42 protein-coding genes (1 of these 42 running past the window's edge) are annotated in these 57671 nt (G+C 71.6%); 11 read left to right on the top strand and 31 right to left on the bottom strand.

Annotated elements, in window-relative coordinates; translation table 11 throughout:
• The 8 genes in view from rpsC to rpsJ are tightly spaced (at most 26 nt apart) and all read right to left on the bottom strand, a layout consistent with a single transcriptional unit that may run on beyond the window.
• Positions 1-77 carry the beginning of a 30S ribosomal protein S3 gene (rpsC, locus tag ACFRAL_RS14020; RefSeq protein WP_194397477.1) on the bottom strand. It extends 706 nt beyond the left edge of the window, so only the first 77 of its 783 coding nucleotides appear in the window; the start codon lies at positions 75-77; the stop codon falls past the left edge of the window.
• Complete coding sequence (gene rplV / locus ACFRAL_RS14015) at positions 77-475, bottom strand: 50S ribosomal protein L22 (protein WP_109210486.1); 399 nt, start codon at positions 473-475, stop codon at positions 77-79. The genes rpsC and rplV overlap by 1 nt, the downstream gene beginning before the upstream one ends.
• A 22-nt stretch (positions 476-497) precedes the next feature.
• Positions 498-779, bottom strand: a complete 282-nt coding sequence (gene rpsS, locus ACFRAL_RS14010; RefSeq protein ID WP_018171448.1) for a 30S ribosomal protein S19 — start codon at positions 777-779, stop codon at positions 498-500.
• Between the two features lie 12 nt (positions 780-791).
• Complete coding sequence (gene rplB, locus ACFRAL_RS14005; RefSeq protein ID WP_194414505.1) at positions 792-1631, bottom strand: 50S ribosomal protein L2; 840 nt, start codon at positions 1629-1631, stop codon at positions 792-794.
• 26 nt (positions 1632-1657) lie between these two features.
• Positions 1658-1957: a 50S ribosomal protein L23 gene (gene rplW, locus ACFRAL_RS14000; RefSeq protein ID WP_045301485.1), complete on the bottom strand. Its 300-nt coding sequence runs from the start codon at positions 1955-1957 to the stop codon at positions 1658-1660.
• Entirely contained in the window at positions 1954-2616 is a 663-nt protein-coding gene (gene rplD / locus ACFRAL_RS13995) for a 50S ribosomal protein L4 (protein ID WP_336398078.1), read from the bottom strand. The genes rplW and rplD overlap by 4 nt, the downstream gene beginning before the upstream one ends.
• Before the next feature lie 4 nt (positions 2617-2620).
• Positions 2621-3280, bottom strand: a complete 660-nt coding sequence (rplC, locus tag ACFRAL_RS13990; protein WP_336398077.1) for a 50S ribosomal protein L3 — start codon at positions 3278-3280, stop codon at positions 2621-2623.
• Positions 3281-3288: 8 nt separating this feature from the next.
• Positions 3289-3597 carry a 30S ribosomal protein S10 gene (gene rpsJ, locus ACFRAL_RS13985; RefSeq protein WP_106816553.1) on the bottom strand — a complete coding sequence of 103 codons (309 nt, stop codon included), beginning with the start codon at positions 3595-3597 and terminating at the stop codon, positions 3289-3291.
• A gap of 756 nt (positions 3598-4353) precedes the next feature.
• Between rpsJ and ACFRAL_RS13980 the strand changes: the two genes are divergently transcribed.
• Positions 4354-5736 (top strand): sugar transferase, encoded by a 1383-nt coding sequence (locus ACFRAL_RS13980; protein WP_336398075.1) that lies wholly within the window; start codon positions 4354-4356, stop codon positions 5734-5736.
• Entirely contained in the window at positions 5733-6869 is a 1137-nt protein-coding gene (locus tag ACFRAL_RS13975) for a glycosyltransferase (protein WP_336398074.1), read from the top strand. The genes ACFRAL_RS13980 and ACFRAL_RS13975 overlap by 4 nt, the downstream gene beginning before the upstream one ends.
• A gap of 106 nt (positions 6870-6975) precedes the next feature.
• Here ACFRAL_RS13975 and ACFRAL_RS13970 read toward each other — a convergent pair whose 3' ends face one another.
• The 15 genes from ACFRAL_RS13970 to ACFRAL_RS13900 form a co-directional block, all read right to left on the bottom strand.
• Positions 6976-7191: a hypothetical protein gene (locus ACFRAL_RS13970; RefSeq protein WP_378883932.1), complete on the bottom strand. Its 216-nt coding sequence runs from the start codon at positions 7189-7191 to the stop codon at positions 6976-6978.
• A 165-nt stretch (positions 7192-7356) separates the two neighbouring features.
• Complete coding sequence (tuf, locus tag ACFRAL_RS13965) at positions 7357-8550, bottom strand: elongation factor Tu (RefSeq protein ID WP_336398072.1); 1194 nt, start codon at positions 8548-8550, stop codon at positions 7357-7359.
• A gap of 157 nt (positions 8551-8707) precedes the next feature.
• The gene (gene fusA, locus ACFRAL_RS13960; RefSeq protein ID WP_336398071.1) at positions 8708-10822 is read right to left on the bottom strand and encodes an elongation factor G; all 2115 of its coding nucleotides are present in this window, start codon (positions 10820-10822) and stop codon (positions 8708-8710) included.
• Positions 10823-10931: 109 nt separating this feature from the next.
• Entirely contained in the window at positions 10932-11402 is a 471-nt protein-coding gene (rpsG, locus tag ACFRAL_RS13955) for a 30S ribosomal protein S7 (RefSeq protein ID WP_106816549.1), read from the bottom strand.
• 5 nt (positions 11403-11407) lie between these two features.
• Positions 11408-11776 carry a 30S ribosomal protein S12 gene (rpsL, locus tag ACFRAL_RS13950; protein WP_106816548.1) on the bottom strand — a complete coding sequence of 123 codons (369 nt, stop codon included), beginning with the start codon at positions 11774-11776 and terminating at the stop codon, positions 11408-11410.
• A gap of 290 nt (positions 11777-12066) precedes the next feature.
• Positions 12067-12651 carry a hypothetical protein gene (locus ACFRAL_RS13945; protein WP_378883928.1) on the bottom strand — a complete coding sequence of 195 codons (585 nt, stop codon included), beginning with the start codon at positions 12649-12651 and terminating at the stop codon, positions 12067-12069.
• The gene (locus tag ACFRAL_RS13940; protein ID WP_378883925.1) at positions 12648-14342 is read right to left on the bottom strand and encodes a DUF5684 domain-containing protein; all 1695 of its coding nucleotides are present in this window, start codon (positions 14340-14342) and stop codon (positions 12648-12650) included. Before ACFRAL_RS13940 ends, ACFRAL_RS13945 begins: the two co-directional genes overlap by 4 nt.
• Positions 14339-16885, bottom strand: a complete 2547-nt coding sequence (locus ACFRAL_RS13935) for a transglutaminaseTgpA domain-containing protein (RefSeq protein ID WP_378883923.1) — start codon at positions 16883-16885, stop codon at positions 14339-14341. The genes ACFRAL_RS13940 and ACFRAL_RS13935 overlap by 4 nt, the downstream gene beginning before the upstream one ends.
• Positions 16886-16902: 17 nt before the next feature.
• Positions 16903-18315 (bottom strand): DUF58 domain-containing protein, encoded by a 1413-nt coding sequence (locus ACFRAL_RS13930; protein WP_378883920.1) that lies wholly within the window; start codon positions 18313-18315, stop codon positions 16903-16905.
• Complete coding sequence (locus tag ACFRAL_RS13925; RefSeq protein WP_336393547.1) at positions 18312-19277, bottom strand: MoxR family ATPase; 966 nt, start codon at positions 19275-19277, stop codon at positions 18312-18314. Before ACFRAL_RS13925 ends, ACFRAL_RS13930 begins: the two co-directional genes overlap by 4 nt.
• Before the next feature lie 58 nt (positions 19278-19335).
• Complete coding sequence (locus tag ACFRAL_RS13920) at positions 19336-25296, bottom strand: Ig-like domain-containing protein (protein WP_378883917.1); 5961 nt, start codon at positions 25294-25296, stop codon at positions 19336-19338.
• A complete protein-coding gene (locus ACFRAL_RS13915) occupies positions 25296-26435 on the bottom strand; it encodes a serine/threonine-protein kinase (RefSeq protein ID WP_336393549.1) in 1140 nt (379 codons plus the stop codon). The genes ACFRAL_RS13920 and ACFRAL_RS13915 overlap by 1 nt, the downstream gene beginning before the upstream one ends.
• A 157-nt stretch (positions 26436-26592) precedes the next feature.
• Positions 26593-27261 (bottom strand): spermidine/putrescine ABC transporter substrate-binding protein, encoded by a 669-nt coding sequence (locus ACFRAL_RS13910; protein WP_336393550.1) that lies wholly within the window; start codon positions 27259-27261, stop codon positions 26593-26595.
• A gap of 69 nt (positions 27262-27330) precedes the next feature.
• Entirely contained in the window at positions 27331-27831 is a 501-nt protein-coding gene (locus tag ACFRAL_RS13905; RefSeq protein WP_378883912.1) for a hypothetical protein, read from the bottom strand.
• Positions 27832-27901: 70 nt separating this feature from the next.
• Positions 27902-28903 (bottom strand): ABC transporter, encoded by a 1002-nt coding sequence (locus ACFRAL_RS13900; RefSeq protein WP_378883909.1) that lies wholly within the window; start codon positions 28901-28903, stop codon positions 27902-27904.
• Between the two features lie 166 nt (positions 28904-29069).
• Here ACFRAL_RS13900 and ACFRAL_RS13895 point away from each other — a divergent pair, with 166 nt between their 5' ends.
• Positions 29070-29651: a hypothetical protein gene (locus ACFRAL_RS13895; RefSeq protein WP_378883907.1), complete on the top strand. Its 582-nt coding sequence runs from the start codon at positions 29070-29072 to the stop codon at positions 29649-29651.
• Between the two features lie 6 nt (positions 29652-29657).
• On the opposite strand, the gene ACFRAL_RS13890 is transcribed toward ACFRAL_RS13895, so the two are convergent.
• A complete protein-coding gene (locus ACFRAL_RS13890) occupies positions 29658-30269 on the bottom strand; it encodes a hypothetical protein (RefSeq protein WP_378883904.1) in 612 nt (203 codons plus the stop codon).
• A gap of 296 nt (positions 30270-30565) precedes the next feature.
• Between ACFRAL_RS13890 and ACFRAL_RS13885 the strand changes: the two genes are divergently transcribed.
• From ACFRAL_RS13885 to ACFRAL_RS13875, 3 genes are read left to right on the top strand one after another with little or no spacing between them, the layout of a single operon-like run.
• Positions 30566-31360 (top strand): hypothetical protein, encoded by a 795-nt coding sequence (locus tag ACFRAL_RS13885; RefSeq protein ID WP_378883902.1) that lies wholly within the window; start codon positions 30566-30568, stop codon positions 31358-31360.
• Positions 31357-31776 carry a phage holin family protein gene (locus tag ACFRAL_RS13880; protein WP_336393556.1) on the top strand — a complete coding sequence of 140 codons (420 nt, stop codon included), beginning with the start codon at positions 31357-31359 and terminating at the stop codon, positions 31774-31776. The genes ACFRAL_RS13885 and ACFRAL_RS13880 overlap by 4 nt, the downstream gene beginning before the upstream one ends.
• The gene (locus tag ACFRAL_RS13875) at positions 31776-32417 is read left to right on the top strand and encodes a DUF3618 domain-containing protein (protein ID WP_336393557.1); all 642 of its coding nucleotides are present in this window, start codon (positions 31776-31778) and stop codon (positions 32415-32417) included. The genes ACFRAL_RS13880 and ACFRAL_RS13875 overlap by 1 nt, the downstream gene beginning before the upstream one ends.
• Positions 32418-32581: 164 nt before the next feature.
• On the opposite strand, the gene rpoC is transcribed toward ACFRAL_RS13875, so the two are convergent.
• The 3 genes from rpoC to ACFRAL_RS13860 all read right to left on the bottom strand — a co-directional run bounded on the left by rpoC (position 32582) and on the right by ACFRAL_RS13860 (position 40656).
• Positions 32582-36454: a DNA-directed RNA polymerase subunit beta' gene (rpoC, locus tag ACFRAL_RS13870; protein ID WP_336393558.1), complete on the bottom strand. Its 3873-nt coding sequence runs from the start codon at positions 36452-36454 to the stop codon at positions 32582-32584.
• A gap of 41 nt (positions 36455-36495) precedes the next feature.
• Positions 36496-39996 carry a DNA-directed RNA polymerase subunit beta gene (gene rpoB / locus ACFRAL_RS13865; RefSeq protein WP_378883897.1) on the bottom strand — a complete coding sequence of 1167 codons (3501 nt, stop codon included), beginning with the start codon at positions 39994-39996 and terminating at the stop codon, positions 36496-36498.
• Positions 39997-40290: 294 nt separating this feature from the next.
• Entirely contained in the window at positions 40291-40656 is a 366-nt protein-coding gene (locus tag ACFRAL_RS13860; protein WP_378883894.1) for a hypothetical protein, read from the bottom strand.
• Positions 40657-40860: 204 nt separating this feature from the next.
• Between ACFRAL_RS13860 and ACFRAL_RS13855 the strand changes: the two genes are divergently transcribed.
• The 4 genes from ACFRAL_RS13855 to ACFRAL_RS13840 all read left to right on the top strand — a co-directional run bounded on the left by ACFRAL_RS13855 (position 40861) and on the right by ACFRAL_RS13840 (position 50779).
• Positions 40861-43479, top strand: coding sequence for a DUF4062 domain-containing protein (locus tag ACFRAL_RS13855; RefSeq protein ID WP_378883891.1), 2619 nt, complete (start codon positions 40861-40863; stop codon positions 43477-43479).
• Positions 43473-46109 (top strand): DUF4062 domain-containing protein, encoded by a 2637-nt coding sequence (locus ACFRAL_RS13850; protein ID WP_378883888.1) that lies wholly within the window; start codon positions 43473-43475, stop codon positions 46107-46109. Before ACFRAL_RS13855 ends, ACFRAL_RS13850 begins: the two co-directional genes overlap by 7 nt.
• Positions 46110-46286: 177 nt before the next feature.
• The gene (locus ACFRAL_RS13845) at positions 46287-48509 is read left to right on the top strand and encodes a CHAT domain-containing protein (RefSeq protein ID WP_378883885.1); all 2223 of its coding nucleotides are present in this window, start codon (positions 46287-46289) and stop codon (positions 48507-48509) included.
• 62 nt (positions 48510-48571) lie between these two features.
• Positions 48572-50779, top strand: coding sequence for a caspase family protein (locus ACFRAL_RS13840; protein WP_378883882.1), 2208 nt, complete (start codon positions 48572-48574; stop codon positions 50777-50779).
• A 159-nt stretch (positions 50780-50938) separates the two neighbouring features.
• On the opposite strand, the gene ACFRAL_RS13835 is transcribed toward ACFRAL_RS13840, so the two are convergent.
• Positions 50939-52591, bottom strand: a complete 1653-nt coding sequence (locus tag ACFRAL_RS13835; protein ID WP_378883879.1) for a 5-oxoprolinase/urea amidolyase family protein — start codon at positions 52589-52591, stop codon at positions 50939-50941.
• A 49-nt stretch (positions 52592-52640) separates the two neighbouring features.
• Positions 52641-53396 carry a 5-oxoprolinase subunit PxpA gene (locus ACFRAL_RS13830; protein WP_336393566.1) on the bottom strand — a complete coding sequence of 252 codons (756 nt, stop codon included), beginning with the start codon at positions 53394-53396 and terminating at the stop codon, positions 52641-52643.
• Between the two features lie 226 nt (positions 53397-53622).
• Between ACFRAL_RS13830 and ACFRAL_RS13825 the strand changes: the two genes are divergently transcribed.
• On the top strand, positions 53623-55503 hold the full coding sequence (locus tag ACFRAL_RS13825) for a dipeptide ABC transporter ATP-binding protein (RefSeq protein ID WP_378883875.1): 1881 nt from the start codon (positions 53623-53625) through the stop codon (positions 55501-55503).
• 32 nt (positions 55504-55535) lie between these two features.
• Here ACFRAL_RS13825 and ACFRAL_RS13820 read toward each other — a convergent pair whose 3' ends face one another.
• Complete coding sequence (locus ACFRAL_RS13820) at positions 55536-56498, bottom strand: ABC transporter permease (RefSeq protein WP_336393568.1); 963 nt, start codon at positions 56496-56498, stop codon at positions 55536-55538.
• Positions 56495-57499, bottom strand: a complete 1005-nt coding sequence (locus ACFRAL_RS13815; RefSeq protein ID WP_336393569.1) for an ABC transporter permease — start codon at positions 57497-57499, stop codon at positions 56495-56497. The genes ACFRAL_RS13820 and ACFRAL_RS13815 overlap by 4 nt, the downstream gene beginning before the upstream one ends.
• Positions 57500-57671 lie beyond the last annotated feature (172 nt).

Genomic DNA, 57671 nt, shown 5'->3' with positions numbered 1-57671 from the left:
GAGTCCGAGAACCAACGCGACACGTGGTCCGTGGTGATGCCGAGGCGGAAGCCGTACGGGTTGACCTTCTGTCCCATTACTTGCTCGCCTTCTTGCTCTTGGCAGCCGGCGCCGTCTCCGCGACCTCGGGGGTCGAGAGCACGACGGTGATGTGGCTGGTGCGCTTCTTGATCTGGAAGGCGCGGCCCTGTGCACGGGGCTGGAAACGCTTGAGCGTCGTGCCCTCGTCCACGTACGCGTTCTTCACGTACAGGTCCTGCTCGTCCAGGTACTCGCCGTCCTTGTCGGCCTTCACGCGAGCGTTCGCGATCGCCGAGGCGACGAGCTTGTAGATCGGCTCGCTCGCACCCTGCGGCGCGAACTTGAGGATGGCCAGGGCCTCCTCAGCCTGCTTGCCCTTGATGAGCGCGACGACACGACGAGCCTTCTGAGGGGTCACGCGGATGTGTCGCACGCGTGCGATGGACTCCACCATTTCTCTCTCCTCTGCCCCCGCGTCAGCGGCGGCGGCCCTTCTTGTCGTCCTTCACGTGGCCGCGGAAGGTGCGGGTGGGCGCGAACTCGCCCAGCTTGTGGCCGACCATGGTCTCGGTCACGAACACGGGGATGTGCTTGCGACCGTCGTGCACGGCGATGGTGTGACCCAGCATGGCCGGGATGATCATCGAACGGCGCGACCAGGTCTTGATGACGTTCTTGGTGCCGGCTTCGTTCTGGACGACGACCTTGCGAAGCAGGTGCTCGTCGACGAAGGGGCCCTTCTTAAGGCTGCGAGGCATCTTCCTCTACTCCTACTTCCGCTTCTTGCCGGCGTTGCGACGACGGACGATGTACTTGTCGCTTTCCTTGTTCGCGTGACGGGTGCGGCCTTCGGCCTGACCCCACGGCGAAACCGGGTGACGACCACCGGAGGTCTTACCCTCACCACCACCGTGCGGGTGGTCGACGGGGTTCATCGCGACACCGCGGACGGTCGGGCGGATGCCCTTCCAGCGGTTGCGGCCGGCCTTGCCCCAGTTGATGTTCGACTGCTCGGCGTTGCCGACCTCGCCGACGGTCGCGCGGCAGCGCGCGTCGACGTTGCGGATCTCGCCCGAGGGCAGACGCAGCTGGGCGTAGGGGCCGTCCTTCGCCACGAGGCGAACCGACGTGCCGGCCGAGCGCGCCAACTTCGCGCCGCCGCCGGGGCGGAGCTCGATGGCGTGGATCACGGTACCGGTGGGGATGTTCTTCAGCGGCAGGTTGTTGCCCGGCTTGATGTCAGCCGAGGCGCCCGACTCGACGATGTCGCCCTGCGCCAGCTTGTTCGGCGCGAGGATGTAGCGCTTCTCGCCGTCGAAGTAGTGCAGGAGCGCGATGCGCGCGGTGCGGTTGGGGTCGTACTCGATGTGAGCGACCTTGGCGTTGACGCCGTCCTTGTCATTGCGACGGAAGTCGATGACGCGGTACTGACGCTTGTGGCCACCGCCGATGTGGCGGGTGGTGATGCGGCCCTGGTTGTTGCGGCCACCGGTCTTGCTGAGCGGGCGGAGGAGCGACTTCTCGGGCGTCGATCGGGTGATCTCGGCGAAGTCGGCCACCGACGAGCCGCGGCGACCCGGGGTCGTGGGCTTGTACTTGCGAATAGCCATAGTTCTCTAGTCCTCTGTCCCGACCGTCAGCCGACTGCCGTGAAGATGTCGATGGTGCCCGACTTCAGGGTCACGATGGCGCGCTTGGTGTCCTTGCGCTTGCCGGTGCCGAAGCGGGTGCGACGAGCCTTGCCCGTGCGGTTGAGCGTGTTGACCGCCGCGACCTTGACGCCGAAGATCTTCTCGATCGCGAGCTTGATCTCGGTCTTCGAGGCGCGGGGGTCGACGAGGAAGGTGTACTTGCCCTCGTCGATGAGCCCGTAGCTCTTCTCCGAAACGACCGGCTTCAGGATGATGTCGCGCGGGTCCTTGTTGACGGCGGTCATGCCGAGGCCTCCTCGGTGGTGGCGGTCTTGGACGCGACGAACGCGTCGTAGGCGGCCTTGGTGAAGACGATGTCGTCCGAGACGAGCACGTCGTAGGCGTTGAGCTGGTCGAACGGCAGCACGTGCGCGAACGGGATGTTGCGGACGCTCAGCACGTTGATGTCGTCGGAGCGGTCCACGACCACGAGCACGTTCTTGACGGCGCCGAGACCCGTGAGCACCGCGGCGGCGGCCCTGGTCGACGGAGCACCCTCGATGCCGAACGACTCCACGACGTGGAGACGCTCGCCGCGGGCGCGGTCGCTGAGCGCGCCGAGGAGGGCGGCCGCGATCATCTTCTTGGGGGTGCGCTGCGAGTAGTCGCGCGGCTTCGGGCCGTGCACGATTCCACCGCCGGTCATCTGCGGCGCGCGGATCGAGCCCTGGCGGGCGTTACCCGTGCCCTTCTGCTTGAAGGGCTTGCGGCCGGCGCCCGAGACCTCACCGCGACGCTTGGTCGAGTGGGTGCCCTGGCGAGCCGCCGCGAGCTGCGCGACGACGACCTGGTGGATGAGCGGAATGTTCGTCTTGACGTCGAACAGCGCGGCGGGCAGCTCGATGGAGCCGGCCTTCTTGCCGTCTGCGTTCACGACGTCGAGCGCGAGAGTCGAGTCAGCCATGCGATCAGGCACCCTTCACTGCGTTGCGGACGTAGACGATGCGGCCGCGCGCGCCGGGGACGGCGCCCTTGACGAGCAGCAGACCCTTCTCGGCGTCGACGGCGTGCACCGTGAGGTTGAGGACGGTCACGCGCTCGCCACCCATACGGCCGGCCATGCGCATGCCCTTGAAAACGCGGCTCGGGGTCGACGAGGCGCCGATCGAACCGGGCTTGCGGTGGTTGCGGTGCGCACCGTGCGAGGCGGAGACGCCCTTGAAGTTGTGGCGCTTCATGACACCCGCGGTGCCCTTGCCCTTGCTGGTGCCGACGACGTCGACCAGCTGGCCGGCCTCGAACGTGCCGTCCACCGTGAGCTCCTGACCGAGTGAGTAGTCAGCGGCGTCCGCGGTGCGGATCTCAGTGAGGTGACGGCGCGGGGTGACACCGGCGGCCTCGAAGTGGGCCGTCAGGGGCTGGTTCACCTTGCGGGGGTCGATCTGGCCGTAGCCGATCTGGACGGCCTTGTAGCCGTCCTTCTCCGGCGTGCGGACCTGGGTCACGACGTTCGGAGCGATCTCGATCACGGTGACGGGAACGAGCTTGCCGTTCTCGTCCCAGACCTGGGTCATGCCGAGCTTGGTGCCGAGCAGGCCCTTGGAAACCTTGGAGTTGATGTCAGCCATGTCGAACCTCAGAGCTTGATCTCGATGTTGACATCGGCCGGAAGGTCGAGGCGCATGAGCGAGTCGACCGCCTTGGGCGTCGGGTCGACGATGTCGATCAGACGCTTGTGGGTGCGCATCTCGAAGTGCTCGCGGCTGTCCTTGTACTTGTGGGGAGAACGGATCACGGCGATCACGTTCTTCTCCGTCGGAAGGGGCACGGGGCCCACGACCGTCGCGCCCGCACGTGTCACGGTGTCGACGATCTTCCGCGCCGACGAGTCGATGACCTCGTGGTCGTACGACTTCAGGCGAATGCGGATCTTCTGTCCCGCCATAGTCTGCTCACTCTCTTTCCGCGTCGTACCTCTCGGGCATTGGACGCACATGGCGCTTGCGCGCCGGGCACATTTCTCGCGGCCGGCGACCTTCCGGCCGCCGAGCCCGTCGAGGGGCACCGCTGTTCTCATGTCAATCCGGATGCCGCGCCGAAGCGCTGCTCCCGTCATCCGTTCTCCGCCCACGCGAAACGGTGCTCCGCAGTGGGTGGATTCGAGATGTGGTGGTTCTGCTGCCCGCGGCCTAGGACTCTGCGCATGTGCGCTGCCTATGCACTGCCCTGGCAGTGATCCGGCGCACGCCAAGAGGGGCACCGGAATGTGGAACCTCACTAGTCTACGTGCAGCCCGGGCGTGTCGCAAACTCGGGCGTGTCGCGACGCGGCTATGCTCGGCGCCTTCCCAGCCTGGCACCCGCCCGAGCAGGCTCGCCGAGCCGAGTTTGCGCCCGGTGCTTCCCGCACCGGCGAGGTCGTGGCAGAATGACCACACGCAACCGCTGGCGAACTGGGGAGTTCCGTCGGCACGCAGGACCCGAAGGACTGCGTTCGGTTGCGACGGGGAGGGAAAGCAGTGGCGTCGCATTTTGTCGACGCGGCTAAAAGGCCGTATGTCGACGCATTGACAAGAAGTTCCAAGAAGCGGGTCGAGTCTGGGGAGACCGTCGCTCGCGTCGATCGCGCACCCGCGCGGCCGACCGGCACGGACCATTGGCGGGATCGATACTCGCGCCGGCTGTGGCTGAGCGATCTCGCGGTGCTCGCCGGGGTCGTGTTCGGCACGCAGATCGCGTGGTTCGGGCTCGACAGCTCGAACGTGGTGATTCGCGAGGACTCGTTCCTGACGGGCGCGTCGTACTGGGCGTTCTCGGCGATTCTGCTGGCCGTGTGGATGTGGTCGCTGAGCCTCGTCGACTCGCGCAGCGCGCGGATCGCGGGCAGCGGGTCGGCCGAGTACACCCGCATCATCTCGGTGAGCACGCGCCTGTTCGGGATCATCGCGATCCTGGCGTTCCTGCTGCGCGTGGACGTCGCCCGCGGGTACCTGCTCATCAGCTTCCCGCTGGGGATCGCGCTCCTGCTCATCGAGCGCTGGGCGTGGCGGCGCTGGCTGATCACGCGCCGCGTCAGCGGCGACTGGAGCGCCACGGTGCTCCTGGTCGGCTCGAGCGAGTCGGTCGCGCAGATCGCCGCCGCGCTGCGCCGGTCCCCGAGCGCCGGCTACCACGTCGTGGGCGCCTGCATCCCGGACGGGCAGCCGGGGCAGACCGTGCCGGGCACCGACATCCCGGTGCGCGGCGACATCCGAGGCGTTCTGGGGGCGCTCGACGCCGCCGGGGCCGACACCGTCGCGGTGACCAGCACCGACGAGCTCCCGCCGTCCGGGGTCAAGCGCATCTCGTGGGCCCTCGAGGCCGACCGCCGTCACCTCATCCTGGCGCCGAGCATCGCCGACATCGTCGGTCCGCGCATCCACACCCGTCCGGTCGCGGGCCTGCCGCTGATCCACGTCGAGACGCCGCGGTACAGCAAGGGTCAGCGCTTCCTCAAGCGGACGGCCGACATCGCCGTCTCAGCCCTCGCGCTGGTCTTCTTCGCGCCGCTCATGGCCGCCCTCGCGCTCATCATCAACAGGACGTCGGCAGGGCCGGTGCTGTTCCGCCAGACCCGTATCGGCCTGGACGGCCGCGCCTTCCAGATGCTGAAGTTCCGGACGATGGTGCCGGATGCCGAAGAGATGCTCGCCGGCCTCGAGCCCGGACGCGAGGTCGGCAACGAGGTGCTCTTCAAGATGCTGGACGACCCTCGCGTGACGCCGATCGGACGGTTCCTGCGCAAGTACAGCCTCGACGAGCTGCCGCAGCTCGTGAACGTCCTGATGGGGTCGATGTCGCTCGTCGGCCCCCGGCCGCCGCTCCCCCGCGAGGTGGCGCGGTACGCCGACCATGTGCACAGGCGATTCATGGTCAAACCGGGCATCACCGGCCTCTGGCAGGTGAGCGGACGCTCGTCGCTGTCGTGGGAGGAGTCGGTGCGGCTGGACCTGTCGTACGTCGACAACTGGACTCTCGCGGGCGACTTCGTCATCATGCTCCGCACCGCGCGCGCCGCGCTGCTTCCGGGAAGGACGACGGCATGAGCGGGCTGATCGTCGCCGAATGGATCGAAGCGGTCGGCGGTGCCGAGCGCGTGGTCGACCGCTTCGCGGGGCTGTTCCCCGACGCGGACATCCTGTGCCTGTGGAACGACGCGCCCGGCAGGCACCGCGGCCGCAAGGTGCGCGAGACGTGGCTGGCCCGCACGCCGCTGCGGCATCACAAGGCGCTCGCGCTGCCGCTCATGCCGCTCGCGTGGCGGCGCCCCGCCCACGGCTCCCCCGACTGGGCGCTGGTGAGCTCCTACGCGTTCGCCCATCACGTCCAGTTCACCCAGCCCGGCACGCCGACGTTCGTCTACGCGCACACCCCGGCCCGCTACCTGTGGGCGCCCGAGCTCGACGGCCGGGGTGACAACCTCGCCGCCCGGATCGCCGGCCCGCCGCTGCGGGCCCTCGACCGGCGCACCGCGGCGCGCGCGACCGCCGTGGCGGCAAACAGCCGCTTCGTGGCGCAGCGGGTGCAGCGGGCGTGGGGCGTGGAGGCGACGGTCATCAATCCGCCGGTCGACGTCTCGTACATCTCGTCGGGCGCGTGGCGCGACCAGCTCACCGACCGCGAGCGGCGCCGGCTCGACGCCCTCCCGCGCGACTTCGTGCTCGGGGTGTCCCGGTTCATCCCGTACAAGCGGCTGGACCTGGTGATCGCGGCCGGCGAGGCGCTGGGCATGCCCGTCGTCATCGCGGGATCGGGGCCGCTCGAGGGCGAGCTGCGCGAGCGCGGCCGCACCGCGCGGGTACCCGTGCACCTGCAGGTCGCGCCGTCCGACGCGATGCTGTTCGCACTGATGGAGCGCGCCGGCCTGTTCGTCTTCCCACCGGTCGAGGACTTCGGCATCGTCGCCGTCGAGGCGATGGCGGCGGGTACGCCGGTGATCGCCAACCGTGTCGGCGGTGCCAGCGAATCCATCCGGGAGGGCGTCGGCGGCGCGCTGTTCGATCCCCGTTCTCGAAGCGATCTCGTCGCCGCCGCGACGCGCGCCGTCGCCCTGCCGACGGAGGAGGTCGTGCGGCACGCTCAGCAGTTCGACGGCCCGCGCTTCGACGAGAACCTCACCACCTGGATGGCGCGCCATGGCGCCCCCGTGACCCCGCCGGTCGTCGCGCAAGCTCTCTGACCCCCGAAGAGAAGCTCGACGCAGATCGGCGGCGCGCTCGCGATACTCCCCCGCGACGCGCGGACGAAGGGCGGTCCGCCTCGCGGACCGCCCTTCGCTCTGAGCCCTACTCGTTGCCGACGGCCTTGTCGATGTTCTCGCGCGCGCCGTCCACCTGCTGGTCGACGCTGTCGGGCGCGACCTTCTTGACGAACTCGGCGGCGGCGTCGAGAGCGCTGTCGCTGACACCTTCGGCGTGCTCGGACTTGATGACGTCGTCGATCTTGTCCTTGTTCTGCTCCAGGAAGTCCTTCCCCTGGTTGACGATGTCCTCGATACCCATTCCGGCTCCTCACCGCGACCCCCGGGTGGGGTGCGCCGAGGCCATTCTGGCCTGTCACGTCGCCCCGGCGACAGTCCGGGGGTACGACGAAAGGGGCCGGGCTCCGAGAGCCCGACCCCTTGTCGGCGACGGATGCCGCGGCATCCGTCTGACGTCCGAAAGGACTTACTTGATGATCTTGGTCACCGTGCCGGCGCCGACGGTGCGGCCACCCTCACGGATCGCGAAGCCGAGGCCCTCCTCCATGGCGATCGGCTGGATCAGCTCGACCGTCATGTCGGTGGTGTCGCCGGGCATGACCATCTCGGTGCCCTCGGGCAGCGTGATGACGCCGGTGACGTCGGTGGTGCGGAAGTAGAACTGCGGACGGTAGTTCGTGAAGAACGGGTTGTGACGGCCGCCCTCCTCCTTGGACAGGATGTACGCCGTGCCCTCGAAGTTGGTGTGCGGGGTGACCGAACCGGGCTTCACGACGACCTGGCCGCGCTCGACGTCGTCACGCTTGGTGCCGCGCAGGAGCAGACCACAGTTCTCGCCGGCCCACGCCTCGTCGAGCTGCTTGTGGAACATCTCGATACCGGTGACGATCGTCTTCTGCGTCGGGCGCAGACCCACGATCTCGACCTCGGAGTTGATCGCGAGGGTACCGCGCTCGGCGCGGCCCGTGACGACCGTGCCACGGCCGGTGATGGTGAAGACGTCCTCGATGGGCATGAGGAACGGCTTGTCCTTGTCACGCACCGGGTCGGGGATCGACTCGTCGACGGCGTCCATGAGCTCGACGATCTTCTCGACCCACTCGGCGTCGCCCTCGAGAGCCTTCAGGCCCGAGACGCGCACGACAGGGGCGTTGTCGCCGTCGAAGTCCTGCGACGAGAGCAGCTCGCGGACCTCGAGCTCGACGAGCTCCAGGATCTCCTCGTCGTCGACCATGTCGCTCTTGTTGAGCGCGACCAGCAGGTAGGGCACGCCGACCTGCTTGGCGAGCAGCACGTGCTCGCGCGTCTGCGCCATCGGACCGTCAGTGGCCGCGACGACGAGGATCGCGCCGTCCATCTGGGCGGCACCGGTGATCATGTTCTTGATGTAGTCGGCGTGACCCGGGGCGTCGACGTGAGCGTAGTGACGCTTGGGGGTCTCGTACTCGACGTGCGAGATGTTGATCGTGATACCGCGCTGACGCTCCTCGGGAGCGGAGTCGATCGACGCGAAGTCACGCTGCACGTTGGTGGCCGACGGGTACTTGTCGGCGAGCACCTTCGAGATCGCTGCGGTGAGCGTGGTCTTGCCGTGGTCGACGTGACCGATCGTTCCGATGTTCACGTGCGGCTTGGTCCGCTCGAACTTGGCCTTAGCCACTGGGTCCTCCTCAGGACGGTCATGTAGAAGTTCCGGGCACTGGTTTGCGACCGGACGTCTACGGGGATATCTCCACCTTAGTGGAGACGGTTCTGGTGATTCTGTGTGAAGTTGTGCTCCGGGATGCCTCGTCGCCGAGGCATCCCGGAGTGCAGGGTTACTCGCCCTTGGTCTTCTGGACGATCTCGTCGGCCACGTTGCGAGGAACCTCGGCGTAGCTGTCGAACTCCATCGAGTACACCGCGCGGCCCGAGGTCTTCGAACGCAGGTCGCCGATGTAGCCGAACATCTCCGAGAGCGGGACCAGCGCACGCACGACCTTGACGCCCTGGGCGTCCTCCATCGACTGGATCTGGCCGCGACGCGAGTTCAGGTCGCCGATGACGTCGCCCATGTACTCCTCGGGAGTACGCACCTCGACCGCCATGAGCGGCTCGAGGATGACGGGGTTCGCCTTGCGGACGGCCTCCTTGAAGCCCATGGAGCCCGCGATCTTGAACGCCATCTCGGACGAGTCGACGTCGTGCGACGCGCCGTCCATGAGGGTGGCCTTCACGCCGACCATGGGGTAGCCGGCGAGCACGCCGACGTTCATGGCGTCCTGGAAGCCCTGGTTGGTGGGCTCGATGTACTCGCGCGGGATGCGGCCACCGGTGACCTTGTTCTCGAACTCGTACGTCTTGTCGGCCGTGACCTCGAGGGGCTCCAGCGCGAACTGGATCTTCGCGAACTGGCCCGAACCGCCGGTCTGCTTCTTGTGGGTGTAGTCGTGACGCTCGACGGTCTTGCGGATCGTCTCGCGGTACGCCACCTGGGGCTTTCCGACGTTGGCCTCGACCCGGAACTCGCGCTTCATGCGGTCCACGAGGATGTCGAGGTGCAGCTCGCCCATGCCCTTGATGACCGTCTGGCCGGTCTCGGCGTTCTGCTCGACGCGGAACGTCGGGTCCTCTTCGGCGAGCTTCTGGATCGCCAGACCCAGCTTCTCCTGGTCGGCCTTGGTCTTCGGCTCGATGGCCACCTCGATGACCGGCTCCGGGAACGTCATCGACTCGAGGACGACCTGGTTGTTCGAGTCGGCCAGGGTGTCACCGGTGGTGGTGTCCTTGAGGCCGATGACCGCGTAGATGTGACCGGCGGTGACCGAGTCGACCGGCATCTCCTTGTTGGCGTGCATCTGGAAGATCTTCCCGATGCGCTCCTTCTTGCCCTTGGTCGCGTTGACGACCTGGGCGCCCGAGTCGAGGTGACCCGAGTAGACGCGGATGTAGGTGAGGCGACCGAAGAAGGGGTGCGTCACGATCTTGAACGCGAGCGCCGCGAAGGGCTCCTCGCGGTCGGCGTGGCGCTCGATGATGATCTCTTCGTTCTTGGGGTCCTTCGCCTCGATGGCGGGGACGTCCAGCGGCGACGGCAGGTAGTCCACGACCGCGTCGAGCATCGGCTGCACGCCGCGGTTCTTGAACGCCGAGCCGCACAGCACGGGGTAGAGCTCGGAGGCGATGGTCAGCTTGCGGATGGCGCCCTTGATCTCGGCGACCGTCAGCTCCTCGCCGCCGAAGTGCTTCTCGAGAAGCTCCTCGTCGGACTCGGCGACGGCCTCGAGCAGGATCTCGCGGTACTCGGCGGCCTTGTCGGCGAGCTCGGCCGGGATCTCCTGGATCTCGTACTTGGCGCCCATGGTCACGTCGCCCTTGGCGTCGCCGGGCCACACCAGCGCGCGCATCTCGACGAGGTCGACGACGCCCACGAAGTCGCTCTCCGAGCCGATGGGCAGCTGGAGCACGAGCGGCTTGGCCTTCAGACGGTTGACGATGGTGTCGACCGTGAAGTAGAAGTCGGCGCCCAGCTTGTCCATCTTGTTGACGAAGCAGATGCGGGGCACGTCGTACTTGTCGGCCTGACGCCACACCGTCTCGGACTGGGGCTCGACGCCCTCCTTGCCGTCGAACACGGCGACCGCGCCGTCGAGGACGCGCAGCGAGCGCTCGACCTCGACCGTGAAGTCCACGTGACCGGGCGTGTCGATGATGTTGATCTGGTTCTTGTTCCAGAAGCAGGTGACGGCGGCCGACGTGATCGTGATGCCGCGCTCCTGCTCCTGCTCCATCCAGTCGGTGGTGGCAGCGCCGTCGTGCGTCTCGCCGATCTTGTGGTTGACGCCCGTGTAGAACAGGATGCGCTCGGTCGTCGTCGTCTTGCCGGCATCGATGTGCGCCATGATGCCGATGTTGCGGACCTTGTTGAGGTCGGTGAGCACTTCTTGTGCCACGGGGTGTCCTTAGCTGTTGTGTCTCGATACGGCGCTCGTGCGCCTGCTCGACAACCGGGTTTCGGGGGGTCCGCCGCTCCCGTGGGTCACGGGAGCGGCGGGATGCTGGTTACCAGCGGTAGTGCGCGAAGGCGCGGTTCGACTCGGCCATCTTGTGGGTGTCCTCGCGGCGCTTGACCGCGGCACCGAGGCCGTTCGAGGCGTCCAGGATCTCGTTCTGGAGGCGCTCGGTCATCGTCTTCTCACGACGGCCCTTGGCGTAGCTCACGAGCCAGCGGAGGGCGAGCGTGTTGGCGCGGTGAGGCTTGACCTCGACCGGCACCTGGTAGGTCGAGCCGCCGACGCGGCGCGACTTGACCTCGAGGGTCGGGCGCACGTTGTCGAGGGCCTTCTTGAGGGTGGCGACGGCGTCCTGGCCGTTCTTGGCCTCGACGCCGCGGAGGGCGCCGTAGACGATCGACTCGGCGAGCGACTTCTTGCCGTCGACGAGGATCTTGTTGACGAGCTGGGTGACGACGGGGGCGCCGTACACCGGGTCGTTGACGACGGGGCGCTTCGGGGCGGGTCCCTTACGAGGCATCTTTCTCAGCCCTTCTTCGCGCCGTAGCGGCTGCGGGCCTGCTTACGGTTCTTGACAGCCTGGGTGTCGAGCGCACCGCGGATGATCTTGTAGCGGACACCGGGGAGGTCCTTCACACGACCGCCGCGGACCAGCACGAGCGAGTGCTCCTGCAGGTTGTGGCCCTCGCCGGGGATGTAGGCGGTGACCTCGGTGCCGTTGCGGAGCTTCACACGGGCGACCTTGCGCATCGCCGAGTTCGGCTTCTTCGGGGTGGTGGTGTACACGCGGGTGCAGACACCCGCCTGCTGCGGGTTCGCCTTGAGCGCGGGCGCCTTGGTCTTCGCGACCTTGGGCGAGCGGCCCTTGCGAACCAACTGCTGAATGGTTGGCACGTTCTCTCCTTGTTGTGCTGCACGGTGACAGCGTCGTGGTCTCCCCCGCGGCATCCGGATCTTTCGATCCATGACGCTGCGGGCTCACGTGGATCCATCGGCGCGGCAGAATGACTTCCGCGCTTTGTGTGATGGATATGCCGTGGGGGCGGCCTGTTCGCAGGCCGGTCCCTGAGATGCGGCGCCCACACCGTTCGCCGCACCGAGGCACGGTTGACGGCGCGCGTGAGCGCACACCCGATCTATGATACGTGGGTTTCGGGGGGTGGGCAAACGCGCGCCCCTGACGGTCAGCCGATCGTCAGCAGCGCGACCAGCGCGGTCACCGCCAGGAGGGCGCAGACGGATGCCGCGGCCACCAGCACCACGGCTCGCCGGCGCCTCCGCCGCCGCTCGCGGGCCGCTGCCCCCGCGGTGTCGACGAACGCCTGCGGCGAGCGCGGCTGCGGCTCCCGCTTCCTCGGCGGGATGGCCGGGAGGGCGCGTGCCCGGTACGCCTCGGCGGTCGAGGGGCCATGGGCCACGCGCCCGCCGACCGCCGGCACGTCGCCGCCCACCTCCTGCGGCGGGGCGGCCGCGCCGGCTCCGCGATGCTCGGTCTGCGTGGTGGCGGCGTCGATGCGTCCGCGTGAGCGCAGGCGCGTGCTCGTCGACTCGTCGAGGGGCTCCGCCGGTCCGCGGCGCCGCGGTCCCGGCGGCGCGTCGGACGCGGTCGGCTGCTCGCCGGGTTCCGCTGCGGCCGGGGCGACCGCGTCCGCGGTGGCGGCCGACGCAGCGCCGCGAGCGCCGTCACGCGGCACCGTGACATCGTCGACCGGCTCGGCGGGCCCCCTGCGCCGCGACCAGGCGGTGCGCTCGTCGTCGGGGTCGATCACCCGTCGCTCCGCTGGAGGCGCACCTCCGCGTCGCCGAGCAGGAACCGGTCGCCGGCCTCGACCTCTTCGCCGCGAGGGACCTCGACCTCGGTGCCCATGACGGTGGCGAACAGCACGCCGTTCGTGGAGTCGAGGTCGGTGACGTACCAGCGGTCGTCGCGCAGCCGCAGCCGGGCGTGGGTCTTGGACACGGTGCCGTCCTGGATGGCGACGAGCTGCGCCTGCGGGAACTCGGGGTCCCTCGCCGGCCGGCGGCCGAGGATCACCACGTCGGCCGACAGCGCCACCGGATCGCCGGCGGGCGGCACGAGCGTCCAGTCGCTGCGCTTGCGGCGGGCGATGATCGTCTGGTCGAGGACGTCGATGCCGTCCTCGTCGGGGATCTCGGGCTTGCCGTGGAAGGCCGACACCGACGAGCGGGCCGCGCGCGGTGCACCCGCGTCGGGGGCGCCGTAGACGGCCGACACCGGCCCGGATGCCTCGGGGAACGCATCCGCGTCGTCCACCGCAGAGCGGGTCGGGGCCCAGCCCCCGTAGCCGTTGCGGCCGGGGGCGGCGGCGGGCACCCGGGTGACGGGCGGCTGCGCGGAGACGTCGTCGGCCTCGTCGGTCACGGGCGCGGCCGACTCCTCGCGCGCCGCGGGGACCGGAGCGGCCGGCACCGACGCCGCCGGGAGCGGCGCCGTGGGAGCCGCGAGCGGAGCCGGCGCGGCGGCGTCGGCGTCCGGCTCCGCCGGCGGCAGCGCCGGCCCGGCGGGAGTCGCCGGAGCGGGCGCGGCGGCGGCCGCGGCCGCCGGGACGGCCGGGACGGCGGAGATCGGGGCGGGCGCACCGGGGAACGCCCCGGTCACCTCGTCGCCGTGATCGGTCGAGTCCAGTGCGAAGCCCTGCCATGGATCGGCGTCGTCCGCGCGACCGGCGCGGGCCGGCGTGGTGGCGACGGGACGCCCCGGCAGGGGCGGCGGCGCCCATCCACCGGCGGGCGGAGCGATGTCCGCGCGCGGCGCGGGTCCGTCCTCGGCACGGCCGGAACCGGACCGGGCGACCGGCGACGCGTCCGCCGCCGAGCTGGGGGCGACGCGTTCGACGGACGGCGAGGCCCCGGCGGACGGCCAGTCCGCGGCGGGAGACGACGCCGCAGCGGGCGACGGAGTCGCGACGGGAGCCGGCGGCGGCGCGAAGGCGGACGCGGCGGCCGGTGCGGGCGGTGCCGGCGGGAACGCACCCGTGTCGGCGTGCGGGGTGGTGGAGGCGAACGGGGGCAGCGGCGGGAGACCGGCGTCGGAGGAGCGGCGCACCCCGGAGCCGCTCTGCTCCCAGCCCACCCAGCGCGCGCTCCCCCAGCCCACGACGGAGGCCCACACCGGGAAGGCGAGGATGGCCAGCACCGTCATCCCCGCACCGAAGCCGAACGCGACGCTGAGGCGGTAGACGGCCAGCGCGAACACCACCAGCAGCGGGATCCAGCCGAGGAAGGGGATGAGGGCGAGGAGCAGGAGCCAGGGCGAGAGGCCGGCGAGGCGCAGCAGCACCACGAGGTTGAGCACGGGGACCCACGCCTGCCACGGCTCGACGCCGGACTTGCGGAACACCGCCGAGAGCGCGAGGGCCGTCCAGACGTAGAGGCCGGCGAACAGCAGCAGGCTGGTCAGCGATCCGAAGAGCGCTCCAGTGGCATCGGTGGCGTTCATGGCGTGGGACGCACGGGCTCGGCCCGGCGTCTCCCCCTTTCGGCGAATCTCGTGCCGACGCGCTTCTCGGGCGCCAGCGGGCGGACCAACGATCTCAACGATACGGTCGCGCGGACCCCTCGCCAGAAGCCCCTTGCGCGACGCAGAGCGCGCCGCTCCGCGTCTACAGCATCCCAGTAGCGGCGGGCTTCCTCGTCCGATACGGCGGCGTGGGAGAAGACCGCGCGATCGGCGTCGCGCGCCAGGGCGATCCCGGCAGGCGTGTCGAAGGCGACGGCCAGCTCCGTGCGGGTGCCCGCGCGGGGCAGCGGGCGGCCACTGTCCAGCGCCGCGTCGACGTACTCGTCCCAGCCGCCCGCGACGCGCGACGCCGGGCTCCGAGCCCGTCGGCGGCCGCGGCGGCGCGCCGCCTTCGCCCCCAGCACCACGAGGAACGGGCCGAGGACCAGCGCCGCCACGAGCAGCGCGATGCCGGCCGTCCGCAGCGCCGGCCACAGCCACGCGAGGTCCAGGCCCGCTCCCTCGTCGGTCGATCGATCGTGGACCGTGTCCTCCTGCGCGGGATCGGGCGGCACGACCTCCTCGACAGTCTCCGGTCGCACCTCCGTCACGTTCTCCGGGTCGCGCTGCTCGGTGACCTCGAGGCTCGGCGACTGCGCGAACTGCGGCGTGACGTCGACGGGCACCCACTCGCCGTCTGCCGACTGCACCTCGACCCAGGCCGAGAGGTCCCGGGCACGGCACGCGCCGTCGTCGCACGTCGCGAGACCGGGCTCGGCCGACGACAGGCGGGCGCCCAGCACGACGCGCGACGGGAAGCCCAGCTCGCGGGCGATGAGGGCCGTCGCGACCGCGAACTGCTCGTCGTCCCCGATCGCCGCGACGTAGTTCCCGGATGCCGCTGCGCGCGGGTCGCTCTCGCGCTCGAGCAGCCGGGCGAACATCGTCTCGATCCGGGCCAGCGAGTGCCCCGATGCGCTCGGCTGGAACCGGTAGTCAGGGAGCGCCCGGGCCCAGGCCGGCGTCGCCCCGTCCTGCGTGAGTCCGTGGCTCAGGTAGCCGCGCTCGCGCAGCAGCGCCACCAGGCCCGCGAGCGCCTCCCCGTCCGCGCCGGTCGCGTGCTCGCCGATCCACGCCCGCAGGCTCTCGGGCGCGGCGACCCCGCCGGGGCTGCCCGGCGCCTCGAGTCCGGCGAGATCGTCCGTCGCGGGCTGGACGCCGCGGACGACGTAGCGATCGCCGCCTCGGAGGCCGCCGCCGGCGGTCTGCACACCGGCCGACGCCGACGCGTTGTAGTAGAAGCCGTCGGCCAGGGACGCCGCCCTCTCGCCGGCGAACTCGACGGCGGACAGCCGGCCGAGCGTCGGCATCCAGATGCCGTCCCAGTCGTCGATGCGGATGCGGGCGACGACGGGCGAGCCGTCCCCGGCGTCCAGCGACGACGGCACGCGCACGAAGCGACCGGCCTCGACGGCGCCCTCCCCGCCGGAGCGGAAGACCTCGCCGTCATACGCGTCGAGGGTCGCGATGCGCAGCCGCTCGGGCAGGGCGCCCGAGACCGGCTCGACGGTGAAGAGCACGTCGTCGGCCCGGTCGTCGGCATACAGGGCGCGGTACTCCGACAGCGGGCTGACCTCGGCCGAGACGTCGATGTCGGGGCCGACCGCCGAGCGCAGGACCTCGCGCTCCGCCCCGCGGGCGGCGAACGGCACCACGACGACGGCGATGACAAGAGCCCCCGCGACCATCGACGCGCCGAGCGCCGTACGCCGGCGGTCCGCCGCCGAGGGACGACGCGAGATGCGGACGCCGCTGGATGCCGCGGCGCGCTGCAGCGCGCGCACGCGCTCGTCGTGGGTGCGCCAGGCCAGCCACAGCAGGCAGGTCGTGAGGCCCGCGACGCCGACCGCGGTCTCGAGCGGTGCGTGGAGGATGACCGGGCCGAGGACGAGGGGCGCGCTCACGGTGGTGCGTCCGAAGAACAGGCCGAACGTCACCATGCCGAGGGCGACGGGCACCGCCGCGTAGGCGACGCGGTCCTCGCGCCAGGCGAGGAGGAGCACGACGCACGTCCCGATGAGGAACACCACCAGCGCCGGCACGAGGAGGTTGCGGTACGCGCCGACGGGCAGCTCGACCGTGAGCAGGTCCTTCCAGCCGAACAGCAGCCCGCTCGCGAGCTCGGCGAGCCCGCGCGCCAGCTCGCTCGGCCCGCCCAGACGCGACGGCACGGCGAGCGGGATCCCGAGCACCAGCACCGCCGCCGACAGCAGGGCCGCGACGATCCAGCCGCTCCAGCGCCGGGCGCGCGCCACGGCGGCGATCGCGCCGCCGGTGACGACGCCGGCGATGACGAGGATCACGAGCGGGCCGGAGCGGTAGATCGGCCAGGCCGCCACCGCGGCGATCGTCGCGATGAGCACCGTGAACACGACGCCGGCCGCGATGCGGGGCGCCCACCACGACCCGCGCATCCCGAGCGCGCCGCCGTCGCCACGGGGCGCGGCATCCGTCCCCTCCCGCGCCGGAGGCGTGCCTCCCATCGCCGGCTCCCGGGCGCTCACGAGGCGGCCCCACGCAGGAGGAGGCCGGACAGGTCGTCGAGGGTGCCGACGGTCAGCACGGTCATGCCCGAGAGCGGCTGCATGCGCGGATGCGAGCGCTCGTCGCAGATGACGCCGACGACGGCGGTGTCGGCGGGGAACGCGAGTGCCGCCTGCTGGAGACGCGACAGCGAGACGGCGGAGCCCACCACGACGAACGCGATCGAGAGGCGCTCCGTCGACTCCGCCGTCAGGCGGCAGACCTCGGCCACCGGCATCGTGCCGTCCAGCAGGACGACGCCGCTGAAGCCGTCGAGCATGGGGCGGGGCGCGGCGGCGGGGATCCGGGTGATCGCACGGAGGCGACCGCGCACGACGCGGGGGATCTCGGAGCCGGTCACGATCTGCACGTCGCGGGCGTCGTGCACGGCGCGCAGCCCGAGCGACGCGGCGCACGAGACGGCCAGCTCGAACTCGTCGGCGTCGGCGTACTCCGCCTCGGCCACGGCGAGCACGACGGCCATGCGCGATCGCCGGGACTCCTCGTACTGGCGCACCATCAGCCGGCCCGTCTTCGCCGTCGAGCGCCAGTGGATCTGACGGCGGGAGTCACCGGGCGCGTACTCGCGGATCGCGTGGAACGACATGTCGGCGTCGACGAGGCGCCGCGTCGGGCTGCCCTCGAGGTCGCGGATGAGTCCCGCGCTCGAGGACGGCAGCGAGGTCGTCCTCGGGTGCACGTAGACGTCGTGCACGTCGTGGAACGAGTGCTCGCGACGCAGCAGCCCGATCGGGTCGCTGCGCACGGTCGTCGCCGGACCCACCCGCACGATCCCGCGACGCAGGCCGGGGATGTCCAGGGGCTGATCGACGGCGTGCCCAGGACGCAGCAGCGGCACGCCGAACTCCACGAGACCGGCACCGACGGGGACGTCGATGCGGCCGGGGAGGGCGATGCGGTGGCCGTCGTTGCGGACGGCGATGCTGCCGTGCACGCTGGCGCCGGCGACGACCCGCTCGTGCGTCAGCGAGAGGTCGACGTCGTACGCGCGGGCGCCGAACAGGAACGGCACGGCCGCGAGGAGCAGGAGGAGGGATGCCGCCCCCGCGACCATGAACTCGACCCAGCCGAAGACGATGCCCAGCACCATCCCCGCTGTGGCGGCGACGGCCACGAGGACGCCCGCCGGCCGGATCGTGTCGCCCGCCCATTCCGCGGCGGCCCCGATCGCCGCACCGGCCGCGCGCCAGACCCGTGTCCCCCGCACCGCCAACCGCACGAAGGCGCGTCCGCGGCCCGACGGGGCCACGCTCGTCGCGGTCGCTGTGGCGGTCGTGAGCGTCCGGCCCGTCGTCCCCGTGGACTGGGCCGTGCGGGTGAGCCGCGCCGGGGCGGACCGCACCGCGTCTCGCTGCCGGGCGGTGCTCATACCGCTTCGCGCCTCGCGGGCGGTACGACATCCAGCAGCACCTGTCCGACCACGGTCTCGGGCGTGACGCCGTCGAACTCGGCCTCGGGGTGCAGGATCAGGCGGTGGGAGAGGACCGGCACGGCGAGCGTCTTGACGTCGTCGGGCGTCGCGTACACGCGTCCCTGCGAGGCGGCGCGCGTGCGTGCCGCGCGCGTGAGGGCGAGCGCGCCGCGGATGCTGACGCCCAGCCGCACCTCGTCGGCCGTGCGGGTGCCCTCCACGAGGCGCGCGATGTAGTCCAGCACGAGGGCGTCCACGTACACCTGGGCGGCGAGGTCGGCCATGCCGATGAGAGCCTGCGGCGTGATGATCGGGGTCAGGTCCGCCGTGGCGATCGCCGCGCCGTCGAGGATCCGCACCGTCGCGGCGTGGTCGGGGTAGCCGAGCGAGGTGCGCATCATGAAGCGGTCGAGCTGCGCCTCGGGCAGCCGGTACGTGCCCGCCTGCTCGACGGGGTTCTGCGTCGCGAGCACGAGGAAGGGCACGCCGACCTCGCGCGACACGCCGTCGATGGTCACCCGGCCCTCCTCCATGACCTCCAGCAGCGCGGACTGCGTCTTGGGGCTCGCGCGGTTGATCTCGTCGGCGAGGACGATGTTGGCGAAGATCGGGCCCGCGTGGAACTCGAACACGCCCTCCTTCTGGTCGTACACGCTGAGCCCCGTGATGTCGCTCGGGAGGAGGTCGGGGGTGAACTGGATGCGGGTGTTGGTTCCCTGCACCGACTGCGCCATGGCACGCGCGAGCGACGTCTTGCCCGTTCCCGGCACGTCCTCCAGCAGCACGTGCCCGTCGCTCAGCATCGCCGTCAGGACGAGCTCCACCACGTGGCGCTTGCCGAGCACGGCGCGCTCGACGTTGTCGGCGATCTGCCCGAACGTCTGCGCGAACCAGTCGGCCTGCTCCTGGGTGATGGTCATGTCGTGTCCTTCGTCGTGGGCCCGGGGATCGGGATGGGGAGGGGCGGATGCCCGGGGGTCAGGGTGCCGGAGGGTTGCCGTTGTTCGGCTGGCACGAGCCGGAGAACGTCGTGCTGGCCGGTGCGAGGCCCCAGCCCTGGGCGTCCCACGCGGCGGTGACCGCGACGCCCTCGACGCTCGCGGCGCCGATGGGGACGTTCCACGTGCCGGCCTCATGGGCGAGCGGGCGGCCCTCGGCGTCGAAGTAGCGCAGACTCCCGTTGCCGAACGTGAACGCCGCCGACGACCCGTCCGGCGCGTTGGAGGACCGTCCGCTCGCGGTGAGGGGCGACCCCCCGACGCACGAGTCGACCTGCCACGTCGCCTGCACCTGGTACGGCGCGCTGCCCGCGCGCGGGCGCACTGTGGACCAGCCCGTCGCGGTGCCCCAGAACTCGTGGACGTAGCGCACCTGGATGACCGGATCGCGCCCGAAGACGCTCGTGCCCGGGCCCCAGCCCTGGAACTCTGCGCGGTTGCGGTTGGGGAGACGCTCGGTCGTCGTCGGCTCGTCGCGGATCACCCAGTCGGCCCGCTGCTCCGACACGTCCGGCCTGCCGTCGACGACGAACGTCCACCCCTCCGGCGCCCGGCCGGACTGGTGCGCCCGCACGGTCGCGGTCGCCTCTGCGCGCCCGAACGACGTGCCGTCCCACCACGATTCGACGCACATGCGGAAGGCGTACTCCTCGCCGTCGGCGAGGCCGGGGAACGTCGCCGTCTCGCCGTCCTCGAGCACGGTGCAGCGCCGGCCGTCCTGCACGATCCCGTAGCGCAGGCGCGATCCGTCGCCGTTCGCCGTCGCGGCGGCGCGGGCGGTCACGGTCGACGTGCCGTCCCCGTCGGACGCCGAGCTGAGTGTCAGCTGCGGCGAGAGCGGGCTGCCGATCCCGTTCGCCTGCACCGTCGCGGCCGCGCCGGACGCACTGCCTCCGAGGCCGGGAGGCAGGTCGAAGCGGGAGTACGGCGTCACCGTCACCGGCGACGAGGTGTTGCTTCCCACCCGGTAGGAACGAACGTCGACCCGCGTCTGGTTGGGGCCGACCGGCACGCGGATGACCTCGCCGGCGGGGCTGGAGATCTCGAGGCTTCCGGTCTCGGCCGTGTCGATCCCCTCGATGGCGAGCGATACGACGCCGCCGGTGCCGTCGCCCGTGACGACCGGGGCGGCGGTGACGCTCTCCGGCCGCAGCGGGGCGTCGTAGGCCCACGCGACGGTGCGCACGCTCCCGCGCGACTCGCCGACGGCGTTGACGGCCCTGGCCTCGTACGTGCGCGGTTCGCCGTTCGGAGCGGAGATCGGCGGGCACACGCCGTCCGCCGAGCATCGCACGGCGTCCTGCCCGGCGGCACGGACCACGAAGCCCGACAGTCCGGGGTACGCCAGCCGCGCCTCACCGGGATCCACGCGGAGGGTCACCGTCTCGTCGGCATAGGCGGTCTGCACCAGGCTCGCCGGCGGCTTGGGGTACCCGAGCAGGTCCAGCATCACGCGGCCGTCCCGCTCCGAGTTCGTCACACGACCCTGCGCGTCGCGCACCGAGAAGGTCGCGGTGCACGTCGCCCCCGGGGCATCCGCCGTCCACGTCGCCGTGATGGACGTCGCCGACGCCACCTGGAAGCCCACGCCCGCGCACGCGCCGGTCGGCCGCACCGCGACGACCTCGAGCGGCGTGCGCGGCAGCGGGTTGACCTCGCCGCTCGCGCCGATCACCCCGATGGTGCACGAGCCGCCCGCGGCCTGCGAGCACTGCTGCACGACCGACCCACCCTGCGGGAGGGTGGACGGCGCGGCACCCACCCTCAGGATGAGGCGCGCGGGCGTCACCGAGGTGTGGCTGGTGATGGAGACGAGGACCGCCTCCTCCGAGCCCGGCAGGGCGCGATCGGCCCCCGTCACGGTGAGGACCGGCCCCTCCTGCACGACGTCGAACGCGGTGCCGTCGTACTGGACGGCGTAGTCGATGCCGGCCCAGTCCTCGCGCAGCTGCCACGTGGTCATGTTGCGCAGGTCGAACGAAGCCGTCTCGCCCGGCCCCACCGCGATGGAACCCGGGCGCAGCTCGGGCTGCGGATCGCGCGGAACGACGGTGAGGGGCACCGAGATGAGCGTCCAGTCCTCGTCGCCCACGAGGCGCACCGGCACCTGGCAGGCGTCGACCCACGGCGCGCCCGCCCCGGCGTCGTAGCGCACGGCCGTGCCCGATTCGACGGCGCACCGGGCCTCGGGGCGTGCCCCGGAGGCCCGCACGTCGCCGCCGACCTCCACGGCCGTGCCCCGCGGGCGGGCCACCAGGTCGCCCATGTCGAACGTGGTCGACTCCAGCTCCGCGACCTGAGGCGACGCGGCACCGGCGCGCAGCGTGAGCGCCACGTCGTCATCGCCCGGGACGCGGAGGAAGCCGTAGGTCACGACCTCGCCGGAGGTGCCCTTGCCGGTCACCGCGAAGGGGATCAGCCGCGTGGTCGCGGGCAGCTCGCCCCGCAGCCGGGAGCCGGTCACCGAGACGCCGCTCTGCGCGCCCCACAGCGAGACCTCGAGATCGCCGATGTCGCCGCCCGACCACGTCACCTTGCCCTCGAGCACGTCGACACCGCGGCGGAAGTCGTCGCGGGTCTCGACGGTGAGGACGGTGTCGGCCACGATCGGATAGTCCGGCACGCTCTCGCGAACGACGCGGACCACGATGAGTCCTCGCCCGGTGTTGCCCGACGACGACTCGACGTCGTAGAGGAACGACATCGTCCCCGGATCGTCCCCGGCCTCGATCACGACCGTGGTGTCGTCGGCCTCTGCGATCCGCTGTTCCAGGCGGGCGAACTCGGGATTCTCGCTGCCGTCGATCAGCGTCGCGGGGACATCCGGACGGATGCCCGTCACCCGCAGCTCGCCCATCGTCGGATCGACGTCGTTCGACAGCGGGCTGACCCGGATCGTGCTGCCCTCGCCCGCCTGCACCTGCACGTAGTCCGTGAAGGTCACCGGACTCGGGTTGGCCTCGCCGTCGAGGACGCCGACGCGCGCGGTGCCCTCGGCGGTGTCCCCGAACGCGTCGACCACGCGGTAGCGGAAGGAGACCTGACCGCTGTCGCCGGCCACGCTGGTGTACAGGATCGACGTCCCGTCCGCCGTGATGGTGGCCGCGCCCCGCTCGGGCTGCGACACGATGCGGTCGAGGGTGACGACGTCGCCGTCGGGGTCGGCGCCGAAGCCGTCGAACTCGATGAGCGCGGACTGGCCGCTCAGCACGCGCCCCTCCAGCGTGTCGGCCGCCGGTGCGCGGTTCGCGTCGTCGTCGATCACCCGCACCCGCACGACGGCGGTGTCGGCGAGCGCGGGCGCGCCCGTCGTGAACACCGAGTACTCGACGGCGTACTCCCCCGGCTCGCCGGGGGCGAGGTAGCGCAGCAGGTCGCCCGAGCCGAAGGCCAGCGCGACGTCGGTGGAGGACCGGACCGACGCGGCGTTGAGGGTCGGCCGTCCCCCGGCCGGGGAGATGTCGTTGTCGAGCACGGGGATGTCGATCTGCGCGCCCGCGCGCACCACCACGGTGTCGTCGACGGCGATCGGTGCGAGCTCGGGCGCGGGTGGGAGCAGATACACCGTCGCCTCGCCCGTCACGCTCGACCCGGCGTCCTCCGTGCCGTCGCTCACCACGTACGAGACGGTGCCGAGCCGGCCCGCCGCGCCGTCCGCGGTGGTGCCCGCCACCCGGAGGTGGTTCTGCCCCACGGCGTCGACGGACAGCGTGGCTCCGGCATCCGCTCTGGCGACCACGTCGCTCAGCAGCAGCACGCGCCGCGTCGGGTTGGAGACCGCATCGAACACCTCGAGGGTCGCGTCCTGCTGGGGGTGCACGAACGCCACCACCGGCGAGGTCGCGAGTTCCGCCGGGGCGTCCGCGGGCAGCAGCGTGATGCGCACGGTGCCGGTCGCCTCGCTGGTGCCGTCGGTGACCGTGAAGTCGACGCGGAAGGTGCCAGGTGTGCGCGCGCTGAAGTCGAAGGACGTCGAGCCGCCGATGACGGTCGCCGTCGCGGCGGCGTCGTCGAGCACGCGGACGGAGTCCAGCGACAGCATCCCCGCCGTGCCGGTGACGTGGTCGGCGACATCGACGGTGATCGCCGAGGCGACCGTGTCGGTGACGGCGAACGACTGGGCGGCCAGCTCCGGCTGCGGCGACACGGTGATCGTCAGGGCCTTCACCGTGGTGCGGCCGCGGGTGTCGGCCACGGTCACGGCCAGCTCGATCAGTTGCTCGCCGCCGTCCCCGCTGTCGCTGTGCTGATAGACCACCTCGCCGCCCGGCGTCGCCGCCACGCTGCCGGGTCCCGTCGTGTTCTGGACCGACAGCAGGAGCAGCGGGTCGCCCTCCGGGTCGACCCAGCCGGGCAGGACGGGGACGGTCACGGTCCCGCCGCGGGCGACCTCCGGCCGGGGCCATTCGACGAGGCAGCGCTCGACGCCGCACCACTCGGGGGCGGAGTCGGCGTCCGGGCCCGCTGCCGTGACCGTGACGGTGGTGGGCTCCGACGTCAGTCCCCCCTCGGTCGTGCCGTCCGTGACGGCGTAGGTGAAGGTCGCCGACCCGGTCGCACCGGGCTGCACGCGCACCGCGAAGCGCTGGCGATCGTCGGTGACCGTCACCGCGCCGAACGCCGGGTCGAGCCCGCTCACCGACTCCGGATCGATCGTGAGCACGTCCTCGTTCGGGTCGTGGTCGTTCAGCAGGACCGGCAGCGACGCGAGGGTGCCGGCGCGGACGCCGAAGGCGTCGGGCTCCGCGATCGGCGGCTTCGGATCCAGCACGACCTGCAGCTGCTCCTCGCTCGGCACCGCCTCCGGATCGGTCCGGTCATCCAGGCTCCAGTCCTGGCTGGAGGCGATCAGCTCGCCGTCGGGCACCGACCACGCCCACCCCGACCGGGTGTCGTTGAGGATGACCGCGGAGCCGCTCGCCACGAAGACCGGCCGGATCTCGTCGCCGAGCTCGCGCTGCCCGTAGTCCAGCAGGATGTCCGCGCCGTCCGATCGCCACAGCCGTCCGCCGGCATCCCCCTGTCCGAGCCATGCGGCGTAGGTCACGCCGTCGTGGGTGACCGGCTGCGCGGGCGTCCCCAGCACGACGCCGTCGGAGCCGCCGACCTCCCGGGTCATCGCGGAACCGTCGGCCGGCACCCGCACCAGGGCGGTCTCGTCGGCCAGATGCACCGCCGAGCCGTCGGGATCCGGGGCGCCGACCACGACGGCGCCGGTGGTGGGGGCGGGAGCGGGTCCGTCCTGGCCGCGCAGCCACACATCGCCGTCCTCCGTGTCGATCACGGCCCACGTGTCGCCGGCCGCGGTGATGGCAGGATCCCCCAGCCCGTCGGCGTCGAGGCGCTCCCGCTCGCGGACGTCGCCGGCGCGCACGTCGTAGCGCATCACCGAGTCGTCGTCGGATGAGTAGGCGAAGAGCATTCCCCGCGCATCGACGGCGATGGCATCCGCGGTGTACTGCGGTGCGTCCTCGTCGCCCGAGCGGAACGGATCGACCTGCACCGCGGTCCCGCTCGAGAGCCGCCCCGCGTACACGGCGCCCGAGTCGGTCAGATAGGCGACGTAGTCGCCGGCGGTCACCGCCTCGGTCGTTCCCGGCGGCGTCTTCTGCGACGACCGCAGCGCCTCCGCGTCGAGATCGGCCGGCATGGCCGCGTCGATGCGGGTCAGCGTGCTGTAGCTGTCGCTGAACAGGTACGCGGCCTCCCCCGTCTGCACGACCTGGTCGGGGTTGCTGATGCTGCGGACCGTGTCCAGCTCGCCGACCGAGGTGTTCACGCGGGCGTAGCGGCGGCCGTCGCCGGTCTGCAGCGCCCACACCGCGGTGTCGACGTCCGGCGTCTCCTGCGCGTCCAGCCCGGGCCATGCCACGCTGACCCCGATCACCGTCGCCACGACCGCGCCGGTCGCCACCAGCCCGGCGATCGTCCCGCGTCGCATCACAGCACCCCTGCGGCCAGGAGCGCCACCACGACGGCGCCGGCGCCCACGGCGAGACCGGCGCCGATGCCCACGACCCACGGCAGCACGGCAGCGGTGCGGCCGCCGGCGGGCGCCGAGATGTCGGTGTCCTCGTCGCGGGCGAGCGACGTGAGCTCGACCCCGCCGCGGACCTTGCGGGTGACCTCGCGGTCGACGCGCGAACGGGCGGGACCCCGCAGGCCCGAGTCCGCGAAGTCGACGGGGACGGATGCCGGCGCCCACTCGGTGCCGGGCACCTCCAGCGGCGTCGGCGAGAGGCCGAGCCCCGCCTGCACGTCGCGCAGCGCCTCGCCGAAGGCGCGGGCCGACTCGTAGCGGCGACCCGGATCGCGACTCATCGCGCGGGCGAGGACGCTCTGCAGGGCGGGGGGCACGTCGGCGCGGGGGATCTCGACGTACGTGGCGCGCGCGATGCGGCGGCGGAGGAGCTCCTTGGTGTTCTGGCCGCGCTCGCGGCGCTCGAACGGGCTGTGCCCGGCCAGCAGCGAGTACACCGTCGCTCCCAGGCTCCACACCTCGCTGGCGACGGTGCCGCTGGTCTGCTCGGCGACGACCTCCGGCGCGCTCCACGGGATGGACATCGCCAGCACCTCGCCGCCGCTCCTGCGCTGCAGCGAGGCCGAGATGCCGAAGTCGGCCAGCACGGGGGTGCCGAACGTCGTGATGAGGATGTTGCTGGGCTTCACGTCGCGGTGGATGAGGCCCGCGCGGTGGGCGGATTCGAGGGCGCTGGCCATGCGCACCCCGATCGTCAGCACCTCCTCGACGGGGATCCGCTCGACGCGGTACCGCTGCGCCAGCGACCCCGGGCAGAACTCCATGACGATGTACGGCCGACCGTCGGCGGAGATGCTCGCCTGATACACGGTGACGATCGACGGATGCGCCGACAGATGCGCCAGGACGTCGGCCTCGGCGTTGAACATGCGCCGCAGCTCGGGGTCGCGCACGTCGCTGGGCAGCACCTTCACCGCGACGTTGCGGCGGGGCATGTCCTGCTCGTACAGGAAGACGTCGGCGAAGCCGCCCGAGCCGAGCGGCCGGATGTAGGCGAGGCCCGGGAGGATCGGAGGCGCCGAGGGGAGCCGTGTGGCCACCGCATCCCCCGTCCGCTCCTGTGCACGACCCGCGCCGCAGAGGCGGCAACAAACCTGGCCATGCTAACAAAACCACCTGCGCGCACCCGCGCTCCGCGCCCCGCCGTGTGGAGGGCATCCCCGCCGCCTGCGCCGCCCTTCGCGGAAGGGGGCGCCGTCAGTCCGGCCGGTGGCCGTCGCCCGGTTCGTGCGGGTCGAAGGGCGCGTCGAGCGACTTCGTCAGATCGGCCAGCATGGCCTCGATCTGCGGCTCGACGAACTCGGCGATGGCCCCCTGGATCCGCAGCCGGTGATGCAGCAGGATCGTGCACACCTCGCGGCCGACCATGTTGGCGTAGTCGTCGGCCAGACCCACCTCCTGACGGAGCGCCGCCTTGGCCTCCTCGCTCAGCGGCGGCAGCGCGGGCACGTCGGCGTCGGCCTCCTCGGCGAGCCCGGCGACGGTGAAGAGGAACGGGGCGCCCGGGAGGGGGTCGGGATCGAGCGGGAGACCCTCGAACTCGGGGTCGAGGCCTTCGGCGGGCCGGTAGCTGCGCGCGCGGTTGCGCGCCGCCTGCTGGTCGAGCTCGGCCTGCAGCATCGGGAGGTTCAGCGCGGTGTACTCGGCGACGGCACGATCGACGATCGTCTTGATCCGGGTCGAGAGCCCGTGCTGCACGCCGTGCGGGACGTCGGCCCCGATCCCCGCCGCCGACAGCACGGGGGACCCGAAGCACCGGCGGCACGGGGCCGTCCGGCCGCGGTGGGTGGCCGGCTCCCAGCGCGGCAGCCACGCCAGCCAGGCGTCCACCGCCTGGCTGACCTGGGTCTCGAGGGACCGCTCCACCTGCACAACGCTAGTACGAGGCCCTCGCGCGCGCCCGGATCCCGCGCTGACGTCGCGGTTCGGGCGGCGTCATTCGTCGTACTCGTCCTCCCACGGCCATCGCGGCCGCCGTGCCCGGGTGCGGACGAGGGCGATGCCCGACCACGCGCACACGAAGGCCGACGCGGCGACCGCCAGGCCGAACCAGGAGGTCGCGAGGCGGCCCGCCACCCCGGTCGCGACGCCGAGGTCGGCGCCGGTGAAGAGGGAGCCGAGCCACACCCCGCCGATGTAGGCCAGGAAGCTCGCGGCCGTCGTCCAGGCGGCGCCCCAGAAGGACGGATGCCGCTCCTCGGCCCTGCCGATGGCCGCCCACAGCCCGCCGGCGAAGGCGAGGAGCGCGCACACGACTCCCGCGATCCCCGGCACCTGCCCGAGGCCCGGTGTCGCGATGACGGCCTCACCGGTGGCGAGGCTCGTCATGCCGAGCCCGAAGATGACCAGCGCGGCGAACGCCATGCTCGCGAAGGCGAGCGCGACCGGCGGCCGCACGGACCCGTGCGACTCCCCGCTCCCGCGGTCGGCGGTCATGCGGCCAGCCTACGTCGCCGCACGGATCGACGGTGCGCGGGCGGCGTGCCGGCCACCGGCAGGCCGGGTGCTACACGCGGACGAGCTGCGGCCCGGCCTCGAGCGTGCGCTCGTACTCCCGCTGCGCCTCGATGTTGAGCTCGGTGACGCGCTTGCCCCGCGACGCCACCCAGGCGCCGAACCAGATGGTGAGCTCGCGGCCGATGACGAACGCGGCGATGGCGAGCGGCGCGAGCAGCTCCGCGCCGATCAGCTCGGCGCCCTCGCGGGCGGTGAGCTCCCAGAACGGCGCCTGGAACAGAGCCCCCAGAATGTGCCCGCCGTACGCGGCGATGCCCACGAAGATGCCGAAGATGACCCACGCGCCCCAGCGGCCGCGGTTGATGATCGCGCCGAGCAGCCAGAAAGCGATGAAGAACACCACGGTCGGAATCCACAGCGACCATGTGGCGAGCGCCTCCAGGGCGGCGGTCCCCACGTTCTGGATCGTGACGTCGCCGGTCACGGCACCGAAGCCGAGCCAGGCGGCGAGGTACAGGACGGCGAAGGCGAGCGCGGCGAGCAGCCCGATGGCGGCGGCCGCCGCGCGGTTTCCGCGCGGCCGCGGCGCCTCGGGCGCCTGCACGAAGATCGGCTGCGGGGCCGGCGCGGTCGCCCGCTCGTCGACGACGGGCTCGCTGGGCGTCACGACGGGCGCGGCCACAGCGGTCGGCGCCGAATCGGCGGCCGGCGCGGCGGTGTGGGAGCGGTAGTCCAGGGACGCCGCCTCCGGCGTGTCCCACGGGTCGGGCTCGGCGTCCTTCGGCGCGGCGGCGGTCGAGGCGGAGGCGGCCGGCGCGAGGCCGGCGTCCGTGGTCCGCTCGGACGAGGAGGCGAGGTCGTCGCCGCCCTCGGCGCCACGGGCGTCGGCGGAGGAGTCGGTGGCCGAGGCGTGCACGGCGTCGTCCTCGACGACGGCGCCGCGGCCGGCGGCCTCGGCTTCGGCGAGGCCCTCGTTGGCGCGACCGACGACGTCGTCGACGCCGCGAGGCTCATCCACGGGCTCGCCGTAGGTCGACTTGGGGTCACTCATCGCAGGCACTCCTCACGCAGGGCTGATCCCCGCAGAGGCAGAGTAGCCCGGGGCGGCGCGCATCCCGGGGAGGCGTGCCGTGCGTGTGCGGCGATTGGGTCGCGGCACGGCCGAGGCCCGGCGCGGTGCGGGGGGACCGCGGGACGGATGCCCCTACCCTGGCACCATGGCACCCCGGGCGACACGCGCCGCCGCAGCGGCGGCATCCGTCGTCTGTCTCGCTGCACTCGTCGCCTGCGCACCGGATCCGGGACCCGCCGGCACGGGCGCCGCCCGCAGCCCCACCGCCGCCGGCTCGCCCGCGGCGACCCCCACGCCGTCGGTCGCCGGGCGCGCCGAGATCCCCGACGACTGCCGGGCCATGCTGACACCGGGCGTGCTGTCGCAGCTCGAGGGGGTGCCGCTCAACGACCCCGCGTTCGGATCGTCCGGCCCGCAGCCCGGCGGCGGCCTGATCTGCGTGTGGCGCGACCCCGCCGCCGACACGACCGGCCTCATCACGACGATCACCTACATGTCGCGCGGCCCGGCGCTGGACATGCTCAACCAGCTCGTGGCCGAAGAGGGGTACGCCTGCTACACCCCGGTCGGCGGCACCCGATGCGAGAAGACCTGGCAGAACGAGACGTACCCGGTCACCGACGGGCGCACGCTGTTCTGGCGCGATGACATCCTCATCGACACCGTGTACTCGAATCTCGCGCCGAGCGGGTACACGGACGCCGTCGTGGCGAGCATCTTCCGCTGAGCCGGGTCATCCCCACACGGTGCGGTCCAGGCGCGGGCCGTAGTCCTCGGGGTGCCAGCGGGACGCGACGCTGACCAGCCACAGCCCGTCTCGGAGGGTGTGCTCCTCGAGGACGGCACCGTCCTCGCGGGTGCAGGTCAGCTGCTCTCCCGCGCGGCACGCGTAGCCGTCGCCCGAGAGCGCGGCCTCGGCGATCGACGAGGCCTCCGGGTCTATCTTCGCCAGCGTCGTGACGATCTCGCCGTCGTCGAACCGCCACGTGCAGGTCACGAGCACCTCGGGCGACGCCGCATCGGCGAATGCCGTCGCGGACGTGGCCGCCGGCGCAGCCGACTGGTCCAGGAGCGACCCGGGTCGCCACATGAGCTCGTTCCACAGGTCGTCCGCGTACAGCGTGCGGCAGTCGATCGCGGCCCCGCCCGCGGCCTCCTGAGCAGGGGTGAGCGCGGGCGTGGCCTGCGGCTGCGGGGACGTCGCGGCGCGCAGCGTGTCGCCCACCCAGGCGACCGCCACGGGGATCATCGGGAGCGACAGCCACACCAGCACGCCCAGCACCGCGGCGCACACCAGTCCCACGGGCACCGCGATCCACGAGTTGCGACCACCGACGCGCGCCATGGACCCCACCTTTCGACTCCACGGTAAGCCGGGGACGCGGATGCCGCGGCGCGGCGCGCGAGGAGCCCCGAGGATGCCCTGACCAGCGGCGGGATCGGCGTGAGCGCCGTCGACCTCTGCCGCCTCGAGGACGGGTCGGAGCGGCGGCGCGCGGGCAGGACAGGATACCCGTCATCCCCCCAGGTCTCCACCCCCTCGTCGCGGGGCACCGATCCGACGGACGGTATACGCCACGGCGGATCCCCCAGGACCGGCAGGCAGCCGGCCCGACGCCGCACGTGAGATGGAGGAGCAGCATGTCGACTTACGACACCGACCCGTACGCGAACCGGAGCACGAGCTCGGGCCAGGGCACCACGGGCTCGGGAGACATGAAGGAGCGCGCCGTCGAGACCGTCGCCGAAGTGGACGCAGGGGCGATGCACGTCGCCGGTGTCGCCGGCGAGGAGGTCAAGGGCGTGGCCCAAGACACCAAGCGCGCCGCACGCGGATTCCTCGACGAGACCCGCGCGCAGCTGTCCGACCAGGCATCGACCCAGCAGCGCCGCGCCGCGGGCGCGCTGCGCGGCACGAGCGACGAACTGCAGGGACTCGCCTCGGGCACCGCGACGGGCTCCGGCGGGATGGCGACCAGCGCCGTGCGCGCCGTCGGCGAGCAGACCCGCCGCGTGGCCGACTGGCTGGAGCAGCGCGAGCCCGAGGATCTCGTCTACGAGGTGCGCTCGTTCGCCCGCCGGCACACCGGTGCGTTCCTGACCATCGCGGTCGGGGTGGGCGTGATCGCCGGACGCCTCACCCGGGCGCTCGTCTCCGAGGCCCGCGACGGCGACCGGACCACCGGCACCGCCGGCACGACGTCCGGTCGGCAGCCGGCTCTCGTCACGGGCGCGCCCGCCGGATCGGCCGGCCTGGGCGGCGCCACCGCCGGCGCAGGCACCGTGGGCGCCACCGGTCTCGAGGGGGACACCCCGATCGGCGACGCTCTCGCGAGCGACCCGCTGACCGGCGACCCGCTGACCGCGGGTGCGGATCCGGCAGTGACCGGCGGCGCCGGCGACCAGTGGTCCACCACGGGAGAGGAACGACGATGACGGACATGCCCACGCCGTCTCAGCAGAAGGCGTCCGAGACATCGCTGGGCGACTTGGTGGGCGAGGTCTCGCGCGACCTCTCCATCCTCATGCGCAAGGAGCTCGAGCTGGCCAAGGCCGAGCTCTCGGAGTCGGCCAAGCGTGCCGGCAAGGGCGCGGGCCTCATGGGGGGCGCCGGGTACGCCGGGAGCATGGCGGTGCTCTTCCTCAGCATCGCCCTCTGGTGGGGGCTCGGCGACCTCATCGACAGCCTCGGGTGGTCGGCGGTCATCGTCGCCGTCCTCTGGGCGATCGTGGCCGCGATCCTCTTCGCCGTCGGGCGGAGCCGGCTGAAGTCCGTGCAAGGGGCTCCGCAGACGGTCGAGACCGTCAAGGAGATCCCCGACGCGCTCAAGAGAAATCAGGAGAACCGATGATGAGCAACCCAGAACAGATCCGTGCCGACATCGAGGTGACCCGCGACGAGCTCGGACGCGATGTCGACGCGCTCGCCGACAAGGTGTCGCCCCCGAAGATCATCGAACGGAAGAAGACGCGGATGCGCCAGATGCTGGGCGACGTGAAGGGCCGCGTCATGGGCGTGGCCGACGACGTCGGCGGCTCGGCGTCCTCCACCGGCCACGCGGTCGGCGACAAGCTGGGCGCCGCGGGGGACGCCGTGAAGGACCTCCCGCACAAGGCCAGGCAGTCCGCGCAGGGGACGCCGCTCGTGGCAGGCCTCGTGACCGCGGGCCTCGGGTTCCTCATCGCGAGCCTCATCCCCGCGACCGATGCCGAGCGGCGCTTGAGCACCCAGCTGCGCGACCAGGCGCAGCCGTTCGTCGACAAGGCCGTGGACAAGGCCAAGGGTGCCGCCCAGGAGGTCGCCCAGAACCTCAAGGAGCCGGCGAAGGACGCCGTGCAGGAGGTCAAGGAGTCCGCCACCGCGTCCGCCGAGACCGTCAAGGACGAGGCGCAGCACACCGCGGCGCGGGTCAAGGAGAACGTGGGCGGCGGCGGGTCCAGCGGCTCGCAGACGCCCACGACCCAGTATCCGACCGGACAGGGCCTCGGCTGAGGCATCCGTCCTGATCCGAGACAGACGAAGGGCCCCGGCTGATGCCGGGGCCCTTCGTCTGTCACCTCGGTGACGCGGATCTCGATACGGCGCTGGAGCGCCTACTCGATCTAGACCCGCCTCGCGTCAACGCTCGCTGGCGCTCGCATTGACCCGAGTCGCGTCTAGTTGTAATCGGTGGTGAAACCGTCGGTGGAGAAGCTGTCGAAGTCGACGTAGCTCAGGTCGGCGTCGGTGTACGCGCCGTCCGAGGCGAAGATGCGGTTGGGGTACCGCTCGGACTTCGCCTCCTCCGTCGCCTCGACCGAGACGTTGCGGTACTTCGCAAGCCCGGTTCCGGCGGGGATGAGCTTTCCGATGATGACGTTCTCCTTGAGGCCGACGAGCGGGTCGCTCTTGCCCTCCATGGCCGCCTGCGTGAGGACGCGGGTGGTCTCCTGGAACGACGCGGCCGACAGCCACGACTCCGTCGCGAGCGACGCCTTCGTGATACCCATCAGCTCGGGACGACCCGACGCGGGGCGCTTGCCCTCGGCCACGGCCTCGCGGTTCATGTTCTGGTAGCGCTTGAAGTCCACCAGCTCGCCCGGGAGCAGCGTGGTCTCACCGTGGTCGACCACGGTGACCTTGCGCAGCATCTGACGGACGATGACCTCGATGTGCTTGTCGTGGATCGGCACACCCTGCGAGCGGTACACGCCCTGGACGCCGTTGACGAGGTACTTCTGCACCTCGCGGGCGCCCTGCACGCGCATGACCTCCTTGGGGTCCAGCGTGCCGACCTGCAGCGGCTGACCCACGGTGACGTGCTGACCGTCCTCGACCAGAAGCGTCGCGCGCTTGAGGACCGGGTAGACGTGCGGCTCGTCGCCGTTGTCGGGCGTGAGGATGACCTTCTTCGACTTCTCGGTCTCGTCGATCGTGATGCGGCCGTCGGCCTCGGCGATCGGTGACGCGCCCTTCGGGGTGCGGGCCTCGAACAGCTCCTGCACGCGGGGAAGACCCTGCGTGATGTCGTCTGCCGACGCCGAACCACCGGTGTGGAACGTACGCATCGTCAGCTGCGTGCCGGGCTCGCCGATCGACTGGGCGGCGATGATGCCGACCGCCTCGCCGATGTCGACGATCTTGCCGGTCGCGAGCGAACGGCCGTAGCACTTCGCGCAGACACCGACGGCCGAGTCGCACGTGAGCACCGAGCGGACCTTGATCGACTCGACGCCCGCCTCGACGAGCTTGTCGATGAGCACGTCGCCGACGTCCTCACCGGCCGAGGCGACGACGTCGCCCGACGGGCTCGTGGCGTCCGCCGCCAGCGTGCGGGCGAACACCGAGTTCTCGACGTTCGCGTCGCGCACCAGGGTGCCGGTCGAGTCGAAGGCCGCGATCGTGAACTCGAGGCCCTTGGTCGTGCCGCAGTCCTCCTCGCGGATGATGACATCCTGCGAGACGTCGACGAGACGACGGGTCAGGTAGCCCGAGTCGGCCGTACGGAGGGCCGTGTCGGCCAGACCCTTGCGGGCACCGTGCGTCGCGATGAAGTACTCCGCCACCGACAGACCCTCGCGGTACGAGGAGATGATCGGACGAGGGATGATCTCACCCTTCGGGTTGTTCACCAGGCCTCGCATACCCGCGATGTTGCGGATCTGCAGCCAGTTACCACGGGCGCCCGACGACACCATGCGGTTGATGGTGTTGTCCTCGGGGAAGTTGTCGCGCATGGCCTTCTGGACCTCGTCGGTCGCCTCGGTCCAGATCTTGATGAGCTCCTGACGACGCTCGGCGTCGGTGGTGAGACCCTTCTCGAACTGACCCTGGACCTTCGCGGCCTGCTTCTCGTAGCCCGCGACGATCTCGGCCTTGTTCGGCGGCGTGAGGATGTCGCTCAGCGCGACGGTCACACCCGAGCGCGTGGCCCAGTAGAAGCCGGCGTCCTTGATGCGGTCGAGGGATGCCGCGACCTCCACCTTCGGGTACTCCTCGGCCAGCTTGTTCACGATCTGCGACAGCTTGCCCTTGTCCGCCTGCTCGCGCACGAACGGGTAGCCCTTGGGGAGCGTGTCGTTGAAGATCGCCTGGCCGAGCGAGGCGTCCACGAGACCGTGGCGCTCGTAGCCCTCGGGAGCCTCGCCCTCGAGGAAGGCCAGACCCGGGATGCGGATGCGGACCTTCGCCTGCAGGTCGAGGGTGCCCTCGTCCTTGGCCAGGATGGCCTCGCCGACCGACCCGAACACGCGGCCCTCACCGGCGGCGCCCTCCTTGACCGTGGTCAGGTGGTGCAGGCCGATGATCATGTCCTGCGAAGGCAGGGTGACCGGGCGGCCGTCCGACGGCTTGAGGATGTTGTTCGAGGCGAGCATCAGGATGCGGGCCTCGGCCTGGGCCTCGACCGACAGCGGCAGGTGCACGGCCATCTGGTCGCCGTCGAAGTCCGCGTTGAACGCGGCGCAGACGAGCGGGTGCAGCTGGATGGCCTTGCCCTCGACGAGCTGCGGCTCGAAGGCCTGGATGCCGAGGCGGTGGAGCGTCGGTGCGCGGTTGAGGAGCACGGGGCGCTCGCGGATGATCTCCTCGAGCACGTCCCACACCTCGGGACGCGTGCGCTCGACGGCGCGCTTGGCCGCCTTGATGTTCTGCGAGTGACCGAGGTCGATCAGGCGCTTGATCACGAACGGCTTGAACAGCTCGAGCGCCATCTGCTTGGGCAGACCGCACTGGTGGAGCTTGAGCTGCGGGCCGACGATGATGACCGAACGGCCCGAGTAGTCCACGCGCTTGCCGAGCAGGTTCTGACGGAATCGGCCCTGCTTGCCCTTGAGCATGTCGGACAGCGACTTCAGCGCACGGTTGCCCGTGCCCGTGACCGGGCGGCCGCGGCGGCCGTTGTCGAACAGCGCGTCGACGGCCTCCTGCAGCATGCGCTTCTCGTTGTTGACGATGATCTCGGGGGCACCGAGGTCGATGAGGCGACGGAGGCGGTTGTTGCGGTTGATCACGCGACGGTAGAGGTCGTTGAGGTCGGAGGTCGCGAAGCGGCCACCGTCCAGCTGCACCATCGGGCGCAGCTCCGGCGGGATCACCGGGACGACGTCGAGCACCATCGAGGCGGGGCTCATGCCCGTCGCCAGGAACGAGTTGACGACCTTCAGGCGCTTGATCGCACGGATCTTGCGCTGGCCCTTGCCCTCCGAGATCTGCAGGTGGAGGCTGTCGGCCTCTGCCTGCAGGTCGAAGCTCTCGAGGCGGCGCTTGATCGACTCCGCGCCCATGTGGGCCTCGAAGTACTGACCGAAGCGGTCCTGCAGCTCGTGGAAGATCTCGTCCTCGCCCTTGAGCTGGCCGACCTCGAGGTTGCGGAAGTCGTCCCACACCTTCTCGAGACGCGTGACCTGGTCATCCGCGTTCTTGCGGATGGCGGCCATCTCCTTCTCGGCGGCGTCCTTGACCTTCTTCTTCTGGTCGGCCTTGGCGCCTTCCTCCTCGAGCGCGGCGAGCTCCTCCTCCAGCTTCTGGAGGCGGGCGGCCACACGCGCGTCGCGGCGGTCGGCGAGCGTCTTCAGCTCGAGGCGGATGTTGCTCTCCTGCGTCGCGAGGTCGCGGTGGCGCGCCTCCTCGTCGACCGAGATCACCATGTACGCGGCGAAGTAGATGACCTTCTCGAGGTCCTTCGGCGCCATGTCGAGCAGGTACCCGAGGCGCGAGGGCACGCCCTTGAAGTACCAGATGTGCGTGACGGGCGCGGCCAGCTCGATGTGACCCATGCGCTCGCGGCGCACCGAGGACTTGGTGACCTCGACGCCGCAGCGCTCGCACACGATGCCCTTGAAGCGGACGCGCTTGTACTTGCCGCACGCGCACTCCCAGTCACGGGAGGGGCCGAAGATCTGCTCTCCGAAGAGGCCGTCCTTCTCGGGCTTCAGGGTGCGGTAGTTGATGGTCTCGGGCTTCTTGACCTCACCGTAGGACCAACGACGGATGTCGTCGGCTGTGGCCAGGCCGATGCGAAGCTGATCGAAAGTGGTTGATTCGAGCACTGGTTCTCCTGTGTCGGAAATTCGTTCGTTACCTGGCGCGCTTAGATCTCGTCGATCGACGACGACTCGAAGCGGCTGGAGATGTTGATGCCGAGCTCTTCGGCGGCGCGGAACGCCTCGTCGTCGGTGTCGCGGAGGTTGACCGACGTGCCGTCGGCCGAGAGGACCTCGACGTTCAGGCAGAGCGACTGCATCTCCTTCATGAGCACCTTGAACGACTCGGGGATGCCGGGCTCCTGGATGTTCTCGCCCTTGACGATCGCCTCGTAGACCTTGACGCGGCCGAGGATGTCGTCGGACTTGATCGTGAGGAGCTCCTGGAGCGCGTATGCGGCGCCGTAGGCCTCGAGCGCCCACACCTCCATCTCACCGAAGCGCTGACCGCCGAACTGCGCCTTACCACCGAGCGGCTGCTGGGTGATCATCGAGTATGGGCCCGTCGAACGCGCGTGGATCTTGTCGTCCACGAGGTGGTGCAGCTTCAGGATGTACATGTAGCCGACCGAGATGGGAGCCGGGAACGGCTCGCCGGAGCGGCCGTCGAACAGCTGCGTCTTGCCCGACGAGTCGATCAGGCGCTCGCCGTCGCGGGTGAGGTTCGTCGAGTCGAGCAGACCCGCGATCTCCTCCTCGAACGCGCCGTCGAACACCGGCGTGGCGACCTTGGTGCCGGGAGCGGCCTCGCGCGCGCCCTCGGGCAGGCGTGCCGCCCACTCGGGGTTGCCCTCGACCTTCCAGCCCTGCTTCGCGACCCATCCGAGGTGGGTCTCGAGCACCTGGCCGAAGTTCATTCGCCCGGGGATGCCGAGCGGGTTCAGGATGACCTGGACCGGCGTGCCGTCCGCGAGGAACGGCATGTCCTCGACGGGGAGGATCTTCGCGATGACGCCCTTGTTGCCGTGGCGGCCGGCGAGCTTGTCGCCCTCGGTGATCTTGCGCTTCTGGGCGATGTAGACCACGACGCGGCGGTTGACGCCCGAGCCGAGCTCGTCGTCGCCGTCCTCCGCGTTGAACTCCTTGACGGCGATGATCGTGCCCTGCTCGCCGTGAGGCACCTTCAGGGACGTGTCGCGGACCTCGCGGCTCTTCTCGTTGAAGATCGCGCGGAGCAGGCGCTCCTCGGCCGAGAGCTCCGTCTCGCCCTTCGGCGTGACCTTGCCCACGAGGATGTCGCCGGGACGCACCTCGGCGCCGATGCGGATGATGCCGCGCTCGTCGAGGTCCTTCAGCAGATCCGGGCTCACGTTGGGGAGGTCACGGGTGATCTCCTCCTTGCCCAGCTTCGTGTCGCGGGCGTCGACCTCGTACTCCTCGATGTGGATCGAGGAGAGGGTGTCGTCCTTCACGAGGTCCTGGCTGAGGATGATGGCGTCCTCGAAGTTGTGGCCCTCCCACGTCATGAACGCCACGAGGAGGTTCTTGCCGAGGGCGAGCTCGCCGTCCTCGGTCGCGGGACCGTCGGCGATGACCTCGCCGGCCTCGACGCGCTCGCCGGCCGAGACCACGACGCGCTGGTTGTACGAGGTGCCCTGGTTCGAGCGGTCGAACTTGCGCAGGAAGTAATCCTGCGTGCCGCCCTCGTCCAGCTGCACCGTCACGACGTCCGCCGAGACCTCGACGACCACACCGGCCTTGTCGGCGATCACGACGTCACCGGCGTCGATGGCTGCGAAGCCCTCCATGCCCGTGCCGACCACCGGCGACTCCGAGCGCAGCAGCGGCACGGCCTGGCGCTGCATGTTGGCACCCATGAGCGCGCGGTTGGCGTCGTCGTGCTCGAGGAAGGGGATGAGCGAGGTCGCGACCGACACCATCTGGCGCGGCGAGACGTCCATGTAGCCGATCTCCTCGGCGTGGAACAGGTCGACCTCGCCGCCCTGGCCGCGACGGGCGAGGACGCGGTCCTGCGCGAAGCCGCCGTCGGCCTTCAGCTCGACGCCGGCCTGCGCGACGATGTAGTCGCTCTCCTCGGAGGCGGTCAGGTAGTCGATCTGGTCGGTGACCTTGCCGTCCACGACACGGCGGTACGGCGTCTCGATGAAGCCGAACGCGTTGATGCGCGCGAACGAGGCGAGCGAGCCGATCAGGCCGATGTTCGGGCCTTCCGGGGTCTCGATCGGGCACATGCGGCCGTAGTGCGACGGGTGGACGTCGCGGACCTCGACGCCGGCGCGCTCACGCGACAGACCGCCGGGGCCGAGAGCCGAGAGGCGGCGCTTGTGGGTCAGGCCCGCGAGCGGGTTGTTCTGATCCATGAACTGCGACAGCTGCGACGTTCCGAAGAACTCCTTGATCGCGGCGACGACGGGGCGGACGTTGATCAGGGTCTGCGGCGTGATCGCCTCGATGTCCTGCGTGGTCATGCGCTCGCGGACGACGCGCTCCATGCGCGACAGACCCGTGCGGACCTGGTTCTGGATCAGCTCGCCGACCGCGCGGATGCGACGGTTGCCGAAGTTGTCGATGTCGTCGATGTCGAGGCGGATCTCCGCCTGCTTTCCACCGCGCACGCCGTCGAAGGTCACGTCGCCGCGGTGCAGGCGGACGAGGTACTTGATCGTCGCGACGATGTCGTCGACCGTCAGCACCGAGTCGGTGAGCGGCTTGTCGACACCGAGCTTGTGGTTGATCTTGTACCGGCCGACCTTGGCGAGGTCGTAGCGCTTCGGGTTGAAGTAGAAGTTGTCCAGCAGCGCGCGGGCGGCCTCGGCGGCGACCTGCTCGCCCGGACGGAGCTTGCGGTAGATGTCGCGGAGCGCGTCCTCCTTGGTGAGGATCGTGTCCTTCGAGAGCGTCTCCTCGATCGAGTCGAAGCCGGCGAACTCGGCGAGGATGTCCTCGCTGGTGAGGCCGAGGGCCTTGAGGAACACCGTCACCGACTGCTTGCGCTTGCGGTCGATGCGGACGCCGACCTGGTCGCGCTTGTCGATCTCGAACTCGAGCCAGGCGCCGCGGGACGGGATGACGCGCGCCGACACGATGTCCTTGTCGGACGTCTTGTCGGGGGTCTTGTCGAAGTAGACGCCGGGCGAACGGACGAGCTGCGACACGACGACGCGCTCGGTGCCGTTGATGATGAACGTGCCCTTGTCGGTCTGGAGCGGGAAGTCGCCCATGAAGACCGTCTGGGTCTTGATCTCACCGGTCTGGTGGTTCATGAACTCGGCCTCGACGTAGAGCGGGGCGGCGTACGTCTTGCCGCGCTCCTTGCACTCCTCGATGGAGTACTTCTCGGGCTCGAGGTAGGGGTTCGTGAACGAGAGCTGCATCGTCTCGCTCAGATCCTCGATCGGCGAGATCTCCTCGAAGATCTCCTCGAGTCCCGAGACTTCGGGGACGTCGGTGCGGCCGGCGGCCTTCGCCTCGGCGACGCGGGCCTTCCAGGCCTCGTTGCCGACGAGCCAGTCGAAGGACTCCGTCTGCAGCGCGAGAAGGTCGGGGACCGTCAGCGTGTCGGAGATCTTGGCGAACGAGAGGCGGGATGCTCCGCGTCCGTTCTTAGGGGTGGTGGTGGGGTTGGATGCGTTGCGCGCAGCAGCCAAGGGGATTACCTCCGTGGGCCCGTGTCGGGCTCGTTTCCTTGTCGTCAGGTGGAGTGCTCAGTCGTCCCCGAAGCCCGCGCGGCACTCCTCACGTGAACGAGAGGGGGCGCAGGCACAGCCGACCACCATATGAGGGCAGGGGGAATCCAAGAGCGCAAAGACCAACTATACGTCGCATGACGCGCCGTGTCCACTCGGATTCTTGAAAACTTCCGGATGCTGCGGTATAAGCCCGGGAGGACGCGGGACGGCCGCCCTTCCCCGCAGGGAAGGACGGCCGTCGGCGCGGACTGCTCACCCCTCCGGCGGCGCCTCCATGTTGCCGCGGCAGGCCATGCCCGGGTTGAAGCCGGCGACGTGGGCGTTCACGCCCGGGCCCTTCATGAAGATGCCGAAGCTCTGCACGCCCTTGTAGCCGTTCTTCTGGTTGCCCCGCTCTGCGAGCATGTCGTCGTCGAAGGCGGGGTTGTAGAACGGCGAGTCCATGGGGTTCTCGATCGAGTCGATCGTGTCCTGCCCCGAGAAGGCGCACTCCGACGAGGCGTTGCCCGCCCCCGGAATGGGATCGCCGTTCCCGTTCACCTCACCGGCCATCGCGGCTCCGCCGCTTCCCAGCACCAGCCCGATCGCGACGACCGCGCACGCCAAAGACTTCCTCATAGGTTTCCCCTCCCAGTTGATCTCGCCCGACGAACCCCAGGTCCGAGCGGCCGGCGTCCACTCCGACGCCGTATTCGCCGGACCATACTCCTGCCCCGGCCCGAGGGGAAGAGAAGCGCCTGAACACGAACACCGCGGCACTGCTTGGCGAAGCCTGAGCCCGCAATGATGGCGGATTTCCCAGGATGGGGCCAATATATGCACATGACTGGGGTGGGACACCCCGTGATCCGCACGCCCGACCAGCGGATCCGGGTGTTCGTGAGCTCGACGCTGCGCGAGCTCGCGGAGGAGCGCGACGCAGTGCGGTCGGCGATCGAACGACTGCGCCTGGCGCCGGTCATGTTCGAGCTCGGCGCAAGGCCCCACCCGCCCCGCGACCTGTACCGCTCCTACCTCGCCCAGAGCGACGTGTTCGTCGGCATCTACGGCGACAGCTACGGCTGGGTCGCCCCCGACGAGAACGTCTCCGGACTCGAAGACGAATACAACCTCGCCCCCCGCGAGATGCCCAAGCTCATCTACGTCAAAGACACCGACACCCGCGACGACCGACTCAAAGACCTCATCTCCCGCATCCAGGCCGACGACACCGCCGCCTACCTCCACTTCCACTCCGCCCAGGACCTCGAAGACCAGGTCGCCGGCGACCTCGCCATGCTCCTGGCCGAACGCTTCGATCAGTCCCGCAGGCCGGAGCCGATCAGCGTGTCCACCGCCCCGCTCGCCGCCCGCGTGCCCGCGCCGTACACCGAGACGATCGGACGAGGGGGCGAGCTCGCCGAGATCCGGGCCCTCCTGGCGGGCGGCCTGCATCGGGTGGTGAGCCTCATCGGCCCGGGAGGCATCGGCAAGAGCCGGCTCGCGATCGAGGCGGCGCACGCCAACGCCGACCTCTTCCCCGACGGGGTGTACTTCGTGCCGCTGGAGAGCGTCATCGAGCCGGGGCTGCTGCTTCCGACGATCGCATACGTGCTCGGCGTCCGCGACACCGGCGCCGCTGCGCTCGAGGAGCGCATCGCCCAGGCGGTCGCCGACCGGCACGTGCTGATCGTGCTCGACAACTTCGAGCAGATCGTCGAGGAGGCCCCGGTGCTCGTGCGCCTCTACACGCTCGCGCCTCGCGCCTGCTTCCTGGTCACCAGCCGGACGGTCCTGCGCATCCGGGGCGAGCGGGTGTTCGAGGTGGAGGCGCTGGAGACGCCCCGCGAGGACGTCCCGTCGAGCCTCGCCCAGGCGGAGGCATCCGCCGCCTGTCAGCTCTTCGCGGAGCGGGCCGCAGTGGCGCTCCCCGGCTTCACGCTGACCACGGACAACGCGGCCGACGTCATCGAGATCTGCCGGCGGCTGGAGGGCCTGCCGCTGGCGATCGAGCTGACGGCGGCCAAGATCCGGCTGCTCTCGCCGCACGACATCGCCGAGCGTCTCGGGCGGAGCCTGCCGCTGCTGTCGACGTCGGTGCGCGACTTGCCCGACCGGCATCGCACGATGCGGGCCACCATCGACTGGAGCGTCGGGCTGCTCGACGCCGAGCAGCGCGCGATGCTCGAGGACCTCGGGGTCTTCGCCGCGCGCTTCACCCTCGAGGCGGTCGAGGCACTGGGCGCGGGGCGCTCGTGGGGAGAGCAGGCTATCGAGACGCTGGCCGCTCTCATCGACGCCTCGCTCGTCCAGCGGGTCGAATCCGGAGGCCGGACGGTGTTCTCCCTGCTGGTGATCGTCCGCGAGTACGCCGTCGACCTCCTCGAGTCCCGCGGGGCCGCGGACGAGATGCGCAACGCCCATGCGGACTACTACCTCGACCTCGTGAAGCGGATCGCGCCGCGGCTGCGCGGCTCCGAGCAGATCGCCGCCGTCGCCGACCTCGGGCTCGAGGTCTCGAACCTCCGTGCGGCGGCCCGCCACCTCGTCCAGGCGGGACGGCTGGACGACGCCGGCGACTTCGCGTGGACGCTCCTGGCGTACTGGTGGATCTGCGGCTTCTTCGCCGACGTCGGGCTGTGGATGCAGGAGCTGATGGCCGCACAGCTTCCCATCACGCCCCGCACCCGCGCGATCGCCATGTTCTTCCCGCTGTGGGCGGGAATGTGGCAGCGCCCGAGCGACCAGGTGGTCGACGGGCTCGGCGAGTCGGTGCGGCTGTTCCTGGAGTCAGGCGACGAGCAGTCCGCCGCCATGGCCCTCGCCGCGCGGGCGTCCACGCGGATGCAGTTCCCCGACCTGGATCCCGAGGTCGCACGTGGCGAGCTGCACGACGCGATCACCACGCTGCACGCCGTGGGGGACAGCTGGGCGGAGTCCCTGGCGGAGACGGTTCTCGGCCAGCTCGGCATCGTGGTCGGCGACATACCGGAGGGCATGAGGCACTTCGATCGGGCCGTGGAGATCGCAGATGCCGCCGACGACGCCTTCACGCGCGTCGTGTCCGGCAACAACCGCGCGCGCCTGCGGTTCCTCCTCGGCGAGCGGGATGCCGCCGAGGAGGAGTTCATCCTCACGCTCTCGCTGTCGATCCGGCTGCACTTCGTCGACGGCGCCACGTACGGGATCGAGGGGATGTGCGCCGTGGCGGCGGTCCACGGCGACGGCTGGCGTGCCGGCGCCCTCGCGGCGGTGGCCGAGACGATCCGCGAGTCGACCGGCATCTACGACATCGCCGGGTTCGCCATACACCTCGAGCCGCTCGCGGCGCTCCGCGAGGCCGACCCTGCGAGCGTCGAGGCGGGCGAGCAGGCGGGAAGGGAGATGACCCTCGCCGACGCCATCGCGATCGCGATCCCCGATGCCGACGCGCGCGTCGCGCAGAAGGTGCCGTCGTGGTGACGAGCGGGCAGCAGCATCCGGTGATCCGCACGCCCGATCAGCGGATCCGGGTGTTCGTGAGCTCGACGCTGCGCGAGCTCGCGGAGGAGCGCGACGCAGTGCGGTCGGCGATCGAACGACTGCGCCTGGCGCCGGTCATGTTCGAGCTCGGCGCAAGGCCCCACCCGCCCCGCGACCTCTACCGCTCCTACCTCGCCCAGAGCGACGTGTTCGTCGGCATCTACGGCGACAGCTACGGCTGGGTCGCCCCCGACGAGAACGTCTCCGGACTCGAAGACGAATACAACCTCGCCCCCCGCGGCATGCCCAAGCTCATCTACGTCAAAGACACCGACACCCGCGACGACCGACTCAAAGACCTCATCTCCCGCATCCAGGCCGACGACACCGCCGCCTACCTCCACTTCCACTCCGCCCAGGACCTCGAAGACCAGGTCGCCGGCGACCTCGCCATGCTCCTGGCCGAACGCTTCGACGAGTCGAAGGCGCCGGTGACCTCCGAGCCGGATTCCCGGCCGAACCTCGTCGGGCGGGTGCCCGTGCCGTACACGACGACCATCGGGCGCGAGGACGACATCGACGCGGTGCGCACGCTGCTCTCGCGGGGGAGCGATCGCGTCGTGAGCCTCATCGGGCCCGGCGGCATCGGCAAGAGCAGGCTGGCGATCGAGTCCGCGCTCGCGTGCGCGGACCTGTTCCCCGACGGGGTGTACTTCGCCCTGCTGGAGGGCGTGCTCGAGCCCGGACTGCTGCTCCCGACGATCGCCTACTACCTCGGCATCCGCGACAACGGCGAGACCGCGCTCGAGGAGCGCATCGCACTCGCGCTCGAGGACCGGCACGTGCTGATCGTGCTCGACAACTTCGAGCAGATCGTGGATGCCGCACCCGTCCTGGTGCGGCTGTACACCGTCGCCCCGACGGCGACCTTCCTCGTCACCAGTCGCATCGTGCTGCGGATCCGCGGCGAGCGCGTCTACGAGGTGCCCCCGCTGACGACGCCGGCCGCCGACCGCCCCGCGAGCCTGGACCGGACCACGCGCACGGCGGCGGTCTCGCTGTTCGTCGACCGGGCCCGCGCGATCGACCCCCACTTCGACGTCACCCCCGCCAACGCGAACGACCTCGCCGACATCTGCCGCCGGCTGGAGGGACTGCCGCTGGCGATCGAGCTCGCGGCGGCGAAGGTGCGCATCCTCAGCCCCGCCGGCATCGCCTCACGCCTGGAGCAGAGCCTGCCGCTGCTCACCGCGGCCGTGCGCGACCTGCCCGAACGGCACCGCACGATGCGAGCGACGATCGACTGGAGCGTGAGCCTGCTCCCCGACGCGCAGCGCGCGCTCCTGGAGGATCTCGGCGTGTTCGCGACCCGGTTCACGCTGGAGGCGGTCGAGGCGCTGGGCGCCGGCCGCTCCTGGGACGGCGAGGCGCTCGATGCGCTGGCCTCGCTGGTCGACGCCTCCCTCGTCCAGCAGGCGGAGCTGGGCGGACGCCGCGTGTTCTCGCTGCTGGCGATCGTCCGCGAGTACGCCGTCGGCCGCCTGAAGGAGCGCGGCGACGCCGACGAGGTGCGACGCGCCCACGCCGACCACTACCGCGCCCTCGTCGCGCGCATCGCGCCCGACCTCGGCGGCCCCGGGCAGGCCGAAGCGGTCGCGCGGCTGGGGCTCGAGCTGCCGAACCTCCGCGCGGCCGTCCGGCACCTCGTGTACACGGACCGCCTCGACGACGCCGGCGACTTCGCGTGGAGCCTGCTGATCTACTGGTGGATCTCGGGATTCTTCGCCGAGGTGAGGGTGTGGATGCTGGAGCTGCTCGAGAAGCAGCACGAGCGGCCGATCACACCGCACACGCGGGCGATCGCGTGGTTCTTCGCCCTGTGGGGCGAGATGTGGCAGCGACCCAGCGAGCAGGTGGTCGCGGGACTGGGCGAGTGCGTGCGGCTGTTCACCGAGTCCGGGGACGAGGATGCCGCCGCGATGGCGCTCGCGGCCCGGGCGACAGCGCGCGTGCAGTTCTCCCCGCTCGACGCCGACAAGGCCGAGTCCGAGCTCCAGCAGGCGGTCGTGACGCTTCGCGAGCGCGGCAACACGTGGGCGGAGGCGATCACGGAGGTCTCGCTCGGCCGCATCTCGTGGGTGCGGGGCGCCGCGGACGACGCTCGCGCGCACTTCGACCGCGCGACCGCGGTGGCCGAGGCAGGCAGCGACCTGTTCACGACGTCCGTGGCGGGCAATCTCCGCGCCCGGCTCAACTTCCAGCTCGGCCGCATCGAGGAGGCCGAGCGCGAGTTCGTGCACACGCTGCTGGTCTCCGTCGGGCTCCACTACGAGGAGGGCGTCGCCTACGGGCTCGAAGGCGTCTGCGCCGTCGCCGCCGCCCACGGCGAGGCATGGCGCGCCGCGGCGCTCGCGGTCGCCGCCGGCGAGATCCGGCGGCGCATCGGCATCTTCGACGTCGAGGCGTTCACCGTCCACACGCCGTATCTCGAGATCCTCCGCGGGCGCGACCCGCAGAGCGTGGCTGCGGGCGAGGCCGCCGGCGCCGAGCTGACGGTGGCCGAGGCGGTGCAGCTCGCGCTGTCGGAGGAGGAGTTCCAGGCCGTCGCCGACAGGCTGCAGGCCTGGTAGGCCGGATGCCGCATCCCTCGCGGTGGCGGCATCCGCTCTCCCGGTGTATCAGCCGCGCGTTCCGGGGACTCTGGTGCGTCAGGGAGCGTGCTCGTATGCTGTGCACCGACTGCGCTCCTCGGATCGCAGGGGTGACGGCGCTCGTGGGGAATCGGGTGCCGGAGCGAGGGGGTCGAGATGGCTCTGATTCCGGATGCGCCGCGCGCCGTCGTCGACGTCGCAGGCGATGCCGACGCCGTGGCGGCGCACGTCCAGCCGCACCCGGATGCCGCACCCGACCATCGCGGGATCACGACGCTGGCCGACGCCACGGTGCGCGGGCTCACCGGCGGCACGGTGACGGTCCGCGTGCGCGGGTCGGACCACTTCCGCTACGCCGCCATCGTGGTGCAGGGCGGGAGAACGCGGTTCCTCCCCCTGGCGCCGCGCGAGGACGTCTTCGCCGTCGAGCTCGCGGTGGAGGCCGGCGAGGTGATCCACCTGACCGTCGTCGCCGGCGCATCCGAGGGCGCGATGAGCAGGCTCGAAGCGGACGTCGACAGCGGCGGGATGGGGATGGGCGGTGGCCCGGAGTCCGCCGCCGAGCCCCCGCCGCCGCCGGCGATGCACGAGGTGCCGGAGTTCGCGCCCGACGAGGAGTTCGCCCCCGACGGGGAGTTCGAAGGCGGCGGCATCGGCGGCCGCGGGGTCGGCAGCCGCTCCCCCGGACTCGCTCCCCCGCCCGACCTGCTGCCCGCGCCGTCGGCGCCGCCCGCGCCGGCACCGCCCGCGATGGCGCCGCCGCCCGGCCGGACCGTGTCGGGCGGCGGCACCGCTCCCGCCGGCTCGCTCGACGGCGCAGAGCCGGTGCCGGCGTTCGTCGACGCCGAGGTTCCCGCGCAGGTCGTCGAGGGTGTCGCGTTCGACGCCGTCGTGCGGCTGTCGCTCACCGAGCTCGCACCGACGAGAGGCACCTCGCGCAAGAAGGCCACGGCCCGCTTCGACCCCTCGCGGGACATCGAGGTGGGCGTGCAGCTGCGGGGCTTCGCGTTCGCGGACGGCACCCCGGCCGTCGTCACGACGACGTTGCCCTCGAGCGCCGACGAGCCGCGCCGGCTGGTGTTCCGGCTGGTCCCGGAGGAGCCCGGGCGCGGCCACATCACCGTCACCTTCACGCAGCCGCCGGGCGTCACCCCGCTGGCGGTGCTCGCGGTGAGCGCCGCGATCCTGCCGGCCGACGAGGCGCCCGACGACCCGGCGCCGGATCCACGGCTGGTCGAGTCATCCGTCGCCGTCCCGCCCCGCGAGATCGCCGACCTTCCCACCATCGCCGTGGACGAGACCATCTCGCGCGGCAGGTCGGAGCTGGCCATCACGGCGAAGATCGGGCGGACGGTGAAGCGGCACGTCGTCCGCCTGGACGACAAGCCGGCCTACGTGGAGGGCGTGTACGCGGAGCTCGCGCGGATCCGCCGCGAGTTCGTGGCCGAGGCCGAGGACGACCCGGACGAGGCCGCCGAGACCGTCCGGCGCGAAGTGCGCTCGCTCGGCGCCCGGATCGCCGAGGAGCTCCTCGGCGACGAGATCAACGAACTGCTGTGGCGCAAGCGCCGCCGCCTCTCGCAGGTGGTGCTGCAGACCTCGGGGGAGCTCGACATCCCGTGGGAGATCGTCCACCTGGTGCCGGTGGGGACGCAGCGCCCCGACCCCGACCGGTACTTCCTCGGCGACCTCGGGCTCATGCGCTGGATGTACGGGACGCCGCGGCCGACCGTGGTCCCCGTGGATGCCGGCCGGGTCCTGGCGATCGCGCCGGAGTACGTCAATCCGGACTACCGCCTGCCGCGTGCGGGCGAGGAGGTGTCGGCGCTCGGCACTCTCCTCGCCACCGCGCCCCGCTCCGCCTCGGATCCCGCCCAGCTGCGGGAGGCCATCACCGGCGGCTTCGATCTGCTCCACTTCGCCGGCCACGGCCGCTGGCGCGACGCGGCCCCGCTCGGCCAGGAGATCGCCTTCGCCACCTGGTCGGAGGACGACGACGGCTCCGGCGCATACACCGACTCGGATGCGCGGCGGGACCTCCCCGAACCCGACGACGTGCAGGCCGCGGCATCCGCCCCGTTCGTCTTCCTGAGCGCGTGCGACGTCGGCCGGCTGCGGTCGGGGGCGACCGGCCTGGGCGGCTTCGCCGAAGCGTTCCTGCGCGGCGGCGTCGGCGTCTTCATCGGGTGCTCGTGGGCCGTCCGCGACGACGTCACCGCCGCCTTCGTGCGCACCTTCTACGAGCAGACGCTGCGCGAGCACGCCACGCTCGGCGAGGCGGTGCTGGCCGCCCGCCGTGCCGCCCGCGAGGCGGGAGACCTGACGTCGCTCGCCTTCACCGTGTTCGCCGATCCACGCGCGAGGCTCGAGCCCCGCTGACCGCCGCCGACCGGCGTCGGCTCACCGCACCACCGCCACTCGAACAGACAGGACGTGACACCATGGCCGACACGACCACCGCCGCCCGCGCCGCGTATCTCCGCCCCGCCGACCTCGCGGCCCTCCGCAAGCACGTCGTGCACACCGCCGACGGCAAGCTCGACGAGAGGTCCAGCGCCAAGCCGGCCGACGTCGACGCGTTCGCGACGACCGCCGACGACGTGCGACGCATGGTCGAGGTCGACCTCGCGGCGTTCGTCGAGCAGCAGGCGAAGAAGGCCTCCGCCCGCGACGTGCCGCCCCCGGTGCCGGTGCTGATCTGGGCCCACGGCGGGCTGACCGACAAGGCGGCGGGGCTGCGGACCGCGCACCACCAGTCGGCGTGGTGGAAGAAGAACGGCGTCTACCCCGTCCACCTGGTGTGGGAGAGCGGGCTCATGACGACCCTCGCCGACGTGCTGTCGGGGCGGGCGACAGGCTCCCGCGGTTTCACCGATCTCACCGACCGCGCGGTGGAGGCCGCGGCGCGCGTGCTGGGCGGACGCAAGTTCTGGGACGACATGAAGCTCGACTCGGCGGCCTCGTGCCTGCCCGCTCTCGCCGACGGGACGCGAGGCGGCGCGGACATCCTCGCCGCGGCGCTACGCGAGTACATGGCCGCCAACCAGGGCGCGATCGAGCTGCACATCGCCGGGCACAGCGCCGGCTCGATCTACCACTCGCACTTCGTGCCGCGGCTCTTCGACGGCGACGACGCCGTGGACCACGTCGCGAGCGTCACCTTCCTCGCCCCCGCGGTGCGCGTCGACACGTTCGAGGCGACGCTGCTGCCGCTGGCGGAGACGGGGAAGATCAAGGACCTCGCGATCTTCACGATGGACGAGACGCACGAGAAGCGGGACAACACCGGCGGCGTCTACCGCAAGTCGCTTCTCTACCTCGTCTCGCGCGCGTTCGAGGCGGAGCGGGACGCCAAGATCCTCGGACTCGAGGAGCACCTGCGCCGGGCGGGCCGCACGATGGGATACCTCGGCGACGACCCCACCCGCCTCGTGCTCGGACCAGTGGCGCGCGGGCGCCGCAGCCGCACCCAGGCGACGTCGCACGGGGCGTTCGACAACGACGTCGAGACCATGATGAGCCTCGCGCGCCGCGTCCTCGGTGTGCCCGACAGCGACGAGCCCGAGCGGCTCACGGTGTTCCCGACGCGGGGCCGCGGCGTCGAGCTGGAGCCCATGCGCCCGCCGCGGCCGGAGCCGACCGGCGTGCGCGGGGCCGTGCCGCGCAAGCTGGCGCTGTGCGTCGGCATCGACGCATACCCGAAGGACCCGCTGAGCGGGTGCGTCGCCGACGCCGAGGCGTGGGGCGAGGCGTTCCGGAACGCGGGCTTCGAGGTCGAGTCGATCCGCAACGCCGACGCGAAGCGCGACGAGATCCTGCGCGCCATGCTCGACAAGGTCTCGGCGGCGCGCGACGGCGACATCGTCGCCATCCAGTTCGCCGGCCACGGCACCTTCGTCCCGGACCTCGACGGCGACGAGACCGACTCCTTCGGACCCAGCGACGAGGCGCTGTGCCCCGTGGACTTCCGCGACGGCAACCTCATCATCGACGACGACCTCGGCGCGATCTGGGACGCGATCCCCGACGGCGTCGCGGTGTCGCTGTTCTTCGACTCCTGCCATTCGGGGACCGTGAACCGGGGGCTGACGCGGTCGGAGTTCAACGAGAAGAGGATCCCGGCCGGAACGAAGGCGCGCATGACGGTGCTGGACTCCGAGGAGGAGGACGCCTACCGCGCCCAGCGCGCCGCCGCCCTGTCGGACCCCTTCCGGCGCGCAGCGTGGGCGCGGGTCGTCGAGATCGAGACCGACCGCGCCGCGGAGCCGCCCAGGCCGCACGAGGCGAACCGCGAGGTGCTCGTGAGCGCCTGCCAGCCCAACCAGGTCGCGCTCGAGACGAACGGCCGCGGCGTGTTCAGCACCGCCGCGCTCACGGTCCTCGGCAAGAGCCCGACCCTGAGCTACCGCGAGTTCGTGAAGGCCGTCTCCGACATCATCGACGACGACTACGAGCAGCGTCCGCTGCTGTCTGCGGCCGAGGAGCTCGGCGCGCGCCCGCTGCTGTCGTCGCTGCGCGACACGGCGTCGCTCGCCGCGCCCACCGGCGTCGAGACCGACGGCCGGCGCAGCGCCGCCGACGCCCGCACGGCCGCGATCGTGGCGATCCTGCGGGCCACGGCAGATCTGCTGGAGGCGGGGTCCGACTGAGGCGGCGGGGGCGGCAGAGGCGGCGGGGCAGAGGCGGCGGGCGGGGTAGAGGCGGCGGGTCGCGGCATCCGAATTTCGGACAATCCCACGGATTCCGGATGCCACACCCCGCCGCGCTCCGGAAACCCGCAGCAACTCCGAATTCCGGATTCGGCTGGCTCAGACGACGACACGGGCGTGGCGGAACCGGATGCGCGTCCCGGGCCTGGCCTGCGCGACGAGGTCGAGCGAGGCATCCGTCACCACGGCGATGACCGGATAGCCGCCGGTCACAGGACCGTCGGCGAGGAGGATCGTCGGCCGCCCGCTCGGGGGCACCTGGAGCGCTCCGGGCACCATGCCCTCGCTGGCGAGCTCGCCCCCGCGCACCCGCACGAGCGCGGGGCCGTCGAGGCGGGCGCCGACCCGGTCGGCGTGGTTCGAGACGGTCCACACGGTGTCGAACAGGGCCTCCAGCGCCGCGGGGGCGAACCAGTCGGCGCGCGGTCCCGGTGCGAGCTCGAGCTCGAGCTCGTCGTCGTGCGGCGCACCCCACGCGGCCGGCGGCGCGACGGGGATCGGCGCGGAGACCTCGTCCCGCACCCCGACGACGTCGCCGGCGCGCAGCGCAGCCGGGCCGAGCCCCGCCAGCAGATCCGTCGCGCGCGAGCCGAGCGCGTGGGGCGCGTCGACGCCCCCTCGGGCCGCGATGTAGCCCCGGGCGCCGTGGACGAACCAGTCGAGGTGCAGCTCGGCACCCGCCGGCCACGCGTGGGCCTGGTACGGGTCGATCTCGCGGCCGTCCAGCCGCACGACGCCCCACGCACCGGCCACCGACACCCACAGGTCGCGCTCGGCGACGGCGCGCAGCCCGCCCATCGTCACCTCGAGACCGGCGGCGCTCTCGGGATTGCCCAGCAGCCGGTTCGCCGTGCGCAGTGCGGCGCGGTCGAGCGCCCCCGACACCGCCACGCCGACCGATGCGACCCCGGGTCGCCCGAGATCCTGCACGGTCGTCAGCAGCCCCGGTTCCAGGATCCGGATGCCGCCCGCCGCCACCGCTCCGGATCCGCCCGCGGCCGCCTCACCGGGTCGCCCGCCCGCAGCCTCACCCGATCCGCCGTGCGCCGCTTCGCGCGTGGGGCCATCACCCGGCCGCGACGCCCCGAGTCCCCGCGCCGAAGCCTCGCCCGGGGCCGCCGACCCCTGACGCGCCGGCGGACGGAAGCGGACGCGGGTCCCCGGCGCGAGCAGGGCCGGGGAGGCGGCATCCGGGTCGAACAGCGGCGCCGGGGTGGTGCCGATGAGGCGCCAGCCCCCCGGAGTGTCGCGGGGGTAGGCCCCCGTGAAGGCCCCCGCGAGCCCGACCGCCCCGGTGGGGACCCGCGTGCGCGGCGTGTCGAGCCGCGGCACGTCGAACGGCCAGTCGTCGCTGACCAGGTAGCCGAAGCCGGGAGCGAATCCCGTGAACGCGACCTGCCACCGCGCCGCGGCGTGCGCGCGCACGAGCTCGTCGGCGCTCAGTCCCAGCAGTCGTGCCGTGTCGGCGAGGTCGGGGCCGTCGTAGACGACGTCCAGCTCCACCTCGCGCGTCGCCGACGGGCCTCGCGGCGCGGCCTCCGCCGCGGCAGCGAGCGCCCACGTCCGCGCGGTTGGCAGCGCGAGCCCGCGCGGGTCGATACGGACGAGCACGGTGCGCGCGGCCGGGACGAGGTCGACCACGCCGTCCGGCCGGCGCTCGGCCAGCGCCGCGTGGAGCGCGAGGACCTCCTCGAGCGCGTCCACCTCCAGCAGGAAGGCGCGCTCGCCCATGGGCCGGACCCGGGGAGTCACCGCGCCGCCTCCCCCGCCCGACGCCGGCGGCGACGCGCGCGGCGAGTGGTCACCACGGCGCCCTCACCTCGACGCCTGCCGCGTCGAGCGCGGCGCGCACGGCGCGGGCCATGTCGACGGCGGCGGGAGAGTCGCCGTGGACGCACAGAGAGGCCGCCTCCGCGGCGATCACCGAGCCGTCGATCGCCTCGACGACCGCCTCGCGGGCGAGACGCACCGCGCGTGCGGCCACGGCCTCCGGATCCTCGAGCAGGGCGCCGGGCCGCGCCCTCGGCACGAGCGATCCGTCGGGCAGGTAGCTCCGGTCGAGGAAGGCCTCGTGCACGAAGGGGAGGCCGACGGATGCCGCGGCGCGCGCGATCTCGCCGGGCATCCCGAGCACGGGGAGGGGCCGGCCGAGGAGCGCCGCGCGATCGGCGACGGCGCGGGCGACGGCATCCGCCTGCTCCCGGTCCCTCGTCACCGCGTGATAGAGCGCGCCGTGCGGCTTGACGTAGCGCAGGTCGGCGCCCGATGCGACGAGATCGGCGAGCTGGCGGGCGACGATGAGCGCGAGGTCGGCGGGGTCGAGCACCACCGACACGCGGCCGAAGTTCGCCGTGTCGGGATAGGAGGGGTGGGCGCCGACGGCGACGCCGTGCCGCCCGGCGCGGGCGACCGCGTCGCGCATCGACGCGGCGTCGCCCGCATGACCGCCGCACGCGACGCTGGCGCTCGAGATGACGGCGAACATCGCTTCGTCGTCGGCCGTCGGCACGCCGCCGACGGTCTCGCCGAGGTCCGCGTTGAGGTCGATCGCCGCCATGTGCTCCACGGTACTGCCGCCGGTCGCCTGCCGGATCAGTGAGCACAACTCCACGGATCCGGCGGTTGCGGGCGACAAATGCCCGCTGTGCCGGAGCCGCCGGCGCGAGGGTGTGGAGATGTGCGCAAGACCGTCCGCTCGCCCCTCCGAGGGCACGCGTTACGGATGGGTAAAGGCTGTCGCGCTGTCCGTGCGCAACGCGGCGACGCGAGGCAGGATGGAGCCCATGGCCCGATCCTCCGAACGCGCCGTCGCGGGAGCACCGCTGCTCCAGGTGCGCGACGTCGCCGTCGAATTCCAGACCATCGACGGCCCGGTGCACGCCGTCGAGGGCGTCGACCTCGACCTCTCCGCCGGCGAGACGCTGGCCATCGTCGGCGAGTCCGGATCGGGCAAGTCCACGTCCGCCATGGCGGTCATCGGCCTGCTGCCGGGCAACGGCCGGGTGACCAAGGGCAGCATCCTGTTCGAGGGCGAGGACCTGGTCGGCGCCCCCGAGTCGGTGATGCGCACCATCCGCGGGCGGTCGATCGGGCTCGTGCCGCAGGACCCGATGTCGAACCTCAACCCGGTGGCGAAGATCGGCACCCAGATCGCCGAGACGCTCCTCGCGCACGGCCTCGCCACGCGCCGGGACGTCGACCGCAGGGTGGTCGAGACGCTCGCCGCAGCGGGACTGCCCGACGCCGCCGACCGCGCCAAGCAGTATCCGCACGAGTTCTCCGGCGGCATGCGCCAGCGCGCGCTCATCGCGATCGGCCTGGCCTGCGACCCGAAGCTCCTCATCGCCGACGAGCCCACGAGCGCCCTCGACGTCACGGTGCAGAAGACGATCCTCGACCAGCTGGAGCGCATGACCGCCGAGCGGGGCACCGCCGTCATGCTCATCACGCACGACCTCGGACTGGCCGCCGAGCGCGCATCGCGCGTCGTCGTGATGAACCGCGGGCGCATCGTCGAGCAGGGCCCCGCGCGCCAGATCCTCGAAGATCCGCAGCATCCGTACACGCAGGCGCTCGTCAAGGCGGCGCCGTCGGTGGCGGCCGTCCGGCTGCGGCCCGAGGTGTTCCGCACCGCCGCACCGGAGGCTCCCGAGCCCGACATCGCACCGGCAGGAACGACGGATGCCGCGACCGCCGTCACCGGCCCGACCCCCGCCGAGCACCCCGCCGCGCACCCCGCCGAGGCGCACGCGGCGGCCGACGAGCCGGCCCCAGGGCCCGGCTCGGAACCGGCCCTCACCGGGCCGACGCCCGCCGAGCACCCCGTGGCGCCCGCGGGCGCGCACTCGGCCGGGGACGGCGGCGCGACCGCGGCGCCCGACTACATCGTCGAGGTCGAGGACCTCACCAAGATCTACCGCGTGCGGGGCAGCAAAGAGGACTTCGCCGCCGTGAAGGACGTCTCGTTCGCAATACCCCGCGGCGAGACGGTCGCGATCGTCGGCGAGTCGGGGTCGGGCAAGACCACCACCGCGCGCATGCTGCTGAAGGTGATCGAGCCGACGTCCGGCGCCATGCGCTTCGACGGCGTGGACGTGGCGACGCTCAAGGGCCGGCAGCTGCGCGACTTCCGCCAGCGTGTGCAGCCGATCTTCCAGGATCCGTACTCGTCGCTGAACCCGATGTTCTCCATCGAGCGCATCATCTCCGAGCCCCTGGAGTTCTACCGGCGCGGCTCGTCCAAAGAGCGCGCCGCGCGCGTGCGGCAGCTGCTGGACGATGTCGCGCTGCCGCAGACGATGCTGCGCCGCTACCCGTCCGAGCTGTCCGGCGGCCAGCGGCAGCGCGTCGCGATCGCGCGGGCCCTCGCCCTCTCCCCCGACCTCATCGTCTGCGATGAGCCGGTGTCGGCGCTCGACGTCCTGGTGCAGGACCAGGTGCTGACGCTGCTGCGAGACCTGCAGCGCGAGTACGGCCTGAGCTACCTCTTCATCTCGCACGACCTCGCGGTGGTGCGGCTAATCAGCGACTACGTCTGCGTCATGAAGGATGGGCAGCTGGTGGAGGCGGCATCCTCCGAGGAGATCTTCACCAACCCCCGCGACCCGTACACGCGGCGCCTGCTGGCCTCGATCCCCGGCAACGAGCTCGACATCGCCGTCTGACGACGCCTGCCGCCTCGGCCCCGCCGCCCGGGTCAGCGCGCCCGGGTGCGCGGGTCCATCGCCTCGCGCAGCGCCTCGCCGAAGAGCGTGAAGCCGAGCGCGGTGATGGTGATGCAGATGCCGGGCAGGAACGCCAGCCACGGCGCGACGGCCAGCTCGAGCTGCGCATAGGTGAGCATGCGGCCCCACTCGGCGGTCTGCGGCACGTCGCCGCCGAGGCCGAGGTACGACAGCGCGGCCGCCTCGATGACGGCCGTCGCCAGCGACAGCGTGCCCTGCACGATGACCGGTCCGACCGAGTTCGGCAGCACGTGGCTCATCGTGATCTTGCCGCGCCCGAGGCCGAGCGTCTGCGCCGACAGCACGTAGTCGGCGTTGCGCTGCTGGAGCATCGAGGCCCGGAGCAGGCGCGCGAACACCGGTACCTGGGCCACGCCGATGGCGATCATCAGCGAGGCCTGCGTCTGGCCGAGGACCGCCGCCACCGACACCGCGAGCAGCAGCGACGGCACCGACAGGAGGATGTCGACGATGCGCATGACGAGCGTGTCGACCCACCCGCCGAACATGCCGCACAGGAACCCGAGGATCATGCCGCCGATGAGGCCGATCGCCGTCGAGACGACGCCGATGATCAGCGTGGCGCGCGCGCCCCAGATGAGCTTGGACAGCACGTCGCCGCCGAAGCGGTCCAGGCCCAGCGGGAACTCGGGGATCTCGCCCGGCCCGGGGATGTGCGTCGGCGTGATGTACCGCTGGCCGGGAAGCTCGGTCGGACCGTACGGCGCCAGCCAGGGCGCGAGGATCGCGACCAGCACGAGGAGGGCGATGATCGCGCCGCCCACCCACGCGCTGGGGTTGCGGCGCAGGCGCCGGAAGACGTCGCGCCAGAACCCGCCGCCGCCGGTCTTGGCGGCCAGCAGCTCCTTGTCGTCGACGGCGGTGTCGTCGACGGGCCCGCCGCTGGGGGCGGGGGGAAGCATCGCGGATGTCATGAGACCCTCACTCTCGGGTCGATGAAGCTGTACGACACGTCGACCGCCAGGTTGATCAGGGCGTAGCCGATCGCGATGAAGATGATGAACCCCTGCAGCACGGGGTAGTCCCGCGTGAAGATCGCACGCGCCAGGAACGAGCCGATGCCCGGATAGGCGAAGACGGTCTCGGTGAGGACCGCGCCCGAGATCAGCAGGCCCACCTGGAGTCCGATCGTGGTGATGACCGGCAGCATGGCGTTGCGCAGGATGAAGCGGCTGCGGATCGTCGACCGCGAGATGCCCTTGGCCATGCCGGTGCGCACGTAGTCGGAGTTCTGCACCTCGAGCACCGACGCGCGGGTGATGCGCACGATGATCGCGAGCGGGATGGAGGCCAGCGCGATCCCGGGCAGGATCAGGTGCAGGAAGGCGTCCCACGCGGCATCCCACTCACCCGTCAGGATGCCGTCGAGCACGTAGAAGCCGGTGTAGTGCGTCGCGTCGAGCCGCGGATCCTGCCGTCCCTCGGACGGCAGCCAGCCGAGCTGGACGGCGAAGACCCACTTCAGCATGAACGCCAGGAAGAAGACCGGGATGGTGATGCCCAGGAGGCTCGCGCCGACCAGGACGTGGTCGGACGCCCTGCCGTGGCGGCGGGCGGCGAGATAGCCGAGGGGGATGCCGATGCCGACGGCGAGGATGATCGCGAAGACGCTCAGCTCGATCGTCGCGGGGAGGCGGCGCAGGAACTCCTCGATGACCGGCTGGCGCGTCTGCAGCGAGACGCCGAAGTCACCCGACAGGAGCTGGCCGAGCCAGGTGAAGTACTGCACGAGGATCGGCTCGTTGAAGCCGTACTGCTCGTTGATCTGCTCGACGGCCTCAGGCGTCGCCCGCTCGCCCAGCAGGGCGACGGCGGGCCCGCCGGGAAGGGCACGGACCCACAGGAACAGCAGGATCGACAGGCCGAACAGGGTGGGGATCAGCAGGAGCAGTCTGCTCCCGATGGTGCGTAGCACGGATGCTCTCTCCGGGGGACGGGCGGCGCGGGTGCGCCGTCGGGTCGGGCGGGGAAGCCGGAGCGGATGCCGCGGCCCGGGCCGCGGCATCCGCTCTGCCTTCCTTACTCGCTCAGCTCCACCATGTTGTACACCTCGTCCTGCACGGGGCTCGCGGGGTACGAGGTCACGC

The organism is Microbacterium sp. NPDC056736 (assembly GCF_042790415.1).
Taxonomy (GTDB): domain Bacteria; phylum Actinomycetota; class Actinomycetes; order Actinomycetales; family Microbacteriaceae; genus Microbacterium.
This window is presented reverse-complemented; position numbering and strand designations above follow the sequence as displayed.

Bases quoted from the DNA above. Each gene is read 5' to 3' on its own strand.
- rplV (WP_109210486.1), bottom strand. From the start codon at position 475: ATGGTGGAGTCCATCGCACGCGTGCGACACATCCGCGTGACCCCTCAG.
- rpsS (WP_018171448.1), bottom strand. From the start codon at position 779: ATGCCTCGCAGCCTTAAGAAGGGCCCCTTCGTCGACGAGCACCTGCTT.
- rplB (WP_194414505.1), bottom strand. From the start codon at position 1,631: ATGGCTATTCGCAAGTACAAGCCCACGACCCCGGGTCGCCGCGGCTCG.
- rplW (WP_045301485.1), bottom strand. From the start codon at position 1,957: ATGACCGCCGTCAACAAGGACCCGCGCGACATCATCCTGAAGCCGGTC.
- rplD (WP_336398078.1), bottom strand. From the start codon at position 2,616: ATGGCTGACTCGACTCTCGCGCTCGACGTCGTGAACGCAGACGGCAAG.
- rplC (WP_336398077.1), bottom strand. From the start codon at position 3,280: ATGGCTGACATCAACTCCAAGGTTTCCAAGGGCCTGCTCGGCACCAAG.
- rpsJ (WP_106816553.1), bottom strand. From the start codon at position 3,597: ATGGCGGGACAGAAGATCCGCATTCGCCTGAAGTCGTACGACCACGAG.
- ACFRAL_RS13975 (WP_336398074.1), top strand. From the start codon at position 5,733: ATGAGCGGGCTGATCGTCGCCGAATGGATCGAAGCGGTCGGCGGTGCC.
- ACFRAL_RS13970 (WP_378883932.1), bottom strand. From the start codon at position 7,191: ATGGGTATCGAGGACATCGTCAACCAGGGGAAGGACTTCCTGGAGCAG.
- rpsG (WP_106816549.1), bottom strand. From the start codon at position 11,402: ATGCCTCGTAAGGGACCCGCCCCGAAGCGCCCCGTCGTCAACGACCCG.
- ACFRAL_RS13940 (WP_378883925.1), bottom strand. From the start codon at position 14,342: ATGAACGCCACCGATGCCACTGGAGCGCTCTTCGGATCGCTGACCAGC.
- ACFRAL_RS13935 (WP_378883923.1), bottom strand. From the start codon at position 16,885: ATGGGAGGCACGCCTCCGGCGCGGGAGGGGACGGATGCCGCGCCCCGT.
- ACFRAL_RS13930 (WP_378883920.1), bottom strand. From the start codon at position 18,315: ATGAGCACCGCCCGGCAGCGAGACGCGGTGCGGTCCGCCCCGGCGCGG.
- ACFRAL_RS13925 (WP_336393547.1), bottom strand. From the start codon at position 19,277: ATGACCATCACCCAGGAGCAGGCCGACTGGTTCGCGCAGACGTTCGGG.
- ACFRAL_RS13920 (WP_378883917.1), bottom strand. From the start codon at position 25,296: ATGCGACGCGGGACGATCGCCGGGCTGGTGGCGACCGGCGCGGTCGTG.
- ACFRAL_RS13905 (WP_378883912.1), bottom strand. From the start codon at position 27,831: ATGACCGCCGACCGCGGGAGCGGGGAGTCGCACGGGTCCGTGCGGCCG.
- ACFRAL_RS13900 (WP_378883909.1), bottom strand. From the start codon at position 28,903: ATGAGTGACCCCAAGTCGACCTACGGCGAGCCCGTGGATGAGCCTCGC.
- ACFRAL_RS13895 (WP_378883907.1), top strand. From the start codon at position 29,070: ATGGCACCCCGGGCGACACGCGCCGCCGCAGCGGCGGCATCCGTCGTC.
- ACFRAL_RS13890 (WP_378883904.1), bottom strand. From the start codon at position 30,269: ATGGCGCGCGTCGGTGGTCGCAACTCGTGGATCGCGGTGCCCGTGGGA.
- ACFRAL_RS13885 (WP_378883902.1), top strand. From the start codon at position 30,566: ATGTCGACTTACGACACCGACCCGTACGCGAACCGGAGCACGAGCTCG.
- ACFRAL_RS13880 (WP_336393556.1), top strand. From the start codon at position 31,357: ATGACGGACATGCCCACGCCGTCTCAGCAGAAGGCGTCCGAGACATCG.
- ACFRAL_RS13875 (WP_336393557.1), top strand. From the start codon at position 31,776: ATGAGCAACCCAGAACAGATCCGTGCCGACATCGAGGTGACCCGCGAC.
- ACFRAL_RS13860 (WP_378883894.1), bottom strand. From the start codon at position 40,656: ATGAGGAAGTCTTTGGCGTGCGCGGTCGTCGCGATCGGGCTGGTGCTG.
- ACFRAL_RS13855 (WP_378883891.1), top strand. From the start codon at position 40,861: ATGACTGGGGTGGGACACCCCGTGATCCGCACGCCCGACCAGCGGATC.
- ACFRAL_RS13845 (WP_378883885.1), top strand. From the start codon at position 46,287: ATGGCTCTGATTCCGGATGCGCCGCGCGCCGTCGTCGACGTCGCAGGC.
- ACFRAL_RS13840 (WP_378883882.1), top strand. From the start codon at position 48,572: ATGGCCGACACGACCACCGCCGCCCGCGCCGCGTATCTCCGCCCCGCC.
- ACFRAL_RS13830 (WP_336393566.1), bottom strand. From the start codon at position 53,396: ATGGCGGCGATCGACCTCAACGCGGACCTCGGCGAGACCGTCGGCGGC.
- ACFRAL_RS13825 (WP_378883875.1), top strand. From the start codon at position 53,623: ATGGCCCGATCCTCCGAACGCGCCGTCGCGGGAGCACCGCTGCTCCAG.
- ACFRAL_RS13820 (WP_336393568.1), bottom strand. From the start codon at position 56,498: ATGACATCCGCGATGCTTCCCCCCGCCCCCAGCGGCGGGCCCGTCGAC.